Below are 57,320 nucleotides of genomic sequence, written 5' to 3'. Positions count from 1 at the left end.
ACGCAAGGCCAGGTCACCTTCGATTTTACATCGACCGTTACCGCCGTCATATTCGGTGCGCTCATCGCCGGCGGTGCGCTTCATGCGTTTTGGACAATGTCCGGTGTCGGGAGGCTGGTCGTGTCGACGCTCCTGCTGGTGCTGGCGATATGCGCGATGCATTTCAAGTCGATGAGCGGTGTCAGCCTGGTGCCGGATCCGAGCATTGCGGCCGCGGATGTATTCGATCCCGCCTGGCTTGCCGGCGGCGTGATCGCCGCATCGACGACACTCATCCTCGTGGCTTTCGGTGCGCTCTTTCTTGACAGGCACCTCACGGATCTTCGCGGGCTCGTCAACGCGTCGCTCGACGGCATGATGATCGTTCGCGACGACGAAATCATCGATGTGAACGAGCGCTTTGCCGATCTTTGCGGCCGGAGTGCAAGCGAATTGGCAAGAACAAGCCCAGCGGAGCTGTTCGTGCAGGATCGCGAGCGGCCGGTGGATCGCCCGGCGTTCGGCGGATCATGCGAACTCGAGCTGCTTCACGCGGACGGGAGGCGAATCCCCATCGAATATATCTGCCGCACGATCGAATACCGCGGTCGGGAGTGCGACGTGATTTTCGTGCGCGATCTCAGTCAGCGCAAGGAGGCCGAGCGCACCATCGAGCACCTTGCGCATCATGACGCGCTGACGGACCTTTCGAACCGCAGTTCGTTCGACCGCCGCATGGCGCAGGCGATCGCCGTGGCGAGCGCGAGGAATGAGCCGCTGGCCGTTCTCTGTCTGGACCTCGACCGCTTCAAGGCCGTCAACGATATTTTCGGCCATAGCGAGGGCGATCGTATCCTGCGCAAGGTAGCGGATATCCTGCGCGCAGCATGTGGAGAAGGCGACACGATCGCGCGGCTTGGCGGCGATGAATTTGCGATCATACAGCCTTCCGTCGCGCAGCCGGAGGCCTCGCGGCAATTGTCGGACCGCATTCTCGGCCTTTTCTCCGAGGAAATGGATACCAACCGCGATCCGATGGCCGTCGGCGTCAGCATCGGTGTGGCGATCTATCCGGCCGATGGGGTCACGGCGGACCGGCTTTGCAACAATGCCGATACGGCGCTTTACCGGGCGAAGCAGACCGGCAAGGGTATAGCCTGCTTCTTCGACGCCGAGATGGACGCAGCCGTGCGCACGCGCCGGCAGATTGAAAACGATCTCCGGCACGCGGTCGTCAGGCGGCAGCTTTTCCTCGAGTACCAACCGCTCGTCGACGTGCGTGACGACAGGGTTGTCGGCTACGAGGCGTTGTTGCGCTGGAGGCATCCCGATCGCGGCCTCGTCAGTCCCAGCGTTTTCATTCCGATCGCCGAGGAAAGCGGCTCGATCATCCAGATCGGTGAGTGGGTGCTCGAGCAGGCCTGTTTTGAAGCAGTCCGGTGGAACGAACCGCTGCCGATTTCAGTCAACATATCGCCGGTCCAGTTTCTGCTTCCCAACCTCTTTGATCAGATCGAAGGGATTCTGAGGCGAACCGGTCTTGAGCCGCGCCGGCTGGAGCTGGAGATCACCGAAGCAGCCTTGATGCACAACAGAGATGACGTGCTGACGACCCTCATCCGGCTGCGATTGCTCGGTGTGCGCATCGTCATGGACGATTTCGGAACAGGGCATTCCTCGCTCAGCAATCTCCAGACCTTCCCCTTTGACAAGCTTAAGATCGATTGCAGCTTCACCGCCGCCCTCGACAAGGATCCGGCGGCGCATGCCATCATCCGCGCGATCATCGCTCTCGGCCAGAGCCTCAACCTGCCGGTGGTGACCGAAGGCGTCGAGACCGAGCGACAGAGGCAGATCATCGTCGAAGAGGGATGTCAGCAGATACAGGGCTTCCTCTCCGGTCGCCCGGGGCGCGCGCCGAGCCAACAGCCTGCGCGCGACCGGTTGAAATCGGCCGAAGCGTGAATTTTTCGTTGCGTGAAAATCAAAGCCGGGCATTGAGCCCGGCTTGTCCGTACTATCTAGGTGCCGGCCTCAGGCGACGCTGATCTGGCGCTTTTCAGCAACCGACCTCACCGCCGCGTCTGCCAGCGCCAGCGCGGCGAGGCCATCCTTGCCGGAGGGGATGATTTCCGCACCCTTTTCGACCGCGGCGATGAAGCTCTCGATCTCGTTTGCGTAGGCTTCGGTATAGCGCGTCATGAAGAAGTCATGCAGCGGCGGGCGCGTGTAACCTTCACCGGTAGCGATTTCGATTGAAACCGGGCGCTGATTTTCCGCCGAGACGACACCCTTCGATCCGTGAACCTCGATGCGCTGATCGTAGCCATAGGTGGCGCGGCGTGAATTCGAGATGATCGCCTGCCTGCCTGAGGCCGTCTGCAGGATGACCGAAACGCTGTCGTAGTCGCCGGCCTCGCCGATTGCCTTGTCCACGAGCACGGCTGCGGTGGCGGTGACCGTGACGGGCTCCTCCCCGAGCAGGAAGCGCGCCATGTCGAAATCGTGGATCGTCATGTCGCGGAAGATGCCGCCGGAGCGCTTGATGTAGTCGACCGGCGGCGCACCCGGATCGCGCGAGGTGATCGTCACCATCTCGACATCGCCGATGCGGCCGTCGTCGATCGCCTTGCGCACGGCCATGAAATGCGGGTCGAAGCGGCGGTTGAAGCCGACCATCAGCTTTGCCTTGGTTTCCGACACGACCTTGAGGCAGGCCTTTACGCGCTCGACATCGAGATCGATCGGCTTCTCGCAGAAGATCGCCTTGCCGGCGCGGGCGAAGCGCTCGATCAGGTCGGCATGCGTATCGGTCGGCGTGCAGATGACGACTGCATCGATATCGGCGGCGCTTTCGATCGCCTCGATCGTGCGCACCTCGCAACCATAAGCCTTGGCAATGGCATCCGCCGCAGCCGGGAAAGCGTCGGCAACCGCCACGAGGACGGCGTCGGGATTGCCGCTGACGGCTTTCGCGTGAACCTTGCCGATACGCCCGGCGCCCAGAAGACCAAATCTCACAGTCATTTTCGTCTCTCTCGAAATCCGGTCGCAACCGGAAGGGGGCGCGATGATTGACGCTCATCGCGCAAAGGCGTCGCGGACCGTGTGGCCTGCGTATGTGTCAAGGAGGTGTAACGATGATTGATGTCGCCGCAGACCGCGGCGAGGTGCGCCTCTCTCCCTTGCCTCCGCCCCGATTCTCCCGCTTGCGCCAATTTTGCGGGTAAAGCGGAATGAAAAGGCCAAATTACTTAGTTACGGAATTTTTATTCTATTTCTGCTGTGGCCGTCAAGAGCTGGTTTGTGGTGGACACTTGCGGGCGCGGCCGATTTGCCCCTACAAGGGAGGCCAATTGCACGTCGGCTGAGAGACAGGATGCTCAAATTCATCGATCCGGACCACCCTTTTTACCGGCCCTTGTGGATCCGTCTGTTGATCGTCGCCTTCTGCGCCGCGTGGACGGCGGTCGAGTTCAGCAACGGACAGACGGTGTGGGGCATGATCTTCCTGGCCGTGACCGCCTATGCCGGCTGCGCCTTGCTCATCTTCTACAAGCCGAAGCAACCGGCCGATGACAAGACCGACGCGGGTGACACCCCCAAGTGAAGCTTAGGTCCGACTGTTGTCGCGCGGCAATCTTCGCGACGCTTCGTCGATCAGCATGTTGGCGAGCTTCATCCGGGCGGTGGCGTTGGCCCTGAACTCCGCCGGCAACCGGTCCGGATGGTTTGCGGCGGCGAAACGCCGTCGTTTGGCAGCAAGCGTCATCGCGGTTTCCTGCTCCTCAAGCGCCAGTTCGGCCGCGATCTCGGCAAGACTGGTGCGTTCCAGGTACTCGGGCATCACCGGTAGCTGCGTCGTCTCGGCCGGTGCAATCTCACTGTAGGCATGCGCCACGGCGTCGAATGCGGCTACGGACGGCGAGGTGTCGATGACGAAACCTTGCGGGAAGCCCGCTATTCCGTGCCGGAATGCCTGTTCGCCGAAGTCCTCGTCGGAGGTTCCGGCCTGCTGCTCCGCCTTCAGTCTCTCGAGCACCGACTGGAACACCGACATGCCGAACATGACGTCGCCTTCTCAAAAAAACAATCATTCAAGGCGAACCGCTTTGCGGCCGCCCGGACGAAGCACCGAGTTTTGGCGATCCTGCCCTATGAGGGATATGCGGGCCTGATCACGCTCTGCTTTGTTTCAGGATGAGGTCGTAAAGCAGCTTTGCGCTCGGGGGCAGGGCGCGGCCTTCTGCGGTGATGAGCCCGTAGGGCTTGATGCGGATGGGGAATTGCGTCTGCAGCACGCGAATATCGCCGGCGGGCGTCCCGTTACCGGCCACGAGGTTCGCGACGTCGAGGGCGACAGGGGCGATCGCGTTGGTGTTTCGGACGATCGACAGCGTCAGGATGATCGACGACGTGTTGATGACGGTCGCCGGCAGCCGGACGCCGGCGGAGACGAAGCTGTCCTCCACCGCACGGCGCAACAACGTGCCCGGCGGCTGGAAAACCCAGTCGTAGCCCGGCAAGTCGTCGGCATTGGCGGATGGCTTGTCGAGCAGGGGATGGCCCTCGCGAACGATCAGGCAGACTTCCTCGAACCCGATCTCCACCAGATTGAAGAGACGCGGATTGAGATCGTCCGGGATGCGGCCGACGACGAAGTCGTGGCGCGCCGCCAGGAGCTCGCGTGTCAGCACATTGCTGTTATCGATCTGCACATTGATCTCGATGCCGGGATAGGCGGTCGAGACCTGGCGGATGGCCGGTACGGCTAGATTGAGGGCGGGGCCGGTCACCGAGCCCAGCGATACCGAACCGCCACTGCCGGTCTTCAATTCATTGATCTCGCGGGCAGCCTCGCGCAGTTCGAGAAAGATCGTTCGTGCCCGCCGTGCAAGCGCCTCGCCGTAACGGGTCAGTTCGACGCCGCGCGCGACGCGTTCGCAGATCGGTGCTTTCATGATTGCTTCGATCTCGGCCAGCATGCGCGATGCCGCCGGTTGCGAAATGCCGAGCGAATCCGCTGCCGTGCTGATGCGACGGTGATCCTCGATCGCCAGGATGAGTCTCAGATGATTGATCTTCAGCCCGGACCGCAACAGGCCGGTATCGAGGAGCTCGTCCGCCATGCCGATGGCGTTCGCCCTGCTGTCCACTGTCACGACACGGTTCCGTTTTCATAAAGTTTCAATAATCACACTCTTTTTGCGTGGTATACCAATTTTGATATGCATGCAAATCGATATTGTATTTGACAGTTATGTCGATTGATTCCAGTTTCCCTTCGATGCGCCAGTGCATGCGGGAGTATGTGGGGCCGGGAGGGCTTTCCTTCACCTTAAACCACCGCCGGGGACCAGCTCTCCGCGCCGGTGGATCGCTGCGCATAAGACGGGGCCTGCCGGCTTCAACACTCAGGGAGAGATCTGATGAAATTGATTACTTCGCTTCTCGCAGCCGCGGCGATTTCCGTCGCGTCCTTCGCTGCGCCGGTTTTCGCGCAGGACAAGGGGACGGTCGGCATCTCCATGCCGACCAAGACGTCGACGCGCTGGATCTCCGATGGCGAGACCATGGAGAAGCTTTTCAAGGAAGCCGGCTACACGCCGGACCTGCAGTTCGCCGATGACGATATTCCGAACCAGCTCGCGCAGATCGAGAACATGGTCACCAAGGGCGCCAAGGTCCTCGTGATCGGCGCCATCGACGGCACGACGCTCTCCGACATCCTGCAGAAAGCAGCCGACGCCGGCGTCAAGGTCATCGCTTACGACCGTCTGATCCGCGACTCTGGCAATGTCGATTATTACGCGACCTTCGACAACTTCCAGGTCGGCGTGCTGCAGGCGACGTCGCTCGTTGAAGGCCTGAAGCTCGACGGCGCCACCGAGCCGAAGAACATCGAACTTTTCGGCGGTTCGCCGGACGACAACAACGCCTTCTTCTTCTATGACGGCGCGATGTCGGTTCTGCAGCCGCTGATCGACAGCGGCAAGATCGTCGTGAAGTCCGGACAGGTGGGTATGGATCAGGTCGGCACCCTGCGTTGGGACGGTGCCGTTGCTCAGGCCCGCATGGAAAACCTGCTGTCGTCCACCTACACCGATGCCAAGGTCGATGGCGTTCTCTCGCCCTATGATGGCCTCTCCATCGGCATCATTTCGGCTCTGAAGGGCGTCGGCTACGGCTCCGGCGACATGCCGATGCCGATCGTCACCGGTCAGGATGCGGAACTGCCGTCGGTCAAGTCGATCCTTGCCGATGAACAGTATTCGACCGTCTTCAAGGACACCCGCGAACTCGCCAAGGTCACGGTCAACATGGTCAACGCGATCATGGATGGCAAGGAGCCGGAAGTGAACGATACCAAGACCTATGAAAACGGCGTCAAGGTCGTTCCGTCCTACCTCTTGAAGCCTGTTTCGGTCGACAAGTCCAACGCCAAGGAAGTCCTTGTCGGCTCGGGCTATTACACCGAAGACCAGATCAACAACTGATCCCGTCGAACATGGAGGGTCCGCGATCCGTTGCGGACCCTTTTATCTGGGCGAGGGAGTATGTAATCTCTCGCAGACTGCCGCTGGAATGCTGAACATGGACAATATCATTCTCGAAATGCGGGGTATCACCAAGACGTTTCCGGGCGTCAAGGCGCTGGACAATGTCAGCTTCAAGGTCCGCGAAGGTGAAATTCATGCTCTCGTCGGAGAAAACGGTGCCGGCAAGTCGACCTTGATGAAGGTGCTGAGCGGCGTCTATCCCGCCGGAACCTACGAGGGTGACATCCACTATGACGGCGAGGTGCGCCGCTTCAGCACGATCTCGGACAGCGAGCACCTCGGCATCATCATCATTCACCAGGAACTGGCGCTCGTCCCGTTGTTGTCGATCGCCGAAAACATCTTTCTCGGCAACGAGATCGCCAGCAAAGGCGTGATCCAGTGGCCGCAGACCTTCGCCCGCACGCAGGAACTCTTGAAAAAAGTGGGCCTGAACGAGTCGCCGGCGACGCTCATCACCGACATAGGCGTCGGCAAGCAGCAGCTGGTGGAGATCGCCAAGGCGCTTTCCAAAAAGGTTCGGCTGCTGATCCTCGACGAACCGACAGCCTCGCTCAACGAGAACGATTCCGACGCGCTTCTGAAGCTGCTCATGGAATTTCGCAAGCAGGGCATGACCTCGATCATCATCTCGCACAAGCTGAACGAGATTAAGAAGGTCGCGGACCAGATCACCATCCTGCGTGATGGCGGCACGGTGGAAACGCTCGACTGTCACAAGGAAGACATCAGCGAGGACCGGATCATCAAGGGCATGGTCGGTCGCGCCATGGAAGATCGCTATCCGCCGCGCGAGCCGAAGATTGGCGACACGCTGCTCGAGGTCAAGAACTGGAACGTCTACCACCAGCATCACCGCGACCGGCAGTTCCTGCACGATGTCAGCTTCAACGTCCGCGCCGGCGAGGTCGTCGGCATCGCCGGGCTGATGGGCGCCGGCCGCACCGAAACGGTGATGAGCATCTTCGGCAAATCGTGGGGCCACAAGATCACCGGCGAGGTGACCATGCGCGGCAACCCGGTGGACGTGAGCACGATTCCGCGCGCGATCAAGGCGGGCCTTGCCTATGTTACCGAAGACCGCAAGCAACTCGGTCTCGTGCTGATCAACAACATCAAGGATAACACGACGCTTGCCAACCTGAGCGCAGTCGCGTCGAGCGGCGTCATCGATGAGCGCAAAGAGCGAAAGGTCGCCGCAGACTATCGCGCGAAGCTCCGGATCCGCTCGCATTCGATCTATCAGGAGACAATCAACCTGTCGGGCGGCAACCAGCAGAAGGTGGTGCTGTCCAAGTGGCTGTTCACCAATCCCGAAGTTCTCATACTCGACGAGCCGACACGCGGTATCGACATCGGCGCCAAGTATGAAATCTACACAATCATCAACCAACTCGCGGCCGAGGGCAAAGGCATCCTGATGATCTCGTCGGAGATGCCGGAACTGCTCGGAACCTGCGATCGCATCTATGTCATGAACGAAGGGCGCATCGTGGCAGAGCTTTCCAAGGAAGAAGCAAGCCAGGAATCCATCATGCGCGCCATCATGCGTTCAGGGGAGAAACACTAATGGTCGCCGATACGAGCACCCACACCACCAAACCGTCGATCGGGGACTATCTCAGGAACAACATCCGCGAATACGGCCTCCTGGTCGCACTCGTGATCATAATGTTGTTCTTCCAGTTCGTGACCGACGGCGTTCTCTTCAGGCCTGTCAACATCACGAACCTGGTACTGCAGAACTCGTTTATCGTCATCATGGCGCTGGGCATGCTGCTGATCATCGTGGCCGGCCATATCGACCTTTCCGTCGGCTCGATCGTGGCCTTCATCGGCGCGATCTCGGCGATCATGCTGGTCAAATGGCAGGTGCATTTCGCGATCGTGGTGCCCGCCTGTCTGATCCTCGGCGGCATCATGGGGGCCGCGCAGGGCTACTGGGTCGCGTACCAGAAGATTCCATCGTTCATCGTCACGCTTGCGGGCATGCTGGTTTTCCGCGGTCTCACCTATGTCGTGCTCGGCGGACGCCCGATCGGGCCGTTCCCGAAGGAGTTCCAGCTGCTTTCGACGGGCTTCATTCCGGACTTCCTGTCGCTTTCGGATCCGGCGACCAGCCTCATCAAGAACTATGTGGCGCTGATTGCGGTCATGGCGCTGGTGGCCTATGCCATCTATGCCGGTTTCCGCAATCGCCGGATCAACGAGCAGCACGGAACCGAGAACGAGCCCTTCGTCTTCTTCGCGATCCAGATGGCGGTCATCGGCGTCGTGGCCCTGTTCCTCGGCTTCCAGCTCTCAACCTATCGCGGCCTGCCGAACGTTCTCATCGTCATGGGCGTGCTGATCGCCTTGTACACGTTCATCACGACGCGTTCGACGATCGGCCGCCGGATCTATGCCATGGGCGGCAACGAGAAGGCGGCCAAGCTCTCCGGCATCAACACCGAACGGCTGACCTTCTATGCCTTCGTGAACATGGGCGTGCTCGCCGCCCTTGCCGGCATGATCATCACGGCGCGGCTGAACTCGGCGACCCCGAAAGCCGGCGTCGGCTTCGAACTCGACGTGATCGCCGCCTGCTTCATCGGCGGGGCATCGGCATCGGGCGGTGTCGGCAAGATCACCGGTGCGGTGATCGGCGCCTTCATCATGGGTGTAATGAACAACGGCATGTCGATCATGGGCATCGGCATCGACTACCAGCAGTTGATCAAGGGCCTCGTGCTGCTCGCAGCCGTGTTCTTCGACGTCTACAACAAGAACAAAGGCAAGGGCTGACCGGGTCTCCGATCAGCCTTCACCAGAAACAGAAACGGGCGGCTCAACGCCGCCAGGTTGGGTGGCGCGAGTCACCCTCGGGCAGCGCATTGCCTGCGTCATGAATGGGTGCAGCAATTCAAAGTGTCACAGCGACCTTTGTGCTTCTGGCACGGCGCTGTAGGTCGAGAGGAAGGACAGGAACGTGCTGATTTCTCAGGTCAGGAAGGAAGATGGATCGATCGCCGTCGCGGTTCGCTCGCCGAGTGAGATGGCTCGCGCCGTCAAGGGAGCCGAAAGCGTCTATGCATTGGCAATGGAGGCGGCCAATGCCGGCAAGAGCCTCAAGGAGGTGATCGACGCCCGCGGTGTGGGCGACGAGATCGATCTCGAGAAGGCCTATGCGGAAGGGCGGCTTCTTTCGCCGATCACACATCCCGATCCGGCGCATCTTCACCTGACCGGCACGGGGCTTACCCATCTCGGATCGGCCGCGACCCGCGACGCCATGCACAAGAAGACGACCGAGGCGGCGGAAGAGACGCTGACCGATTCGATGAAGATGTTCCGCATGGGTATCGAGGGCGGCAAACCGAAGCCTGGTGAAACGGGCGTTCAACCGGAATGGTTCTACAAGGGCAACGGCACGTCGGCCGTCGCGCCCGGTCACGCCCTGGTTTCCCCGGCCTTTGCCGAAGATGGCGGCGAAGAGCCGGAAATGGCCGGCATCTACGTCATTTCCGACAAAGGTGTGCCTTACCGTATCGGCTTTGCCGTCGCCAACGAGTTTTCCGACCACAAGACAGAGCGGGTCAACTATCTCTGGCTCGCCCATTCGAAGCTGCGCCAAGCGAGCTTCGGGCCGGAAATTCGCATCGGTATGGCGCCGGAGGATATCCGGGGCACGTCCCGCATCCTGCGGGGCGGCAAGGTCCTTTGGGAGAAGCCGTTCCTTTCGGGCGAGGCGAACATGTCGCACAGCTTCGCAAACCTCGAGCATCATCATTTCAAATACGAGCTCTTCCGCGCGCCGGGCGATGTCCATGTGCATATGTTCGGAACGGCGACGCTTTCCTTCGGCGACGGTATCCGCACGGAGAAGGGGGATATTTTCGAGATCGAGGCCGCCGGTTTCGGCCTGGCGCTCCGCAATCCGCTGGCGATCGCCGGCGATAATGAGATCACCATACATCAGCTCTGATATATCTGATATAGGAGCCCGAGACCGCGACGGGCGGTCGAACGCGACAGAAGACAAGGAGGCTTAAGGCCCATGACACTTCACCAGAACCTGATTGCCGGCGAATGGGTCGGCACGGACGGCGTTGCCAATATCAATCCGTCGAACACCAACGACGTCATCGGGGATTACGCCCGGGCGAGCGCCGACGACGCGAAGGCCGCGATCGCTGCGGCGAAGGCAGCGTTCCCGGCCTGGTCGCGCTCCGGCATCCTCGAGCGCCACGCGATCCTGAAGAAGACCGCCGATGAGATTCTGGCGCGCAAGGATGAGCTTGGCCGGTTGTTGTCGCGCGAAGAGGGCAAGACGCTTGCCGAGGGCATTGGCGAGACGGTTCGCGCCGGCCAGATCTTCGAGTTCTTTGCCGGCGAGGCCTTGCGGCTTGCCGGCGAGGTACTGCCGTCGGTCAGGCCGAATATCGGCGTCGAGATCACCCGCGAGCCGGTCGGCGTCGTCGGCATCATCACCCCGTGGAACTTCCCGATCGCCATTCCCGCCTGGAAGGTCGCTCCGGCGCTCTGCTACGGCAACACGGTCGTGTTCAAGCCGGCGGAACTGGTGCCGGGCTGCTCTTGGGCGATCGTCGATATCCTCCACCGCGCCGGCCTGCCGAAGGGTGTGCTGAACCTCGTCATGGGCAAGGGCTCCGTCGTCGGCCAGGCGATGCTCGACAGCCCGGACGTTCAGGCGATCACCTTCACCGGTTCGGTCGGCACCGGCAAACGCGTGGCAGCCGCCTCAGTCGAGCACAACCGCAAATTCCAGCTCGAAATGGGTGGCAAGAACCCGTTCGTCGTGCTCGACGATGCCGATCTTTCGGTCGCCGTCGAGGCCGCGGTCAATTCCGCCTTCTTTTCGACCGGCCAGCGCTGCACCGCCTCCTCGCGGATCATCGTCACCGAGGGCATCCACGACCGGTTCGTCGCCGCGATGGGCGAGCGGATCAAGGGTCTCGTTGTCGACGACGCGCTGAAGGCCGGCACCCATATCGGCCCCGTGGTCGATCAGAGCCAGCTCAACCAGGACACCGACTATATCGCCATCGGCAAAAACGAGGGCGCCAAGCTCGCCTTCGGCGGTGAGCTGATCTCGCGCGACACGCCCGGCTTCTATCTGCAGCCGGCGCTGTTCACCGAAGCGACGAATGAGATGCGGATCTCCCGCGAAGAAATCTTCGGTCCGGTCGCGGCGGTGATCCGGGTGAAGGACTACGATGAGGCGCTCAGCGTCGCCAACGACACGCCGTTCGGGCTCTCCTCCGGCATCGCCACCACCAGCCTCAAGCATGCGACGCATTTCAAGCGCAATGCCGAGGCCGGCATGGTGATGGTCAACCTGCCGACGGCGGGCGTCGATTTCCACGTGCCCTTCGGCGGCCGCAAGGGCTCGTCCTACGGTTCGCGCGAGCAGGGCAAATACGCCGCTGAATTCTACACAACAGTCAAGACAGCCTACACGCTGGCCTAAGGCCAGCGTGGTTTTGCCCGCTTGCGATGCGGGGTTAAAGAGGAAACGATGAAGAAGAAAGCTGAGTGGCCGCGCAAACTCCGTTCGCAGGAATGGTTCGGCGGTACGGGCAAGAATGCCATCATGCATCGCTCCTGGATGAAGAACCAGGGGCTACCCGCCGATACCTTCGATGGTCGGCCGATCATCGGCATTTGCAACACCTGGTCGGAGCTCACGCCGTGCAATGCGCATCTGCGTGACCTTGCAGAGCGCGTAAAGCGCGGCGTCTACGAGGCGGGCGGCTTCCCGGTGGAATTCCCGGTCTTCTCGACGGGTGAAAGCACGCTGAGGCCGACGGCGATGATGTTCCGCAATCTCGCGGCCATGGATGTCGAAGAAGCGATCCGCGGCAACCCGGTCGATGGCGTCGTGCTGCTCGGCGGCTGCGACAAGACCACGCCTAGTCTTCTGATGGGGGCGGCGAGCGTCGACATTCCGGCGATCGTCGTCTCCGGCGGACCGATGCTCAACGGCAAATGGCGCGGCAAGGATGTCGGCTCGGGCACCGCCGTCTGGCAGTTTTCCGAAATGGTCAAGTCCGGCGAGATGTCGCTGGAAGAGTTCATGGACGCCGAGCAGGGCATGGCCCGTTCGGCGGGAAGCTGCATGACCATGGGTACGGCCTCGACTATGGCGTCGATGGCCGAAGCGCTCGGCATGACGCTCTCCGGCAACGCCGCCATCCCAGCAGTCGACGCGCGCCGCCGGGTAATTTCTCAGTTGACTGGCCGGCGCATCGTCGAGATGGTCAAGGAAGACCTGAAACCTTCTGACATCCTGACCAAGCCGGCCTTCGAAAACGCCATCCGTGTCAACGGCGCGGTCGGCGGCTCCACCAATGCGGTGCTGCATCTCCTCGCGCTTGCCGGGCGCGTCGGCGTTGATCTTTCGCTCGATGATTGGGATCGGCTCGGCCGCGACGTGCCGACGATCGTCAACCTCCAGCCGTCGGGCAAGTACCTGATGGAGGAGTTCTATTACGCCGGCGGCCTGCCGGTCGTCATCAAGGCCGTGGCCGAGATGGGGCTTCTGCACAATGACGCAATCACGGTCAGCGGCGACACCATCTGGAACGACGTCAAGGGCGTCGTCAACTACAACGAAGACGTGATCCTGCCGCGCGAAAAGGCGCTGACGAAGTCGGGCGGCATCGCGGTGCTGCGCGGCAACCTTGCCCCGAGGGGAGCGGTGCTGAAGCCCTCCGCCGCATCGCCGAACCTCATGCAGCACAAGGGCCGCGCGGTCGTCTTCGAAAGCATCGAGGACTATCACGCGCGCATCAACCGCGAAGATCTCGACATCGACGAGAACTGCATCATGGTGCTGAAATATTGCGGTCCGAAGGGATATCCCGGCATGGCCGAGGTCGGCAACATGGGCCTGCCGCCGAAGGTCTTGAAGAAGGGCATCACGGACATGATCCGTATTTCCGATGCGCGCATGTCGGGAACGGCCTACGGCACTGTTATCCTTCACACGGCACCCGAAGCCGCCGAGGGGGGGCCGCTGGCGCTCGTCGAAGACGGCGACCTGATCGAAGTCGACATCCCGAACCGCACGCTTCACCTCGACGTTTCGGACGAGGAGCTTGCCCGCCGCCGCGCGGCCTGGGTCTCGCCGGTTCAGCCGCTGACTGGCGGTTACGGCGGGCTCTACATCAAGACCGTTATGCAGGCGGACACCGGTGCCGACCTCGACTTCCTCGTCGGCGCGCGCGGCGATCGCATCCCGATGGACCGCGACAGCCATTGATGGGCCTGCTGGCGCGTTCTGGTTCGCCCCTCACCCTAGCCCTCTCCCCGCAGGCGGGGAGAGGGGACTGGGAGGTTGCGACGAGTCTCCTTCGCCCCGCTTGCGGGGAGAAGGTGGCCGGCAGGCGGGATGAGGGGCAAACGCGGACGTCACACCTGCAATGCCTCGCCAGCTATTGGCTCTGACTCTGGCCTTGAATCTGCTCGCGCTGACTCTGACTCTGGCTCTGCGTCTGCCCCTGCTTCTCGACCGTTACGGCCACCTTCAGCGTTTCGCTGGCCGCGCCGTGCACCAATCCGGAAATCGGCGCGGCATCCCGGTAGCAGAGGCCCGAGGCGATGCGGACATAGCGGTCGTCCGGGCAGACCTTGTTTGCGGCGTCGAAGCCAACCCAACCGAGGCCGGCGAGATGGACCTCCGCCCAGGCATGACTCGCCGTCTGCTCGGGATGGCCTTCCATCATCAGATAGCCGGAGAGATAACGGGCGGGGAGGCCGAGCGAGCGTGCGGAGGAAATCAGGATATGGGCATGGTCCTGACAGACACCCTTGCCGCGCTCCAGCGCCTCTTCTGCGGTTGTCTCGGTTCGCGTATCGCCGGGCTTGTATTCGACCGTTTCATGAATGATCGCCATCAGTGAATGCACGCGCTCGAGGTCGGTTTCGCCTTCGGCCGATTTCGCGAGATCGCGGATCAGCTTCCCCGCTCGGCTTAGCGGTGTTTCGCGGGCATAGAGCCACAGCGGCACGTAGGAGTGATGCGGGCCGAAAACACCGGCGCGATCCTCCGTCTCGACCTCGCCGCTTGCGACGATCCGAATGGCCGTGCGGTCTCCTTCGATGCTGACGAGATGCGTGCGATTGCCGAAGTGGTCGTCGTAGGATACCTCGACCGCCGCGCCCTCGACGCGTGTCTGCCAGTTCAGGACCGTCTGGCCGGCCTGCGTCGTCGGTGTCAGACGCAGCCGCTGCAGGGCATATTGCACCAGTTCATCGTAGTGGTATTCGGTCGTGTGGCTGATTTTCAGGTGCATCTTCTTCTCCTGAAGCTCAGTGGTAGAACCGATAACCGTCGGAGATTTCCTGTCCCAGACGGTTGTTGTCGCTGATGAACTCCTCGAGATATTCGTGCAGCCCCTGGTCCATGATGTTGGTGATCGAGCGGCTGCGCAGCGACGCGAGCGTCTGTTCGGCCGTCGCGTGGGCGGCGTGCGTTTCGCCGTACTCCCGCGCAAGATAGCCGAGATTGCTGACGATCTTCTCGTAGCAATAGGCGAGCGAGCGCGGCATGCGGCCATTGGAAATCAGGAAGTCGGCGATGTTCGATGGTCGCAATTCGGCGTCGTAGACCCAGCCATAGGCGCGGTGGGCGGAAACGGAGCGCAGGATCGATTCCCATTGCACATTGTCCATCGACGAGCCGACGGCGGCGACGGCCGGCAGCAGCACATAATATTTCACGTCGAGAATGCGCGCCGTATTGTCCGCCCGCTCTATGAAGGTTCCGATGCGCGAGAAGTTGAAGATCTCGTTTCTGAGCATGGTGCCGTGGAATGCCCCGCGGATGAGACCGGCGCAGCGCTTGATCGTGTCGATGATCTCCGGCAGATCGGCCGGCCGCGCCTTCTTTGCCAGCATCGCCTTCATTTCGATCCAGCATTCGTTGGTCGCCTCCCAGGTCTCGCGCGTCAGCGCCGTGCGGACCATGCGGGCGTTGTGGCGACCCGCCTCGATGCAGGACATGACGCTCGACGAATTGGCACGGTCGCGCAGCAGGAAGTCGATGGCATCGCTGCTCGTCAGCGTGTCGTGCACCTCGTCATAGAGTTCGCGCACACCGGCGCTCTGCAGCACGCCGTCCCAGTCATCCTCGGTCGCTTCGCTGCGGGTCAGCGACATGCGCAGGCCCGCATCGATCAGGCGGGCGCCGTTCTCGGCGCGCTCGATATAGCGGAACATCCAGTAGAGGCCGTTCGCAGTTCTTCCCAGCATCGCGTCAGTCCTCCAGTACCCAGGTGTCCTTGGTGCCGCCGCCCTGGCTGGAATTCACCACCAGCGAGCCGGCCTTCAAGGCGACGCGCGTCAAGCCGCCGGGGATGATCTGCACCTTGTCGGAGACGAGCACGTAGGGACGCAGGTCGACGTGGCGAGGGGCGATGCCCTTGTTGACGAGGATCGGAACGGTGGAGAGCGACAAAGTCGGTTGGGCGATGTAGTTGCCCGGGCGCGCTTTCAGCTTCTCGGCGAAGATGGTCCGCTCCTTTCTTGTCGCCGTCGGGCCGACGAGCATGCCGTAGCCGCCGGAGCCGTGGACTTCCTTGATCACCAGTTCCTCGATGTGTTCGAGCACGTATTTGAGGCTCAGCGGCTCCGAACAGCGCCAGGTCGGCACGTTTTCGAGCAAGGGCTTGCGGCCGGTATAGAACTCGACGATCTCCGGCATGTAGGAATAGATCGCCTTGTCGTCGGAAATGCCGGTACCGGGCGCATTGGCGATGGTGATGTTGCCAGCGCGATAGACGTCCATGATGCCGGGAATGCCGAGTGCGGAATCCGGGCGGAAGGTGAGGGGATCGAGGAAATCGTCGTCGACGCGGCGGTAGAGCACGTCGATCGCCTCGTAGCCGCGCGTCGTGCGCATCTTCACCTTGCCGTCGATGACACGGAGATCCGAGCCCTCAACCAGCTCGACACCCATCATGTCGGCAAGGAAGGCGTGTTCGTAGAAGGCGGAATTGTAGATGCCGGGGGTAAGCACAGCGACGCGCGGCTTGCCGCTGCAGCCGGGCGGCGCCAGCGAGGCGAGGCTTTGGCGAAGCAGATAGGGATAGTTCTCGACCGGCCGCACGCGGTTCTGATGAAACAGTTCCGGGAACATCTGCATCATGGTTTCCCGGTTTTCCAGCATGTAGCTGACGCCGGACGGTGTGCGGGCGTTGTCCTCCAGGACGTAGAACTGATCTTCGCCGGTACGCACGATATCGGTGCCGACGATGTGCGTGTAGACGCCGCCCGGCGGCCTGAAGCCGATCATTTGCGGCAGGAAGGCGTCGTTCTTCTCTATCAGCTCGCGCGGGATGCGGCCGGCGCGGACGATCTCCTGCTTGTGGTAGATGTCGTCGAGGAAGGCATTGAGGGCGATGACCCGCTGTTCGATGCCTTGCGCCAGCTTGCGCCACTCTCGGCCGGAAATGATGCGGGGGATAAGGTCGAAGGGGATGAGTTTTTCGGAGGAGTCTGCGTGTCCGTAGACCGCGAAGGTAATGCCCGTCTTGCGGAAGATGTTCTCAGCTTCCCTTGATTTCGCTATGAGCCGATTTCTGTCCTGGCTGGCATACCATTCATTGTAGGTCGAATATGGCTGGCGCGGACTGCTGTCCGCATTCATCATTTCATCAAATGCCAAAGGCGTGGTCCCCTTATTTTTGACCATTTGAGTACAATGGTTGATGCAATGCAAGAAGCGTGCACATTCGCGGATCAAGAATTTTCGAGCCGCCTTCGATGTCTTTCCCGACGCGCTTGCCGCCGTCGCGAACGGCCGAAAATCCGCAGCCGGCGGTGGTTGCATTCCAGGCGACTCTCCGCGAGCGTCAGGAAATCAGCAGATGCTTGAAATTTAAGCATTTCGGCGGACAGGCGATGGGAGGAAGCGAGATGGTAATACCGTTCGAAATCACGGAACGGCCGGCGCAGAGGATCACCGGTCACCTCTGGGAGGGCACCTTTGTCGAAGCGGCCGACGGCGCCGTCCGCCGCTTGATCGCCGAGACGCAGGAACGTCGCCGGCGTGCTTATCCGCACGATCATTCGGCGCTTATCGGCCTCTCCTGGAACGACCGGTCAGACGGATTCCGCTATCTCGTCGGTTATGTGGGCGAAGATGACGAAACCTTCACCCAGCCGCAGCATGTGGACCTGCCCGCCATGCGTCTGGCGACGACGATCCATCGTCCTGAAAGCTCGGACGTGTTCGTGGATTACCGGAAGATGTTCGATTGGATCGCCGCCGAGGGGCACGTCGTCGATACGACGCATCTCCACTATCGCGAGGAATACGAGGCTGGGTTCGTTTCGCCCTCGACATCATCGCTGCGGCTGATGGTTCCGATCCGCTGATTTAAGCATCAGAAAAATTGCTTTGACCGATGGCGGCCTGCGCTTTATCGCGACTCGCGTATCAGCGTTGCGACCTTCTGCATCCGGATGATTCGTCGCGATAGTCCCCAGCCCACGGAAAAATCGATGACGCTTGCCCGTCTGGCTCCGGCCATATTCGTTCTGCTCTGGTCCACCGGCTGGGTTGTCGCCAAATATGCGGCCTTTTTCGCCGATCCGCTGACCTTTCTTGTGCTGCGTTACGCCTTTGCGATCCTGCTGTTCATCGGCTTCTGCGTCGCGACGGGCGCTCGCTGGCCGCGCTCCTGGTCGGTGATCGGGCATGCCATCGTATCGGGAATGTTTCTCCACGGCCTCTATCTCGGCGCCGTGTGGTGGGCGATCGGGCAGGGCGTGCCGGCGGCGATTTCCGGCATCATCGCCGGATTGCAGCCATTGATGACCGCGGCCGTCGCGCCGCTCCTGATTGGTGAAAACTTGACGCGGCAGCAGCAGATCGGGCTGGTGCTCGGCTTTTTCGGCATTGCGCTCGCGGTGCTGCCGAAAATGGTGGCGATCGATACCGCAACGACGCCGATCCAGATCCTGCCCGTTGTCATCAATGTTCTGGGCATGGCGGCGGTCACCTACGGCACGCTTTACCAGAAACGGCATCTTCAAAATGGAGACATCCGTGCGATCGCGACGCTGCAATATGCCGGCGCCCTGATCGTCACCATTCCTCTTGCGCTGGCGCTTGAGGACCTGCACGTGACCTGGAACCTGCAGCTTGTCGCCGCGCTTGCCTGGTCGGTGCTCGGCCTTTCGATGGGGGCGATCGCTCTCCTGCTCTATCTCATCCGCCGCGGACAAGTATCGCGGGCCGCGTCGCTGATCTACTTGGTTCCGCCGCTTGCGGCCGTCCAGGCGGCGCTTTTCTTCGGCGAGGCGCTGACCCTGCCGATGGTTGTCGGCACGGTGATTGCCGTCGCTGGCGTCTATCTCACCAATCGCAAGCAGAAGGCATAAAAAAACGGCGGGCCGAACGACCCGCCGTGCTTTATAAAATAGCGCCTTTCGATCAGCCCTGATGGCCGCGATTGCCGCCACCGGCGCCGCGACGCATGCCTTGGCCGCGGTGCTCGCCGCCCTGACCCTCGGGGCGTCCGCCCCTGTTGCGGTCACGCCATTCGCCCTGCTTCTGGCCGGGACGACCGTGGTGCTTCTTGCCTTCGTGATTGCGGTTGCCTTCCGAACGGCCGTCGCTGTGAGGCTGGCCGGCGGGACGCTGGCCACGGCGTTCCTGCTGCGGACGGTCGTCTCGCAGCAGGTCGTCGCCGGCAAAGCTGCTCGGAGCCAGCGCCGACTGGCGTGCCGGACGTTCGCGATGCGGGCGCCCTTCCTGGCGGTGACCGCCGCCGCTGCCACGATGCTGGCCATTGCCGCGGCCACCGCGTCCCTTGGAAGGACGCGCCTGGTCGGCGGGTGCCTCGCCGCTGGCTACAGCAATGTTGATGCCCATCAGCTTCTCGATGTCGCGCAGAAGGCGGATCTCGTCCGGCGCGCAGAAGGCGATGGCGATGCCGTCGCGGCCGTTGCGGGCCGTTCTGCCGATGCGGTGGACATAGGCGTCCGGAACTTCCGGCAGGTCGTAGTTATAGACATGCGTGACGCCTGGAATGTCGATGCCTCGAGCGGCGACGTCGGTTGCAACGAGCACACGGATTTCGCCGTCGCGGAAGGCTTTCAGCGCACGCTCGCGCTGGCCCTGGCTCTTGTTGCCGTGGATCGAGGCGGCCTTAAAGCCGACGTGGTCCAGATGCTTCATCAGCTTTTCGGCGCCGTGCTTCGTACGGCTGAAGATCAGCGACAGGCCGTCGGGATTGGCGGTCAGCGTCTGCTTGAGGATTACCGTCTTCAGGTCCTTGCCCGGAACGAAATGGACATATTGCTCGACCTTGTCGGCGGCCTTGCCCGGAGGCGTGACCTCGACCTTGACCGGATCGGTCAGGTACTCGCCGGCAAGCTCTGCGATCTGCTTCGGCATGGTTGCCGAGAAGAGCAGGGTCTGGCGGTTCTTTGGCACGAGCTTCGATATCTTGCGCAGGTCGTGGATGAAGCCGAGGTCGAGCATCTGGTCGGCCTCGTCGAGGACGAGATAGCGGCCCTGCGTCAGCGTGACCGCCTTGCGGGCGACGAGATCGAGCAGGCGACCGGGGGTCGCGACCAGAATATCGACGCCACGGGCGAGCTGTTCGGTCTGCTTGTTGATCGAGACGCCACCTACGACGACGCCGATCTTGAGCGGGCTCTTCTTTACGAAAAGCTTCAGGTTGGCGGCGATCTGGTTCACCAGTTCGCGGGTCGGTGCGAGCACGAGAGCGCGGATGTTACGCGGATCGGGACGTTTACCGTCGGCAACGAGCTTCTCGATCATCGGCAGGCCAAAAGCAGCGGTCTTGCCGGTGCCCGTCTGTGCGAGGCCGATGAGATCATGGCCTTTCAAGACCAGCGGAATGGCCTGCGCCTGGATCGGCGTCGGCTTTTCGAAACCATTGGCGGAGAGTGTCGCCAGAATATGCTCGGAAAGACCAAGCGCTTTAAAAGTGGACAATGCATATACCTTTCGGGGCGCCAAGCGCTCTCGCCGGAACAGCAGGATGCGGTTCCGGTGTCGTCTGGCGTCAAGAACCCCGCGTGAATTGGGAACTTGTGGGTTAAAGAAAAATCGTCAAGCGCCTGTGCTGCCGCCGATTTCGGCGAATGTTTGCGCTTTTCCTTCTTCACGGCTTGAAAGTGGTTGCCGAGGGCGCGCTCACGCGGCGGCCGGAAGGTGACGCTGCGACCATGTCGTTGTTTTGGCCGGAAAAGTCAAGGTCTAACTTTTCGCACCTGCGAAAAGCGGTTCGATTTCAGTCGATCACCAGTTCGAAATCGGCGTCGGCCATCGGTTGACCATTGATCAGAACGACAAGCTTGTGCGTGCCGGCATAGTAGCGCCGCGTCGTGATCGGGCGGATCGGATGGCGCTTTTCGATTTCGAAGGTCGCACCCGGTTCGAGCGTCATTGTCGTCCACTTGAATACTTTCGGCGACATCGAGCCGTTTGCCTTCTGGTGATGCACGGCGTAATCGATCATCACTCGTCGTTCGGCGGTGCCGGAATTGCGTATTTCGAGATCGAATTGAAGATGCTGGCCGAAGCGGACGAGCGATGTTCCGAGCGTCAGGCCGGTATCGATGCCCGACAGAGCACCGAAACCGAAATTGGCCAGTGCTTCCGCATGCCCTTGCTTCAGCAGGGTGCGAGAAGCATGGCGGAGCAGCCTCAGGCGTTCCGGCGATGCGCCGTCAATATGCGCGGCGACGAAATGCGCGACGAGATCCGGATGATCCTTGGCGATGTCATTGAGGCTGTTGGCGACGGAGCGGCGAACGTACTCTTCCGGGTCGTCGATCAGCGCACCGAGGATCGGGAGGATAGGTTGCGGATCGCGGATGAGTTCGGGCAGTCGCATAGCCCAAGGCAGGCGCGGGCGCGTGCCCTCGCTCGCCAGCCGCCGGACATGATGATTGCTGTCGCCCGTCCAGTCGGAGATCGTCGCCAGCGCTCGCTGCTGGTCCCGATGGATGAAGGCGCGGATTCCGAATTCCGCAGTGAAATGCGGCGTCAGGCGGCGCAGAAGCGAGAGCGAGAGTTCGAAATCGTCGAGGCCGCGGGCGGCGATGAACTGATTGACCGGAAGAAGTGCCCAGCCGGTCAGCCCCGGCGTGTCGTCTCGCGGCAGCGCCTGTCGCAGTATCTCGGCGCTGGCCGGGAAGTCTTCCGGCAGCGTATGGAAGAGCGCGTCGCGGATCTGCAGCGATCGCTGCATCAGTTCGAGCGAACCAAGGCCGTCGCTTGCAAGCGCGATGAAGCGGTCGTGGTCGAATGCCGGCGCATACCGGCCCAGATGCTCGGCGAGTTCAAGGACGACGCCCGCATGCAACAGGTTCTTCAGCGGTTCTGCCATCGTTCGCGCCGTCTTCTCTGCTCAGATCTGCCGTTCGGTGATGAAGTGCTGCATCAGCCTTACCCGCGTGATCGCCGCCATGTACGGAGTAAATTCCGGGTCATTCAGCACCCGCTCGCCGGCGGCCTCGGCAGCATCGAGCGTTTCCCATTCGACCAGGTCGGCGAGCAGATCGTTCATTTCGCAGGCAGTCACGGCGCGCCACGAGACGAAGCCGGGATAGCGGGATACGGCCTGCATGGCGCGGCTGCGAGCGACGAGTGCTGCCTTCTTGTCCCTCACGGTGCAGAGTGCGAGTTCGAGAACACGTTGGGCCGTCATCGTTGCCTCCTTTTTCAACACAGCTTGACTAAACCACACTCCAACTGCCAGCCTTATGGCCATAGTGTTTGTGGAGGTGAAATCATGCGGCCCGCAGATCGGCTGTTTCGCATTATTCAACTCCTGCGTGCGTCTGGCAAGGCTATGACGGCGCGGGAGATCGCTGAAAAAATGGAAGTCGCGCCGCGCACCATCTATCGCGACATGGAACACCTGATGGCATCGGGGGCGCCGATCGATGGTGAGCGCGGCGTGGGTTACCTGCTGCGCGAGGCTTTTGATGCGCCGCCGCTCACCTTCACCTTCGAGCAACTGGAGGCAATCGCATTTGGCGCCCGCGCCGTTCAGATGCTTGGGGACAGGCGTCTGGCGCAGGCCGCCCGTGAAGCGATAGAAAAGATCGGACATGGATTACCGCCAGATCATGCAAAAAGGTTGAGGGAAGCACCGTTGAGGGCCTTCCGCTCGGCAGTGCAGCCCGATCCGCCTCTGCTGCTCGGCGAAATACGTCAGGCGGTTGCGACCAGGCGGAAGCTGCACGTGACGTACGAAAGCCTTGCAGAACTTACGTCGGAGCGTACAATTTGGCCGCTCGGCCTTAGCGTTTTCGGGCACAACTGGCTGCTCACGGGTTGGTGCGAATTGCGCCAGGACTTCCGTGATTTTCGGGTTGATAGGATCACTTCGCTCACGATCGAGCGGGAGCAATACGAACCAACACCGGAGCGCAGCTTCGACGCCTATCTTGCCCGAATATAGTCCGGTCGCGCGCACTGCGTGTGAAAGATTTCAGCAGAAGGGAACTTGGAACGGCTTCGGTCGTTCTGCCCTGATGACCTTCACCGACCTATCTGCCATCGACGACACGGGGAGAAAAGAGTGCGGAACCGGATTTGGATACTGGCAGCCGACGGAAACACGGCGCGCATCGTCAAGGATGTGAACCTGCTGAAGGACGGACGACAGCAACCGGAAGTGGAGATGTTTCAGATCGAAACCAAGCGTGCCAAGGACATCATGGCCGATAAACCCGGCCGCAGCCATTCGTCGGTTGGCTATGGTCGTTCGGCGATGGAATACAGCAGCGATCCGGTCCGCGAGGAGCAGCACCGATTCGCCATGGAGATCGCCGGGAAACTCGACCACTATGCGCTCGAGCACGCCTTCGAGAACCTCGTGATCTGCGCCGCGCCCAAGACGCTGGGCGACCTCAGGAAGCTGCTTTCCCACCAGGTCAAGGAAAAAACCCTTGCTGAGATCGATCGCAACTGCGTCGCCGTGCCGACGGACCAACTGATCGCAACGGTCCGCTCCGTGGTGTTTCCGTAGCGCAAAGCATGCTGCCAGCCGTCATGCTTTCGGCGTTCCGTCAGAAATCCGTCGGGACGCCGCCTTCCTGCTTGCGCCTGGCGACGAAAGCATCGAGCTCTTCTTCTATCGCCAGATCGAGCGGCGGGCGCTCGTATTCGTTGAGCTTCTGCTTGAAGATACGGTTGGCATGGTCGTACGTGGTCGGTCGGCCCGCTTCCGTCCAGGTCTCGAAATTCCGCCAATCGGAAAGGATCGGCGAGTAGAACGCCGTTTCGTAGCGCTGCAGCGTATGCATCGTGCCGAAGTAGTGTCCGCCTGGGCCGACGTCGCGCACGGCATCGAGACCGAGCGCATCCTCGCTGACGTCGAGCGGCTGGAGGAATTCGGCAACCATCTGCAGCATGTCGACATCAAGAATGAACTTCTCGAACGAGGCCGTCAGGCCGCCCTCGGTCCAACCGGCGGCGTGCATGACGAAATTGCCGCCGCCCTGTGTCAGCGCCCAGAGGGAAAGCGCGGATTCATAGGCCGCCTGCGCGTCGAGCGTGTTCGCGGCGTTGGTGTTGGATGTACGGTAGGGAATGTTGTATTTGCGGGCGAGCTGCCCGCCGGCGATAACGGCTTTCATGTATTCCGGTGTTCCGAATGCCGGTGCACCGGTCTTCATGTCGACGTTCGAGGTGAAGCCGCCATACATGACGGGCGCGCCTTTGCGCACCATCTGCGTAAAGGCGATGCCGCAAAGCGCCTCGGCGTTCTGCTGCACCAGCGCGCCGGCAATGGTGACCGGGGCCATGGCTCCGGCAAGTGTGAAGGGAGTGACGACGACCACCTGGTTGCGCGACGACATCTCGATGATGCCCTGGAGCATCGGCCCGTCGAGGCGAAGCGGCGAAGACGTGTTGATGATGGTGAAGAGCGACGGCTCCCGCTCCATCTGCTCCATCGAGACGCCGCGGCCGATGCGGGCGATTTCGATCCCGTCGGTGTTGCGCTGGCGACCGAGCGAATAGACATGAAAGACCTTGTCAGTCAGCTTCACCATGTCCGAGAGGCAGTCCAGGTGACGGACCGAGGCATGGAGGTCGACCGGCTCGACCGGATAGCCGCCGGTGGTGTGGACGATGTCGTAGGACTGCGCCAGCTTCACCAGTTTGCGGAAGTCCTCCTGGTTGCCGGTGCGCCGGCCGCCCTCGCGATCGGCAACGAAAGGGGCGCTGGCGATCTGTGCGAAAACGAGGTTGTTTCCGCCGATCTCGACGTTGCGCGCGGGATTGCGTGCATGCATGGTGAACGCGGCGGGAGCCGAGGCGACCATCTCCATGATCAGACCGCGATCGAAGCGGACGCGATCGGTGCCCGGCGTCACATCCGCGCCGGCGGCTTTCATGCGATCGCGCGCCTCAGGCAGGATGATGTCCATGCCGATTTCTTCGAGGATGGTCAGGGAAGCGTCGTGCACGGATTCGAGTGCATCTTCCGAGAGCACCGTCGACTTTGCCAGCGTATTGACGAGGTTGAGATATTTCGTGGCCGCCGGCTTTCGTGTCCGTTCCGCGCCGCGGCCGCCGGGCCGACGCCGCCGCTCCAACGGTGAAGTGTCGCCTGCCGCAGCATCCCGGACGTGATTGTCGGTCATGAAAGATCCATCCCGCGTTTCCGATGAATCTCTGTCGCAGATTTTTGTGCTTCGTGCCCCCGCCATTTGCGACAGTTCACTTCGTCGGACGGGGCCAAGGCTGAAAATGCGGCTGCCGCCGGCGTGGCCGCGATCAGCGCTTGTCGCCGCGTAGCATCTCGCGTTTGCCGGCAAAGCCGGGCCATCGTTCCACGATGAAGCCGGCTGCCTCGAGGTTCCTTCGAACGAAGCCGGCCGCGGCATAGGTCGCGAAGGTGCCGCCGGACGCGGTCCTGTCGAACACCATCTGCATCAACTCCTGTGACCACATGTCCGGATTGCGGGATGGCGCAAAGCCGTCGAGATACCACGCGTCGAAAGTGTGTTCCGATGCGCCGAGACTCTCGAGCGCCGGCCCGCAGACCACCGTCAATAGCACCCCATCCGCGAAGTCGAGATCGACGCGGCCTCCTGGCGTTTGCGGCCAGTTGGCGACAAGCGCTCGTCTTTCCTCGGAAATTTCCGGCCAGTGCGAAAGAGCGCGATCGATATCGGCCGCTCGCATCGGAAATCGCTCGAAGGAGATGAAGTGGAGGCGCTTGCCCGCGGCCGGGACCTCTTTCCACCGTCGCCAGGTTTCGCAGAAATTGAGACCGGTGCCGAAGCCGAGCTCGCCGATCGTGAAGGCGCTGCCCGCGTGCCAGCGCGCGGGCAGTCTGTTGCCGTCAAGGAAGACATGGCCGCATTCGAGCCGCCCGTCCGTGCGGCAATAAAAGTGATCGCCAAATTCCTTTGAATAGGGCATATCGCCGTCATGCCATTCGAGGCTTTGCTGCGATGGCGGATGGCTCTGGCGGAGTTCGGTTCCAGTCATGAGATGCCGATAGTTCTCCGACCCGAAAAGGTCAATCGATGAGCGAAGTTTTGATAGTCGGCGGCGGCATCATGGGGCTCTGGGCCGCATTGACGGCTGGTCGGGCCGGCATCGCAACTTGCCTGGTCGAACGCAAGAGCATAGGCGCTGGCGCAAGCGGCGGCCTGCTCGGCGCCCTGATGCCGCATATGCCCGACCGATGGAACGCAAAGAAACAATTCCAGTTCGATGCGCTGGTGTCCCTCGAAGACGAGATCGCCGAATTGCAGGAAACGACGGGTCTCTCCACGGGTTACCGGCGCTGTGGCCGGGTCATGCCGCTCGGCAAGCAACATTTGAGAGAGATCGCGCTCGGTCACGAGCAGGACGCTGCCCAGCATTGGGTGGCAGGTGAGCGCCGGTTCCATTGGCACATCGGGGATGTGGACGCTGGCTGTGACTGGCCGGCGGCGGAGGCGGCGCCTTTCGGTATCGTCCACGACACGCTCGCCGCGAGAGTGGCGCCGCGACGCCTCCTGCGGGCGCTCGAAGCAGCGCTTACGCGTTTGCCCCATATTCGGGTGGAACAGGGGGCCGAGATTGCATCGCTCGATCCTCGACGCGGGCGGCTCTCGCTCGCGGACGGCAGAGCAGTATCCTTCGGCCATTGCATTCTCGCCGCCGGGGTCGAAAGCTTTGGCTTGATCGACCGCCTGGCGCTTTCGGCACAGGCGCCGAGCGGCAACGCAGTCAAGGGGCAAGCGGCGTTGCTCGGCGCAGACGTCGATCCGGCCATGCCGATCATCTTCACCGATGGGCTCTACATCGTTCCGCATGAAGATGGTCATGTGGCGGTCGGCAGCACCAGCGAGAACCGGTTTGACGAGCCGTTCTCGACCGATGCTCAATTGGATGCGCTGATACGGCGCGCCGAAGCCTTGGCGCCCGCCTTGCGCGGCGCGCAGGTGATCGAGCGTTGGGCCGGGATGCGCCCGAGGGCGACGGGACGTGAGCCGATGGTCGGTCGCCATCCGGATTATGACAATCTCTCCGTGCTGACCGGCGGCTTTAAGGTCAGCTTCGGTATAGCGCATGTCCTGGCGCGCGTCGTTGTCGACGAGATGCTTGGCCAGCCGACCATCGATCTCCCGGAGTCGTTTACGTGCGCCCAGCACATCGCAGCGCTGCGGCAGCTTGTATAAAATGCTGTTAACCCATTGCTCGCCGTATGGTTTTTGACAGCGCAGTCAGGAACGCGGGGCGGGATGATGCAACGAGCTTCCAGGAGAGCACCGATGTCGCCGCCTGCCGTGGAAGCAGGCCGACTGCAAGGAACCAAAGCGCTTCGACAGCGCGCCTGCGGATCGAGTAATTCATCGCAAGACTGGCAGTTGCCCCGGCTGTCGCCAGACGCAGCCGAGAGTCGCCTCTGACCGGGTGCCGAGTCTGCTCGATGCACAAGGACGCAAGCCGCTCTTCAAGGTGGATCGGGTCGTGCAATGCGATTCCGGGCTGCAATTGCGATCCGGCGGCCGCAGCCTGAGTGGAAAGAGCTTCAAGGCGGCAGAAATCGTGTTGCACGCGCCAACGGGCACGTTCGGCCAGTTTTTCGGCGAAAAGCGAGTGATTGGAACCATGCATGCGGTACGCGCCGAGACAGACGTCGGTGGCCTGAACCTGCCCATGCAGCGGCGCCACAGTTGCAAGATAGCCATCGGCTCCCTGCCTGAATTTCTCTTCGGGCATCGGCATGACCGCTTCCAGGGCGGAACGGGCAAAGGCAAGGCCGCTTGTCACCGTCGTCTGATAACGCCCGCGATGAAACAGCTTTGGCGTCACGTCGCCTGTATCGAACGGCTGCTCCGGTGGCGGGAAGATATCCATGATCTTTTCTCGTTCATCAACGAGATGGAGCCTGAACTGAAATTGCGCGGTCGAAGCCTCCCAAGCGTTGACGACCTCCGACACGGCATTCGGGTAAAGATAATCGTCGGCATCCAGGAAGAACACGATGTCGCCAACGCTCGCGGCGAATCCAGTGTTAAAGGCGGCCGCATGTCCGCCGTTTGCCGCTCTGAGACAGGGACGGATCCTGCTGCCGTACGACCTGATGACATCGGGCGATTCATCCGACGAGGCATCGTCGACGACAATTACCTCCGTGTGTGGATGATCCTGAGCCAGGGCACTGTCGACACAGCGCCTGAGAAAGCGCGAATAGTTATAGTTGGAGATGATGATTGATACAGAAGTTTGGTCCAGCAAAGCCTGCCCTCGCTCTGATCCCCGCTTTTCGCTTCGGTTACTCATGCCTGAGTGTAAGCGGTCGGTCACCGGCATCTCGCCTGGAGACTACAAGGCATTGGTCCGCCCACGGGCGGCCGGTGCCAACCTTCAAAGGAAACCGCGGGTGGATTTCCTTCGGCGCGGCGGTGCTATGAACGGCAGGCTGCTGCCTTGCACCATTTGCGCGATTTTTCCGCGCTTCAAGGTACGCGCTGCTTTGTAGTAACTGCACTCATTGTGTTGACAATAGGGCCTCGCGCATCGGCGCCGGACACGAGTGCGGCTTGAGCGGGGTTTCGACGCCGCATGTTTCCATTGTTCGTCTTGCCCCGCATAACAGGTGCCGCCGAACGCCAGCTTGTTTCCTCGGCCGCTTTTTGAACGACCGATTCACGACCTCGTGCCGAGCCTCCAACTTCGTCAATCTGTCACGCAAATCACCTAATAGGCGGGCCATCGACGGACTTCCGGAGCTTGCGCCATGCGTTACGCCATTTGTTTCACCCCGCCTATAGGGGACCCGCTGTCGGCAGTTGCCGCCAGTTGGCTCGGGCGTAACGTCTATTCGGATGAGCCGACGGAACTGCCTTCCGTCGCCGGATTGAGCGTCTCGGAGATCGCCTTCCACACGGCGGTGCCGCGCCGTTTCGGCTTTCATGCGGTGGTCATGGCACCGTTCTGCCTCAACCCGGATACTGACGAAACCGAGTTGCTGAAGGCGCTGATGCACTTCGCCGGCGCCGAGGCGCCTTTCGAAATCGCGGGGATGGAGGTCGCGCGCTTCAGCCAATGCTGGGGACTGGTGCCGCAGGTGCCGAGCCAAGAGATGCACCTGCTCGCCGCCCGCGTCGTGCAGGCGTTCGACAGGTTCCGCGCGCCGATGAGCGAGGACGAGATCGAGCGGTGCGACCCGGATCGCCTGACGGCGCCGCAATTCACCAACCTTCATCGCTGGGGCGATCCCTATGTGATGGACGAGTATCGCTTTCACATGAAGCTGACCGGCGCCTTGAACCCGGAGACTGCCCGGCGCATGGAAGCGCCGCTCCGGGAACTTTTCCAGCCGCATCTCGAAAGGCCGCTGGCGATCGGCAGTCTTGCCTTGTTCGTCGAACAGGGTCCCGGCGCGCCGATGCGGGTCCATTCGCAACATCCGCTCGGCAAGATCTCCGCCCGTTCGCGCGACGGCGGGGCGAAACGGCCGGTGGTGGAAAGCCTGGCCGAAGGGCGCGCTGTCGCACCGATCCCCTTCATCATGGCCTCCTTGCTCGCGGGGCGCTAGGCGCCTCTTGCGGACGTCAAATTCATCTCGACAATCCGGTTCGCGGTGCTACCGTTCCGGAAAAGTCGAAGGGTGATTTGATGGCAGAGACTTCCTATCCGCGCGATCTTGTAGGCTACGGACGCACGCCGCCGCAGCCACGCTGGCCGGGCGATGCGCACATCGCCGTGCAGTTCGTCCTGAACTACGAGGAGGGCGGCGAAAGTTGCATTCTCGATGGCGACCCGGCCTCCGAATGCCTGCTGTCGGAGATCGTCGGAGCGCAGCCCTGGCAAGGGCAGCGCAATCTCAACATGGAGTCGATTTATGAATATGGCTCCCGTGCCGGCTTCTGGCGGCTGTGGCGCATGTTCACGAGCCGCGGTGTGCCGCTCACTGTCTATGGCGTGACGCTTGCGATGGCGCGCAATCCGGAAGCGGTCGCGGCGATGAAGGAGGCAGGCTGGGAGATCGCCAGTCACGGGCTGCGCTGGCTCGAATACAGGGATTTCCCGGAAGAGGTGGAGCGCGAACATATCCGGGAGGTGGTTCGCCTGCACACGGAGCTGACCGGCGAGAGGCCACTCGGCATCTATCAGGGCAAGCCGTCGGTCAACACATTGAAACTCGTGCTGGAGGAGGGTGGTTTTCTCTATTCCTGCGATTCCTATGCGGACGAGCTTCCCTATTGGGTTCCCGGATTGACCGCCGACAAGCCGCATCTCATCATTCCTTATACGCTCGACGCCAACGACATGCGCTTTGCGACCAATCAGGGATTCAATTCCGGCGACCAGTTCTTCACCTATCTGAAGGACACGTTCGACGTGCTCTATGCGGAGGGCAGGGATGGCAGCCCGAAGATGATGAACATCGGCCTGCATTGCCGCCTCGTCGGCCGGCCCGGCCGCGCCGCGGCGCTCGCGCGCTTCATCGATTACGTGATGTCTCACGAGAAGGTCTGGGTGCCGCGCCGCATCGACATCGCGCGTCACTGGTACGATCACCACAAGCCGGAAAGCCCACGCTGATGTCCGAAAGGGAGGCCTTCGTCAGCCGCTTCGGCGGTGTCTTCGAGCATTCGCCGTGGGTGGCGGAGCGTGCCTATGACCGCGCGGCCTCCGTCGGGTTGACGGCCGGCAATGTCCACTCGGCGCTGTGCAACGCATTCCGCGCGGCGTCTCCGGCTGAGCGCCTTGCGGTCTTGCGAGCCCACCCGGATCTTGCCGGCAAGCTCGCAATTGCCGGCAAGCTCACCGCCGATTCGCGGGCCGAGCAGGCGTCCGCCGGACTGGACCGGCTTTCACCCGAGGAGCATGCGCGGTTCACCGCGCTCAACAAGGCCTATACGAAGAAATTCGGCTTCCCCTTCATCATTGCGGTCAAGGGGCTGACGAAGGACGATATTCTCGCCGCCTTCGAAACGCGGATTGACAACTCGGCGGAAGAGGAATTTGAAATCGCCTGCGCGCAGGTGGAGCAGATCGCCCGGCTGCGGCTCAGATCCATGCTGCCCGGAGACGAAAATGCCTGAGAGTGCCGTCGCTGCCTTGCCCGTCTGCGTATCGGCATCGTGCCACGCACCTGCGCGCTTTGGAGCCGAAGCCTGATGGCGCGCCTGCTTTCGATCGAGCCCCTGACGAAACAGACTTTCGCCCCGTTTGGGAGCGTCATCGAGGCCGATCCGGCCTCGATGCGCTACATCAATGGCGGCAACACCGAGCGGTTCCATGCCCTCGCGCGGGCCGAGGTCACGGGCGAAGGCGCCGGAGTGATCATCAACATCTTTCGCGGCCAGCCGCGCGCCTTCCCCTATGCCGTCACGATGATGGAGCGCCACCCGCTCGGCAGTCAGAGCTTTTCGCCGCTCGATGATCGGCCCTGGCTCGCGGTGGTGGCGGAGGATGAAGGCGGGCGTCCGGGCCGGCCGCGTGTTTTTCTGGCGAGCGGGCGACAGGGCGTCAATTACGGCCGCGACGTCTGGCATCATCCACTGATGTCGGTCGGAGCGGCGAGTGATTTCATCGTCGTGGACCGCGAAGGGCCGGGCAACAATCTGGAAGAATTCTTCTACGACGACCCCTTCGTCATCCCCGATCCCTTCTGAAGGAACCGAATCGATGAGCAAGACCGGGCGACTTACCACCCACGTGCTCGACACCGCGCTCGGCAAGCCCGCAGAGGGCCTCAGGATCGATCTCTATTGGCTGGAAGGCGAGGAGCGGCAATTGATCCGCACGGTCCACACGAACAGCGACGGGCGCGTCGACGGGCCAATGGTCGAGGGCATCGGCTTCATGCCGGGCAACTATGAACTGGTCTTCCACGCCGGCGACTATCTCAGGACAACCGGCGTCGTGCTTCCGAGGCCGGCCTTCCTCGACCTCATCCCACTGCGTTTCGGGATCGCCGACCCCGAAAGCCACTATCATGTGCCGCTGTTACTCTCGCCCTACGGCTATTCCACCTACCGCGGAAGCTGATCATTCGGCGAGAATGTCGCGGCTCACGTCGGCGATGTTGCGCTTGCCGCAGAGTGCCATTGTGACGTCCATCTCCTTGCGGATGATATCGAGGGCTAGTGTCACGCCCTCCTTGCCCATGGCACCGAGGCCGTAGAGGAAGGGGCGGCCGATAAAGGTGCCCTTCGCGCCGAGGGCAATGGCCTTCAACACATCCTGGCCGGAACGGATGCCGCCGTCGATATGGACTTCGATGTGATGCCCGACCGCATCGACGATGCGCGGCAGCATGCTGATCGACGACGGCGCGCCGTCGAGCTGGCGGCCGCCGTGATTCGAGACGACGATCGCGTCGGCGCCGGTCTTGGCGGCCATCTTCGCATCCTCGGGATCCAGAATCCCCTTGAGGATCAGCGGGCCGCCCCAGCGCTCCTTGATCCACTCGACATCCTTCCAGGAGAGCTGCGGATCGAACTGCTCGTTGGTCCAGGCGCCCAGCGAGGAAAGATCGGTCACGCTTTTGGCGTGGCCGACGATGTTGCGGAAGGTGCGCCGCTTGGTGCCGAGCATCTTCATGCACCAGCGCGGCCGCGTCGCCATCTGCCAGAGGTGCTTCGGCGTCATCCGCGGCGGCGCGGAAAGGCCATTGCGCAGGTCCTTGTGGCGCTGGCCGAGGATCTGCAGATCGAGTGTCAGGACCAGCGCCGAGCATTTGGCGGCCTTTGCGCGGTCGATCAGGTTCAGCACGAATTCGCGCTCGCGCATCACGTAGAGCTGGAACCAGAAGGGCTTGGTCGTGACCGAGGCGACATCCTCGATGGAGCAGATGCTCATGGTCGAAAGTGTGAAGGGGATGCCATAGGCCTCCGCCGCCTGTGCGGCCAGCATCTCGCCGTCGGCGTGCTGCATGCCGGTGAGGCCCGTCGGCGCAAGGGCGACCGGCATCGACACCTTGTGGCCGATCATCGTCGTTTCCAGTGAGCGGTTGCTCATGTCGACCAGAACCCGCTGACGCAGCTTGATCTTGGCGAAATCCTCCTCGTTGGCGCGATAGGTTCCCTCCGTCCAGGCGCCGCTGTCGGCATAGTCGAAGAAAAGCTTCGGAACACGCCGCTTGGCGAGCGCCTTGAGATCGCGGATTTCCAAGATTTGCGTCATGGGAACAGCCTTCATCAATGCATGATTGCGCAGCCATTACCATGTTTTGAAGAGGCTTGTAATAGCTGCCACGGAGAAGAGGTCAAAAAAATTGACCTCTTCTCCGTGGCAGCTATTTTGCTCAGTTTGCGTCGAGCGACGACTTGGCGGGCTTGCCTGCGACATAGGTTTCGACGATCGCCCGGTCATCCCCCATCGTCTGCAGCAGGAAGAGTTCATCGGCCAGCGAATTGACCACTTCGGCACGCAGCGCCATCGCCGGCGTCGCCGCCATGTTCAGCACCGTCAGGTCGGCATCGGTGCCCGGCTCCAGCGTTCCGATGCGATCGACGAGTGACAGTGCCTCGGCATTGCCGCGGGTCATCATGTAGAAGCTGTCGAAGGGATTCAGCCGCTCGCCCTGCAACTGCAGGATCTTGTAGGCCTCGTCGAGCGTCTTCAGCATCGAGTAGCTGGTGCCGCCGCCGATGTCGGAGGCTACCGATACGCGCACCGGCCTCTGCCGGCGCGACAAGGCGCGCAGCGGGAAAAGACCGGAGCCCAGGAAAAGATTCGAGGTCGGGCAGAAGACCGCCACGGAACCGGTTTCGCTCATGGCATCGGCTTCACGATCGGAAAGATGGATGCAATGGCCGAAGAGACTCTTCGGTCCAAGCAGGCCGTAGCGGGCATAGACGTCGGTGTAGTCCTTCGCTTCCGGATAGAGTTCGCAGGTGAAAGTGATTTCGTCGCGGTTTTCGGAAAGATGCGTCTGGATATGCAAGTCGGGGAATTCGCCGGCGAGCGACTTCGCGACCTCCATCTGCTCCGGCGTCGAGGTGATGGCAAAACGTGGAGTGATGGCGACGTGATTGCGGCCCCTGCCGTGCCAGTCGGCGATCACCGCCCGCGTCTCGTCATAGCTCATCTGAGGCGTGTCGAGCAGGCCCTGCGGAGCGTTGCGGTCCATCATGACTTTGCCGGCGACCATGCGCATGTCGCGCTTCAGGCTTTCGGCGAAAAAGGCATCGGCGGAGGCCTTGTGGACAGAGCAATAGGCCGTCGCCGTCGTCGTCCCGTGGCGGATCATTTCATCGAAGAAATGAATGGCGATCCGTTCGGCATGCGCAGTTTCGACGAAGCGGCATTCCTCGGGAAAGGTGTAGGTGTTCAACCATTCGAGCAGGTTGGCGGCGTAGGAGGCCATCACCTGCATCTGAGGGAAATGAAGATGTGTGTCGATGAAGCCGGGCGTGATCAGGTGGGAGCGATGATCGATCTCGGTGACGCCCTCCGGCGCTGCGGCCTTGACTACCGTGTACGGGCCGCAGGCCTTGATTACACCATCGCCGATAAGCAGGGCGCCGTCGCTTTCGTAGGAATAGGCAGCGCTGTCGTCGATGGCTTGCGGGGCCCTGTTGAAACTCAGCAGGCGGCCGCGAATGAGGGTCGATGTCATTGTGTCTCCCCGACGGCGCTTTCGAACCAGGCTGTCACCAGCCGGCGTTCGTCCGCCGTCATGTCGGTTATGTTGCCGGGCGGCATGGCATGGCTGCGCCCGGCCTGGATATAGATTTCGCGGGCACGGGCGGCAATCTCGGCGTCGCTTTCGAGTATGACGCCGTTCGGCGCCCGGGCAATGCCTTCAAAGGCGGGCTCGGCTGCGTGGCACATGCTGCAGCGGGTCGAGATGGTGTCTTTGACTGCCGGGAAATGCGCGTTCTCGGCGAAGCGCTTGAAGGCCGGCGCCGCCCCGGCCTGTGCTTCTCCCGTTAGTACTCTGGGTGCCGTCGAGAGCCACATGATCAGGATGAAGAGGATCACCGTGACGATCCAGGTCCAGGTCGGCTCGCCCTTGCGCGCATGGGTGGTGTTGAACCAGTGGCGGATCGTGACGCCCATCAGGAAGACGAGTGCGGCGATGATCCAGTTGAAAGCCGTCGCGAAGGCGAGCGGATAGTGATTCGACAGCATGAAGAAGATGACCGGCAGCGTCAGATAGTTGTTGTGGAGGGAGCGCTGCTTGGCCTGGGCGCCGAGCTTCGGATCCGGCGTGCGGCCGGCGATCAGGTCGGCCACGACGATCTTCTGGTTGGGAATGATAATGAAGAAGACGTTGGCGGACATGATGGTCGCGGTGAAGGCGCCAAGATGCAGGAAGGCGGCGCGACCGGTGAACACCTGCGTGTAGCCCCAGGCCATGGCGACGAGCACGACATAAAGAAGCGCCATCAACCCCCAGGTGCTCTTACCAACAGGCGATTTGCAGAGAAGGTCATAAAGGACCCAGCCGACGCCAAGCGAGGCAAGCGAGATCACGATCGCCGTCGTCGCCGAGATGTCGAGCACATGACGGTCGATCAGGAAGAGATCGGCGCCGCCATAATAGACGATGCAAAGCATGGCGAAGCCGGAGAGCCACGTCATGTAGGATTCCCATTTGAACCAGGTGAGATGCTCCGGCATCGTCGTCGGTGCGACGAGGTATTTCTGGATGTGGTAGAAGCCGCCGCCATGCACCTGCCATTCCTCGCCATAGGCGCCTGGTGGCAGGTGGTCGCGCTTTACCAGGCCGAGGTCGAGTGCGATGAAATAGAAGGATGAGCCGATCCAGGCGATCGCCGTCACGACATGCAGCCAGCGGGCGGCGAAGGCCAGCCATTCCCAGGCAATGGCGAATTCGTACATTCAGGTCCCCTCATTCTTTCCGTTGACGCAGCTTGCGAGAAAAAACCGAAACGGGGAAGGGGGCCTTCTCGACGATCCACGTAACAGGCTTAGAGCGGGATGAGGAAAGCGTGCGCGGTTTTCCGCCCGCATCCCGCTCCAACTGATCAGAAGCGATCATGTTTATGGTTGGGTCGATTCGACCCAAATCATCATGATCTAACGGCGCCATCCTGTTTGAACTCCGCGAGGATCCAGTCGCGAAAGTTGCGGATCTTTGCGACGTTGCGCCGTGCATGCGGGTAGACCAGCCAGTAGTCGTGACCATCGCTGCCGCGCAGGTCGAAAGGCTGATAAAGCCGACCGAGCGCGACGTCATCGGTGTAGAACTGGGGAGTGAGGATCGCCACGCCTTGCCCCGCGATTGCAGCGCCCGCCTCGAACGCCTGGGCGCCGAGCCGTGTCGGAACCCGGCTCTTGAGATCCGGATCGGGGACGCCGGCAGCGCGAAACCACTGTGGCCACCAACGATCTTGAGGGTCGATGATGCGAAGCTTCAACAGGTCTCTCGGTTTGTTCACTCCGCCGATCGTCGAAGCGAGCGCCGGACTGAGCATCGGCGTAAACTCCACTTTCATCAGTCTATGGCTGACGAGACCCGGCCAATCGCCCAACCCGGACCGGATCGCCAAGTCCACTGCCTCTTTGCTGAAATCGATCATCGCATCGTTCGCCGACAGGCGGACGGCAATGTTGGGATGGGCGAGCTGGAACGAGCCGATATGGCGGGCGAGCCATTGCGATGCGAAGGTCGCGGTCGAACTGATGAGCAGGGCGGACGCTGCATCGCCGCGTGCCGAGGCAACCGCCTCCTGCAGCATCTCGAACGCCTCCGTCAACCTGGGCGCCAGCCGTTGGCCGACTTCCGTCAGCGTGATTTGGCGCGGGCGTCTCAGAAACAGCGGCTCGCCGATATTCTCCTCCATGAGCTTGATCTGATAGCTGACGGCCGTCTGCGTCATGCCGAGCTCGTCGCCCGCTTTGGTGAAGCTGCCGAGGCGGGCGGCCGCCTCAAAGACCCTCAGCGCATTGAGCGGGAACTGCTTGGACATCTTCATGGATAAGTTCTCTTGATGCATGCAGACGGATGTTCGATTGGAATTCGAGCATCTTTGGCGGCATGCTGCAAGTCAAGTTCAGCAATTCCTAAGGTGCCAAAATGACTTGTGACGCATTGGAACACCCTGAAAGAAAAGTGTTTCTTTCCATCGACCCGATTTCGCGACTGGCTTCGGTCCTCTTTCGCCCGAATCCGAAACTGGACATCAGGATCTTATCCGATCACATGAAAAGAGACATGGGTTTCATGGATTGGGGCGCGCCCCGACGGGAGGACGAGATGCTCCGGTAGGAGCAAGGTTCGTCGCCCCTCATCCGGCCTGCCGGCCACCTTCTCCCCGCAAGCGGGCGAAGGGGACTCGCGGGGGCCGCCTTAGTTCCCTCTCCCCGTCAGGACGGGGAGAGGGTTAGGGTTAGGGGCCGTCTTCGGACGCCTCACATCCGCCTCAGCCGTTCCACCGCCATCAAAATCCGTTCCGGCGTCGCCGGGGTATCGAGTCGAGGGCATTCGCGGTACTCGGCGACGCTTGCGACCGCCATCGACAATGCCTCGAGCACAGAGATCGGCAGCATGAAGGGCGGCTCCCCCACGGCCTTCGATCGCCCGATGGTCTTTTCGGCATTCTCCGACCATTCGGCGAGCTGCACATTGAAGATCTTCGGCCGGTCCGAGGCGAGCGGGATCTTGTAGGTCGAGGGCGCGTGCGTCCTCAAGCGCCCCTTTTCATCCCACCAGAGCTCCTCCGTCGTCAGCCAGCCCATGCCCTGGACGAAACCGCCCTCGATCTGGCCGAGATCGATCGCGGGATTGAGCGAGCGGCCGACATCGTGCAGGACATCGACGCGGTCAACCAGATATTCGCCGGTGAGCGTATCGATCGAGACCTCGGAGACGGCGGCGCCGTAGGCGAAATAATAGAAGGGCGTGCCGCGCCCGGTGGCGCGATCCCAGTGGATCTTCGGCGTCTTGTAGAAGCCGGCGGCAGATAGCTGGATGCGTGCCATATAGGCTTGGCGGATGAAGTCCGCGAAGGGCACGAGCTCTTCGCCGATCTTCACCTGATTTGCCACGAAGGTGACCCGTTCGGCGGTCGTCTGCCAGCGCTCGGCGGCGAAGGCGACGAGGCGGTCCTTGATCTGGCGGGCCGCGTCGAAGGCAGCCATGCCGTTCAGGTCCGAGCCGGAAGAGGCGGCGGTTGCCGACGTGTTCGGCACCTTGCCTGTCGTCGTCGCGGTGATCTTCACCCGGTCGATATCGATCTGGAAACTGTCGGCAAGAACCTGGGCCACCTTGGTGTAGAGGCCCTGGCCCATTTCGGTGCCGCCGTGATTGAGGTGAACGGAACCGTCCTGGTAGATATGGACAAGGGCGCCCGCCTGGTTGAAGGCAGTCATCGTAAAGGAGATGCCGAATTTCACCGGAGTGAGGGCGATGCCTTTTCGGATCACCCGGCTCGTTTTGTTGAAGTCGATGATCGCTGCCCGGCGCGCCTGATAGTCGGCGGTGGTCTCCAGCTCGCCGACGATCCGGTGGATAATATTGTCTTCGATCTTCTGGTGGTAGGGCGTGACGTCGCGGCCCGAGCCCTTTTCTCCGTAGAAGTTGAACTTGCGGATTTCGAGCGGGTCCTTCCCAAGCGCATAGGCGATCTCCTCGATGATGCGCTCGGCGCCGACCATGCCCTGTGGCCCGCCGAAACCGCGATAGGCGGTGTTGGACACCGTATTGGTTTTGAGCGGCTGCGAGGTCAGCTTCACATGCGGGTAGAAATAAGAGCTGTCCGCATGGAAGAGCGCCCGGTCGGTCACCGGACCCGAGAGATCGGATGAGTAGCCGCAACGGGCGGCATAGTTCGCATGGACGGCGTGGATGCGCCCTTCGTCATCAAAGCCGACATCGTAATCGACGAGGAAGTCGTGGCGTTTGCCGGTCGCCATCATGTCGTCGTCGCGGTCCGGACGGAATTTCACGGCGCGGCGGAACTTCCGCGCAGCAACGGCAGCGAGTGCGGCGAACTGGTTGCCCTGCGTTTCCTTGCCGCCGAAGCCACCGCCCATGCGGCGAACGTTCACCGTCACGGCATTCGACGGCACGCCAAGCACATGCGCGACCATGTGCTGGATTTCGCTTGGATGCTGTGTCGAGGACCAGACGGTCATCTCGTCGTCTTCGCCGGGAATGGCCAGGGCTATGTGACCTTCCAGATAGAAGTGTTCCTGGCCGCCGATCCGCATCTGCCCCCTCAGCCGGCGCGTTGCGCGCTCCAGTTCCGCTTCCGCGTCGCCGCGCTGCAACGTCAGCGGCTGAGTCACAAGCTCGCCACCCTGGGCCATGGCGTCGGTAACGTCGATCAGGTGCGGCAGGTCGCGATAAGTGATCTTGGCAAGTCGTGCGGCGCGCCGCGCGATATCGCGCGTTTCGGCGATCACGGCGAAGGCCGGCTGGCCATGGAACTGCACGCGTCCGTCGGCCAGCACCGGCTCGTCATGCAGGTGGCTCGGGCTGATGTCGTTCGAATGCGGCATGTCGCTTGCGGTCAGCACGCAGACGACACCGGGCAACGCGGCGACGGCCGAGAGGTCCATCTCCAGGATCTCGGCATGAGCGCGATCGGTGAGGCCCAGCGCGCCATGCAGCGTGCCGGCGGGCTCAGGCATGTCATCGATATAGTCCGCCGTTCCCGCGACGTGCTTGTGGGCGCTGTCGTGGCGCAGCCCTGTGTGCATGGGGCCAGCAATGGTGGTCTGTTCTTCGAAGGTGGACTTATCCATCGTTAGCCTCTCCCTCGAAGGATATGCCCCTCATCCGCCTGCCGGCACCTTCTCCCCGTAAGACGGGGAGAAGGGACATCCCGGCAGCTCCGTCATCCCTGTCTCGTATCAAGGAGCAGGCGGCAAAACTCGCGTCCCCTCTCCCCGCGAGCGGGGAGAGGGCTAGGGTGAGGGGCAACCCCAGCCCAGAAAAATCGAAGCTAGCACTCATGCCACCTCCTCGAACCGCCGCAACTGAGCTCTCTCGCCCGTGCTCTCCAGGAAAAAGCGCATCAGCAGGTTCTTTGCCGCCAGCATGCGATAGGCGCTCGTGGCGCGCCAGTCGTTGATCGGCTGGTAGTCGGTATCGAGAGCCGCCTGTGCAGCGCGAATGGTTTCCTCGCTCCAGCGCTGTCCGATGAGGGCAGCTTCCGCGGCCTTCGCGCGCTTCGGCGTGGCCGCCATGCCGCCGTAGGCGATGAGGGCGGTGCGGACGTGATTGTTCTCGTCAAGCGCGATGCGGAAGGCGCCGAGCAGTGCGGAGATGTCCTCGTCGCGGCGCTTGGATAGCTTGTAGGCGGCGAAGTGGTCACCGGCAGGCAACGCGGGAACGAAGATGCTTTCGACGAATTCGCCCGGCTTGCGATCCTGCTTGCCGTAGGCGATGAAGAAATCCTCGAGCGGCAGCGTGCGTGTGCCGTCCTTCGAACCCAACGTGACCGCTGCCCCGAGGACGATCAGCGGCGGCGGGCTGTCGCCGATCGGCGAGCCGTTGGCGATGTTGCCGCCGATCGTGCCCATGTTGCGGACCTGTTCGCCGCCGATGCGGTCGATGAGTCGGCCGAAGGCTGGGTAGGCGCTGGAGAGAGCGTCGAACGTGGCCGTATAGCTCACGCCAGCGCCAATCGTCAGGCCCGCTTCCGTGCGGTCGATCCGTTGCAGCTCGGCGATGCCGTTGATGAACACCACCGGATTGAGCGTTCGCATCTGCTTGGTCACCCAGAGACCGACGTCGGTTGCGCCTGCGACGATCGTCGCGGTCGGATGTTCCGAGAGAACGGTGGCGAGACCGGCAGCGTCGGCGGGCACGATCAGACAGTCTTCGCCCTTACCGACAACGATCGTTTCCTGCGGCTGCAAAGCTTTCAGTCGCGCGATGATCGCATCCCGGGTGCGCGTGATCGGATCGAAGATCGCGGATGGGCGTTCGCGCGCCGCGGCTTCCGCCGCGCGCACGATCGGCTCATAGCCGGTGCAACGACAGAGATTGCCTTGCAGCGCCTTCTCGATCGCGGCTCGGCTCGGATTGTCGTTCGTCAGCCACAGCCCATAGAGCGACATGACGAAGCCCGGCGTGCAGAAGCCGCATTGCGAACCGTGGAAATCGACCATCGCCTGCTGCACCGGATGGAGCGTACCGTCTCCGGCCGCGAGGTGCTCGACCGTCACGACATGCGTCGCGTTCAGCGAACCGACGAAGCGGATGCAGGCGTTGACGCTTTCATAGATGAGCCTTTCGCCGCCCTGGCCGTCCTTCGCGAGGCGGCCGACGAGCACCGTACAAGCGCCACAGTCGCCTTCGGCGCAACCTTCCTTGGTCCCGGTCAGCCGGCGCTCCAGCCGGAGGAAGTCGAGCAATGTCGCGGTCGGCGCGACGTCCGAAACGGCGACTTCCGTGTCGTTCAGGATGAAGCGGATGCTGTCGGCTGCCTGTGCCATGCCTGTCATTCCGTGGCTACTGCATGTTTTCTCAATCGTATAACCGATTTAAGGATAAAACATGCAGCAATTCAAAGTGCTGCAGCGTCCTTTGCGCTTCCGATAAGAAGTGCGGCGCTGTAGACCGGCGGAGCGGGGTGCGAGCCGAAAACCGCCCACACTTTTCATCCCGCTCTATTGCGCGGTCCAGCCGCCATCCATCGAGACATGCGTGCCGGTGATCTGCGCGGCATCATCGCTCGCAAGATAGAGCGCCAGCGATGCCACCTGCTCGACGGTGATGAATTTCTTGGTCGGCTGGCCCTTGAGCATCACGTCGTTCACCACCTGCGCCTCGGTAATGCCGCGCGTCCTCGCCTGGTCCGGAATCTGCTTCTCGACAAGCGGTGTCAGTACGTAGCCGGGGCAGATCGAGTTCGCGGTGATGCCGTTTTCCGCGACTTCCAGCGCGACCGTCTTCGTCAAGCCCATGACACCATGCTTGGCCGCCACATAGGCGGACTTGAACGGCGAGGCGACGAGCCCATGCGCGGAGGCGATATTGATGATACGCCCCCAGCCTTTCGCCTTCATGCCCGGGAGAGCGGCGCGGATTGTGTGGAAGGAGGAAGAGAGATTGATGGCAATGATCCGGTCCCATTGTTCGACCGGAAAATCCTCGACCTTCTCGACATATTGCACGCCGGCATTGTTGACGAGGATATCGACGCCGCCGAAGCGTGCCGCCGCAGTCGCCATCAGATCGGCTATCTCGTCCGGTTTGGTCATGTCAGCCGGATGGTAGATGGCGGTGCCGCTTCCGAGACCGGCGACCTCGTCCGTCACCGCCCTGATCTCGTCCGGCGCCCCGAAGCCGTTCAACACGATATTGGCGCCGGTTTTCGCGAAAGTCTTGGCAATCGCCAGCCCGATGCCGCTCGTCGAACCCGTTATGACCGCAGTTTTCGTCATTCTCGTTCTCTCCCTCGCGATGCCGCCCGATCCTCATCGGTTCGAGCGGTTGCGGGCGGAGGCCGCCGCGCCTTCCTCGTTCCGCCCTCGGCCGGTTTTGCAATGCAACAGCGTCAACCTACGCGGAAAAATATGGGAGTGACAATTGTGTTTTTCAGATTGCCGACGCAGATTTGGCACCGTTCGCAGGGGCGATGGAGTTGCGTTTCGTTTTCGTTTGACATTCGTTTTTTCATCGTATTGAAGTTTTGCGAATGTCGGCTTTGAGGAAGGCGCGACGTCGAAGTAAGGCCGGGGAGGGGCGCATGGGCGAATATATTCTCGCGATCGATCAGGGCACGACATCGAGCCGGGCGATCGTTTTCGACCGCAAGCAGAAGGTCGCCGGCGTCGGCCAGAAGGAATTCAGGCAGCACTTCCCGAAGTCGGGCTGGGTCGAGCACGACCCGGAAGAAATCTGGCAAACGGTTCTCTTCACCGTCAAGGAGGCGATCGGAAACGCCGGTATTTCCGCAGGCGAGATCGCCGCGATCGGCATTACGAACCAGCGCGAGACGGTGGTCGTCTGGGACCGCGAGACCGGCAAGCCGATCCACAATGCGATCGTCTGGCAGGACCGCCGCACGGCGCCCTTCTGTGAAAAGCTGAAGAAGCAGGGGCTGGAAAAGACCTTTGCGAAAAAGACCGGCCTTCTGCTCGATCCCTATTTCTCAGGCACGAAGCTCAACTGGCTGCTCTCGAACGTGAAAGGGGCGCCGGCGCGTGCAGCGAAGGGCGAGCTTTGCTTCGGCACGATCGACACCTTCCTCATCTGGCGGCTTACCGGCGGCAAGTCCTTCGCCACGGACGCGACCAACGCATCGCGCACCCTCCTCTACAACATCTCCGACAACGCCTGGGACAACGAACTGCTCGATATTCTGCGCGTTCCGCGGGCGATGCTGCCGGAGGTAAAGGATTGCGCCGCCGATTTCGGCGTCACCGACGCGTCGCTCTTCGGAGCGGCGATCCCGATTCTCGGCGTTGCCGGCGACCAGCAGGCGGCGACGATCGGTCAGGCGTGCTTCACGCCCGGCATGCTGAAATCGACCTACGGCACCGGCTGCTTCGCACTGCTCAACACCGGCAAGGATATCGTCCGCTCGAAGAACCGCCTGCTTACCACCATCGCCTATCGCCTCAATGGTGAGACCACCTACGCGCTCGAGGGTTCGATCTTCGTTGCTGGGGCGGCCGTACAATGGCTGCGCGACGGCCTCAAGGTTATCAAGGCGGCCCCGGACACCGGCACGCTTGCCGAGAGTGCAGATCCCTCGCAGGACGTCTATCTCGTTCCGGCCTTTACCGGCCTCGGCGCGCCGCACTGGGATCCGGACGCGCGCGGCGCGATTTTCGGCATGACCCGCAACACGGGCCCGGCGGAGTTTGCCCGGGCCGCGCTCGAAGCTGTCTGCTACCAGACCCGAGATCTGCTCGAGGCCATGCACAAGGACTGGCGTAACGGCGGCAAGGAGACGGTGCTGCGGGTCGACGGAGGCATGGTCGCGTCCGACTGGACGATGCAGCGCCTCTCCGATCTGCTCGACGCGCCGGTTGATCGTCCCGTGATTCTCGAGACGACGGCGCTTGGTGTTGCCTGGCTCGCCGGAAGCCGTGCCGGTATCTGGCCAAGCCAGGAGGAGTTCGCGAGGTCCTGGGCGCGCGACCGGCGCTTCGAGCCGACGATGGACGAGGTGACACGCAAGGGGAAGCTCAAGGGCTGGCGCAGCGCGGTCAAGAGGACTTTGATCGCGGCTTAGAGCAACGCCCGATCTGACCGAATCGCGGCTGCCATGCGCGGGCGGCAATCCCTCTCTGCCTTGACAGGCGTCTCCCCCACAAGGGACCCACAAGGGGGAGAATGGCAAATTGCGGGCTTCCCGCCTCCTTGCCGACGAGGTCGACCTTGGTGCGAGGGGCAGACGTGGCGCATATCGATAATTCTCGAAAGGCATAGCTCGCGAGATATGCGACCCCGCGCGCCATGATGAGCGCTGCCATTCCGGCACACGCGCGCACTCCCGGGCCGAATCACGCCCAGCGCGACGGCGATCTAGGCTCCCGACCGGCGGTTCCTGTAGGAGGATCATCAACCGACCCGGGATCGGCTTGACTCACGCATAGCTCGCCGGCTATATATTGATCAATAGCCAGCGGGGTATTGATCCCAGATGTCGAACGCTCACGATGTGCTCTTCAGAACGCTTGCCGATCCGACTCGGCGGGCTCTGTTCGAGCGATTGTGCCGTGAGGGGGAACGGACAGTCGGCGCTCTGACGGCGCGCGCCGGGGTCTCGCAACCGGTCGTCTCGAAGCATCTCGGGGTCCTGAAGCAAGCCGGGTTGGTGCGCGACCGCCACGAAGGTCGCCACACGTATTATAGCGCCCAACTCGGCGCACTTGCCCCTCTGGTCGACTGGACGAGCCAGATGGCCGGTTTCTGGCAAAGCCGCTTCGACGACCTCGAAGACCTACTGAAAAGGATGGACCAATGAACGAAACGGCCGAAACGCGCTCTGTCGTGGTCGAACGCGAGATCCCTCATCCGCCGGAAAAGATCTGGCGTGCGCTCACCCAGCCACACCTGGTCGAGGAGTGGCTGATGAAGAACGATTTCAAACCTGTCGTGGGTCACCGTTTCAATCTTCGCGGAGACTGGGGTGGAGTACTGGACTGCGAGGTCCTTGCGGTGGAGCCGAACAAAAAGCTGACGTACACTTGGAATTTCGCCCACGAGGATCCGGCCTACGATCTGAAGAGCGTGGTGACTTTCACACTCACCCCAACGAGAACGGGGACCCAGCTGCGCATGGAGCAGTCGGGCTTCCGGCCAGAACAGCGGCAGGCTTACGGAGGCGCCAGCGCGGGATGGCAGCAGTTCCTTGCGAATCTGGAGCAGGTCCTGGCGAGGATGGATTGAAGTCTGCCGCACCGTCCGAAATGGGCCACGTGAGGCCCGTTTCACTGCGCTTCATGCTAATGGGAGGTCTCAATGAACTGGAATATGTGGGTGCGGCAAATCCACCGCTGGTTGTCCATCGCCTTCACGGTGACCGTGATCGCCAACTTCGTCACCATGGGACTGGGGGAGCCGCCTGCCTTGGTGGTCTACTCGCCACTGCTCCCGCTCTTCCTGCTGCTGTTCACCGGCCTCTACATGTTCATGTTGCCGTACGCTATGAAGTGGCGTGGCGGTCGGCCTACTGCTGCGATGAAGTGAACACTCCCGTTGGAAACGGTGCGTTTCCTCAACGCGCATTTGCGGCTCGATGTGATGCCAACTATTTCTTTGCAAACAGCAACAGGAAGGCATCATGGAACTCGGGCTTTACACATTCGCGGACGTCGATCCCAATGCGATCGACAAGGGTGCCGAAGGACGGAGACGCCTCGCCAACCTCCTTGAAGAGATTGAGCTTGCCGACCAGGTCGGGCTCGACGTCTTCGGTCTCGGTGAGCATCACCGGCCGGACTATGCCGCCTCCGCGCCGGCAGTCATCCTGGCGGCCGCTGCGTCCCGCACAGCCAAGATCCGGTTGAGCAGCGCGGTAACGGTGCTCAGCTCGGACGATCCGGTACGGGTCTTCCAGCAGTATTCAACGCTCGACCTCCTCTCCAACGGCCGCGCCGAGATCATGGCGGGCCGAGGCTCCTTCATCGAGTCCTTCCCGCTCTTCGGCCAGTCGCTCGACGACTATGACCAGCTCTTCTCCGAAAAGCTGGATTTGCTGCTGGCGATCCGGGAGACCGAGAAAGTCACCTGGTCGGGCGAGTTGCGTCCGCCGATCAACGACCGTGGGGTCTATCCGCGTCCGCTGCAGGATCCGCTGCCGCTCTGGATTGCGGTCGGCGGCACGCCGCAGTCGGTCGCGCGGGCCGGCGCGCTCGGCTTGCCGATGGCGCTTGCCATCATCGGCGGCGAGCCCCGCCGTTTCGCGCCGCTCTTCGATCTCTATCGCGAGGCGGCGCGTCGCGCCGGTCAGGACGTCGCGAAGCTGAAGACGAGCATCAATGTTCACGGTTTCATCGCCGACACGACGGAGAAGGCGGCTGACCAGTTCTACGGACCGCAGGCGGAGGTGATGAACCGCATCGGCCGTGAACGCGGCTGGGGGCCGACGAACCGCGCCCACTTCGACCAGGCGCGCAGCCCGACCGGCAATCTCTTCCTCGGCGATCCGGAAACCGTGGCCGAGAAGATCGTCGCGCACCAGAAGCTGTTCCGCAACGACCGCTTCCTGCTGCAGATGGCAATCGGTCCGATGCCGCATGACCAGATCATGCGCGGCATCGAGCTTTATGGAACCAGGGTGGCGCCGCTGGTCAGGAAGGCGTTGGCCGAGGAAGGCGAGCGGTCTCAACCAGCGAGCGCGTGAGTGCGCACCGTCGGTGCTGGAATATTCGGCTTCGACACGCTACATCTACGCGCGAAAGCGAGACACCATGACCCTCAACAATGATGAAGACCTGCTCCGATTGAAGGAGATCGGCCGCATCTGCGCCAATGCGCTCCAGGCAATGGGCGAGGCGCTCGAACCCGGCATTACGACGGCGGAACTCGATGCGATCGGCCGCAAGGTTTTGGAGGATGCCGGCGCGCGCTCGGCGCCGGAGCTCTGCTACCGCTTTCCCGGCGCGACCTGCATCAGCGTCAACGAGGAGATCGCCCATGGCATTCCGGGCACCCGCGTGATCCGCGCCGGCGACCTCGTCAACATCGATGTTTCGGCCGAGAAGGACGGCATCTTCGCCGATACCGGCGCTTCCTTTCCGGTGCCGCCGGTGACCGCAGCAATCGACAGGCTTTGCCGTGATGGCAGGCGCGCCATGTGGGTCGGATTGAAGCAGGTACGTCCGGGTCAATCCCTGGCGACGATCGGCAATGCCATTGGCGAATTCGCCCGCAAGAACCGCTATTCACTCGTCACCAACCTTGCGAGCCACGGCATCGGCCGTTCGCTGCATGAAGAGCCGGGCGAGATCGCCACCTGGCCGGACCCGTCCGAGCGGCGACACATGACCGATGGCATGGTTTTCACGGTGGAGCCGTTCTTGTCGACGGGCGCCCACTGGGCGGAAGGCGGAGACGATGACTGGACGCTCTACAGCGAGCCGCGCGCTCCGACGGTGCAGTATGAACATACCGTCGTCGTCACGCGCGGCGGGCCGCTGGTCGTGACTTTGCCGGGCTAACGCTCGGCCGATCCCGTGGATCGTTCGATTCCTTCAATAGGACGTTCAATTATAGTCATTTGTCGTCTTCTTGCTGCGGTGCAATAAGAAGTCCATGAGCACGCTTCACAAAATGCCGGACCGCGATCATCTCTCTGCGAAGCGAACCGGTGGCGGCTTTCATGACGTGAAGCACCGCGGGGGCGAAGAGACGACGTCTTCCATCGCGTATCCAGCCCCAAGCGGCAACCTTGTGGCAACGGCGGTTGCCGGCGCCATTGCCATGGCGGTCGCCATGGGCTTCGGCCGGTTTTCCTACACGCCGATCCTGCCTGCGATGATGGCGGACGCGGGGCTCTCGCCGCGGGACGCTGGGCTGATTGCGTCGGCGAACTTCGTTGGCTATCTCGCCGGCGCCGTGCTTGCCGCCTATGGCTGGGCGCATGGTCGCGAACGGCGGATCGGCCTCGCCGCGCTCGTGGCGACGACGCTGTTGCTCGCCGCCATGGGGGTGACGTCCTCGGTACTCGCCTATTCTGTCATTCGTTTCCTCGCGGGCGTCGCCAGCGCCTTTGCGATGATCTTCCTTTCGGGAATCGTGCTGGGGGAGGGACTGCGCGCCAGATCGGAGCATGTGCCGTCGGTGCATTTCGGTGGCGTCGGTCTCGGCATAGCCCTTTCCTCGATCTGTGTCTGGGCCGCGCCGCTTGCGGCCACCGGCTTCTCCACGTCGCAAGCGGACTGGTTTACCGGTGCACTCGTCGCGCTGGCGGGCACGGTCGTCGTGGCTGCGCTGCTGCCGCGCGGCCATCTTGCCGCAAATGGGGGTGAACGCGAAAGGCCGCTGACGTGGACGCGGCCGCTCACGGTCATGACGCTTACCTACGGCTTCTTCGGCTTCGGCTACGTGATCACCGCCACGTTTCTCGTCGCCATGGCGCGCGATGCCAGCGGCGGTCACAGCGTCGAATTCCTCGCCTGGCTGCTGACGGGCGCGAGTGCCGCGGTCTCGATTTACCTCTGGCGCTTTGCCGTGCCGCGCTTCGGGCTTGCGGGTGTCTACGCCATCGGCCTGCTGGTGGAAGCCGCCGGGCTGGTTCTGACCGTTTCGCTGCCCTTGCCCTTCGCTCCGCTCGTAGGCGGCTTGATGCTCGGCGCTACCTTCATGATGATCACGGCCTACGGCCTGCAGATCGGCCGGCGCCTTGCGCCGGAAAGCCCGCGCCGGGCGCTTGCCTTGATGACTGCAGCCTTCGGCATCGGCCAGATCGTCGGGCCGCTCGTCGCCGGCTGGCTTGCCGAACGGACCGGCGATTTTACCTTGCCGACGCTGGTCGCGGCCGTAGTGCTGTTTTGCTGCGGAACCGTAGTCGTGCTTGAACTTCGCAAGATCAGCGCCGCCCTGGAACGCTGATATTCGCCGCCGTTCGGTTGATTTTGCGGAAAATTGTGAACAAGCGCAGCTTGATGAAATAACAGTAACATTCACATTACCTAATTGTTGCCTAGGGCGATTTGCCCTAGTTTCGGCACATCAGGGGGCAAGTCATTGTCCCTCATCAGAAGCGAGAGTGCCGCACCTTGTTCCAATCCTTTTTCCCCAAGCCGAAGCAATTCTTCATTTCCGTCACCGTATGGTCGCTGCTAGCCATTGCCTTCTGGTATAGTTGGGGCGAAAGCATGGGAGCAGCTTTTGGGCTCCCGCCGTTGGCGATTGACGCGCCGCCCATTGTCGGCATTTCCGCTTTCTGGTCGCCAGCCTTCCTGTGGTTTTACATCTACTTTGCCGTCATCGTCGGGCTTTTCACCGCGTTCTGGTACGTCTATTCGCCGCATCGTTGGCAGACCTGGTCTATCTTGGGGTCGGCTCTGATCCTTTTCGTCACCTATTTCCAGGTTCAGGTGAGTGTTGCGATCAACAACTGGTACGGCCCCTTCTGGGACCTGGTGCAGGCAGCGGTTTCGAAGTCAGCCGTTGTGACGGCCGAGCAGTTCTACGGCGAGATCGCCACCTTCCTGGCGATTGCAATGGTGGCTGTCGCTGTTGCGGTCATGACGCGCTTCTTCGTCAGCCACTACATCTTCCGCTGGCGCACCGCGATGAACGAATATTACATGGACAACTGGGGTAGGCTTCGCCATATCGAAGGCGCCTCGCAGCGCGTCCAGGAAGACACGATGCGTTTCTCGACCACCGTCGAGGGGCTCGGCGTCAGCCTGATCGACAGCGTCATGACGCTGATCGCGTTCACGCCGGTGCTGATCCGACTGTCGGCCAACGTCACCGAGCTTCCGATTGTCGGCATCATTCCCTATCCGCTGGTAACGGCCGCCGTGCTCTGGTCGCTGTTCGGCACGGTGTTCCTGGCTCTCGTCGGCATCAAGTTGCCGGGGCTGGAGTTCCGCAATCAGCGCGTGGAGGCCGCCTATCGTAAGGAACTCGTCTACGGCGAGGATCACGCCGACCGCGCGCAGCCGCCGACGGTCGCCGATCTGTTCGACAATGTCCGCCGGAACTATTTCCGGCTTTACTTCCACTATCTCTATTTCAATATCGCCCGCATCTTCTACCTGCAGATCAACAACATCTTCTCGTTGCTGATCCTGGCTCCGTCGATCATCGCCGGCAAGATTTCCCTCGGCGCCCTGAACCAGATTTCCGGTGCATTCGGCCAGGTAACGTCTTCGTTCCAGTATCTCGTCAACTCGTGGCCGACGATTGTCGAACTGCTCTCGATCTACAAGCGCTTGCGCGCCTTCGAAGCGATCCTCGACGAGGAGCCGCTGCCGGAGATCGATCAGCAGTTCATCGAGGTCGGCGGCAAGGAAGAACTGGCGCTCTGAAGGACGGCAATCAGAAGGCGGAGCGATCCGCCTTCTTTTTTGCGTCCTCGATAAGGGGAAGCGCCTCCGCGTAGCTGACGCAGGCGACATCCGGCTTGCCGCAGGTCTCGGTCAGGAAGCGGTCAAGCGCGCGCCAATAGGCGCCGCCATTCATCTCGACGAAATGGAAGCCGAGCTGAAGCGGGACACGGCCGCCGTCATATTCCTTGCGGAAAGCCTCGCGGTAGGCCGCAAGCGTACGTTCTTCGAAGACCGCGCTGTTCTTCTTGTTTTCGACGCCCATCGAATGACGGACGAAGAGATTGTAATCCATGCCGATCACCGGCCGATGCGACGGGCCTTCGGGAATGAGGGGCAGGCCGAAACGCGGCAGGCCATCCTGCACCGACGGCCAGCCGGGGCCTTTGGTGACGAGGCTTGCGTCATAGGTAAAGCCGAACGCCTTCAGCGCCGGCAGCAGACCGTCGCTCAATGAGAGATAGGGCGCGCGGAAGCCCTTGATGCCGGTTCGCGCAAAGTCCGCCCAGCCTTGCGGCTCGGCTTCCGCCTTGCCGGCTTTTTTCCAGGCGTCGGCCACTGCGTCGCGGAACGCAGTGAATTCGCGCTGCCAATCGGTCTCGCTCCAGCCCTTCCCGTCGAAATGGCCGCATGCGTGGCTGCCGATATCGTGTCCTTCGAGGCGAGCATGCCAGATATGGCCGGCGCGACCAGCGATCTCCTCGCGGCTTTGCGCAAAGCCGACATTAGAGCGTCCCGCCTTCTGCCCCGGCGCCTTGTAGATCTCTTTTCCGTCGGCCTTCGTCATCAGGAAGGTGCAGGAAAGGAAATAGGTGAAGTGGGCGCCGGTGCGCTTTGCCAGGGCGAGGCTCTTCTCCCAGAGCGCGTTGTCATGCGCGCCGTCGAACGAGACGATCACGAGTTGCTTGTTCGCTGGCGCCGCTGCCTCGGGTGTCGGGGGCGGGGCGGCTGCTGCGAGGGCGGGAAAGAGACAAACGGAGAGCGTAAGGGCGTTGCGGGTCATTTCCGGGGCATCTTGGGAGAATCAGCAAAGGATTTGTTCGTGTCGTCCCTTCTTCAACAATGCGGCAATCCTTTGATCCATCTGGCAATTCGCGATCGATACCGCTATGCCTTGGTAAACAAATGGATAATTGCGGCGGGTAAAACATGGCGCTTCTGGTTCTAGGCATTGTGATCTTTATGGGCATCCACCTCGTTCGAAGCTTCGCGCCCGGCATGCGCGCGGCGGTGATCGAGCGAAGCGGTGTCGGAACCTGGCACGCGATCCACGCCATCGCGGCGATCGTCGGCCTCGGTCTTATCGCCGTCGGATTCGACCAGGCGCGCGCGACGACCGGTGTCCTCTACACGCCGCCGGTCTTCCTCTCCCATATCGCCCTGACACTGATGCTGATCGCCTGCATCTCTCTCGCCGCCGCCTTCCTGCCGCCCGGCAGGATCCGCGTCGTAGCCAAGCATCCGGCCATTCTGGCCATCAAGATCTGGGCGCTTGCCCATCTGCTTGCCAACGGCGAGACGTCCTCGGTCCTGCTCTTCGGCGCCTTCCTGGCCTGGGGCGTCATTCTCCGGATATCGATGAAGAAGCGCTGGCGGGCCGGCGAGATCAGCTATCCGACCTTTGTTTCCTACCGCTACGATGTCGGCGCGATCCTGATCGGCGCGGCGCTCTTCGTTGCAATTGTCTGGAAACTGCACGAACTGGTGATCGGCGTAGCACCCATCGCCATCGGCTAAATGATCTTCTCCCCCTTACAAGCGGCGCAAAATCGGGTAGAAGGCGCAAAATTCTCAGCATGAAGGCCGGGCAGCCGGAACACAGGACATGGCGAACCAAGACGACAGCTTTATCCGCGAGGTCAATGAGGAACTCCGTTCGGACCAGATGAAGGCCATCTGGACGCGCTTCGGCGGGCTGATCGTTGCGCTGGCCGCCCTGATCGTTCTGGGTACCGTCGGCAAGGTCGGTTACGATTACTGGCAGGAAACGTCCTCGTCGCGGTCCGGCGATGCTTTCCTCGCCGCGCTCAATCTCGCCCGGGAGAACAAGTCGGACGAGGCCTTTGCGGCGCTGACGGCTCTGGAGAAGGACGGCTACGGCTCCTATCCCGTATTGGCCCGGCTCAGGACCGCAACCCTGCAGGCGCAGAAGGGCGAGACTGATGCGGCGATCGCCGCCTTCTCCGACATCGGCAAGGATACCCGCATTCCGCCGGCGCTGCGCGATGCGGCGCGCCTGCGCGCGGCCTATCTGCTCGTCGACAACGGAACCTACGAGCGGGTGTCGTCCGAGGTCGAGCAACTGGCAGTTCCGCAAAACACGATGCGCCATTCCGCCCGCGAAGCGCTCGGTCTTGCCGCTTACAAGGCAGGCGACTTCGCCAGGGCAAAGAGCTGGTTCCAGCAAATCACAGACGACAAGGAGAGCCCGCGCGGCGTCATGGGTCGTGCGCAGATGCTGCTTGACGTAATCGCTGCGAGCGGCAAAGCCTAGCGCATCGGCCCGAAAATCGGACCCGATTTTCGGAAAGCACGATGCGTGGACTCAAAGAGTTACAGCGTCCTTTGTGCGTCCTAAAGGACGCACGGCGCTGTAAGAGCGGAAACGGATATTTCGAGATGAGCTTTACCGTCGCCATCGTCGGGCGCCCCAATGTCGGCAAGTCCACCTTGTTCAACCGCCTGGTTGGCAAGAAGCTGGCGCTCGTCGACGATACGCCGGGCGTCACCCGCGACCGCCGTCCGGGCGACGCCAAGCTCGTCGATCTCAAGTTTCGTATCATCGATACCGCCGGTCTCGAACAATCGGCGCCCGAGAGCCTGCAGGGGCGCATGTGGGCGCAGACCGAGGCGGCGATCGACGAGGCCGACCTTTCGCTTTTCGTGATCGATGCCAAGGCGGGATTGACGCCCGCCGACGAAACGCTCGCCGAAATGCTGCGTCGCCGCGGCAAGCCGGTCATCGTCGTCGCCAACAAGGCGGAAGCGCGCGGCTCCGATGGCGGCTTCTACGACGCCTTCACGCTCGGTCTCGGCGATCCTTGCCCGATCTCGGCCGAACATGGCGAGGGCATGCTCGACCTGCGCGACGCGATCGTTGCCGCGCTCGGTGAGGAGAGGGCATTTCCGCCGAAGGACGACGTGGCGGTAACCGACGTCGATATCCGCCCGACCGCTCCGGGCGAGGGGGCTGAGGACGAGGACGCAGAGCCCGCCTACGACGAAACGAAGCCGCTGCGCGTGGCGATCGTCGGCCGGCCGAATGCCGGCAAGTCGACGCTGATCAACCGCTTCCTCGGCGAAGACCGGCTGCTGACCGGGCCAGAGGCAGGCATCACCCGCGATTCGATCTCCGTCGAATGGCAATGGCGCGGCCGCACGATCAAGATGTTCGACACGGCCGGTATGCGCCGCAAGGCAAAGGTCCAGGAAAAGCTCGAAAAGCTCTCGGTCGCCGATGCGCTGAGGGCGATCCGCTTTGCCGAGACCGTCGTCGTCGTTTTCGACGCCACGATCCCCTTCGAGAAGCAGGACCTGCAGATCGTCGACTTGGTGCTTCGCGAAGGGCGGGCGGCTGTGCTGGCCTTCAACAAATGGGATCTGGTCGAGGATTGGCAGGCGGTTCTGGCCGACCTCCGTGAAAAGACGGAGCGCCTGCTGCCGCAGGCGCGCGGCATCCGCGCGGTTCCGATTTCCGGCCATACGGGCTATGGCCTCGACCGGCTGATGCAGGCGATCATCGACACCGATAAGGTGTGGAACCGGCGCATCTCCACGGCGCGGCTCAACCGCTGGCTCGAAGCGCAACAGGTACAGCATCCGCCGCCGGCCGTTTCCGGCCGCCGCCTCAAGCTCAAATACATGACGCAGGTGAAGGCCCGTCCGCCGGGCTTCATGATTTCCTGCACGCGCCCCGATGCGCTGCCGGAATCCTACACCCGATATCTCATCAACGGGCTTCGTAACGATTTCGACTTGCCTGGTGTGCCGATCCGCGTGCATTTCCGAGCGTCGGAGAATCCTTACGAATCGAAGGCACGCAAGAAGCGCTGACCGCCTGACGCTCATCGAAACGGTGGATTGTCTTGCCGGCGGCGAACAGGGCGATCGTCGTTTACTCGAAGAATTCCCAAATATACATCTGCATGGGGACAGCCGAAACGAGGGGATTCGCCGATGGCGACAGCATCGAGGTCAGGTGACGACTGGTGGCGCGGCGCGGTGATCTACCAGGTCTATCCGCGCTCCTTCCAGGACACCGACGGCGACGGCATTGGTGATCTTCGCGGCGTCACGCGGCGACTTCCGCATATCGCCTCGCTCGGCGTCGACGCGATCTGGCTGTCGCCCTTCTTCACCTCGCCGCAGGCCGACATGGGCTATGATGTCTCCGACTATTGTGGCGTCGATCCGATGTTCGGCACGCTTGCCGATTTCGACGCGATGCTCGCGGAGGCGCATCGCCTCGGGCTGAAAGTGATCATCGATCAGGTCATTTCGCACAGCTCGGACCGCCATCCTTGGTTCGTCGAAAGCCGGTCGAGCCGAAGCAATCCCAAGGCTGACTGGTACGTCTGGGCGGATCCGAAGCCGGATGGGACGGCGCCGAACAACTGGCTTTCTATTTTCGGCGGCCCGGCCTGGGAATGGGACGGCGTGCGCAGACAATATTACATGCACAATTTCCTCTCGTCGCAGCCGGATCTGAATTTTCACAATCCGGAGGTCCAGGAAGCCCTGCTGTCGACCGTCCGCTTCTGGCTGGACCGCGGCGTCGACGGCTTCCGACTCGATACCGTGAACTTCTATTTCCACGACCGGCATCTGCGCGACAACCCGCCGCTCGTTCCCGATCCCGAGGCGACCAGCAACGATGCGCCGGACGTCAACCCCTATGGCATGCAGGACCATCTCCACGATAAGAGCCAGCCGGAAAACATCGCCTTCCTCACGCGGCTGCGGGCGTTGCTCGATGAATATGGCGGCCGCACCACGGTGGGCGAGGTGGGGGATGGTGCCCGTTCACTGAAGACGGTCGCCGCCTATACCAGCGGCGGCGACAAGCTGCACATGTGCTACACCTTCGATCTTCTCGGACCGGAGTTCACCGCAACGCATATCCGCCGATGCGTCGAGAACTTCCAGGCCGTGGTGACCGACGGCTGGGTCTGCTGGGCCTTCTCCAACCACGATGTCATGCGCCATGTCAGCCGCTTCGTGCGGGACGAGGCGGAGAGGGAGCGGGTGGCGAGACTGGCGATCTCGCTGCTTTCGGCCCTGCGCGGCTCCATCTGTCTCTATCAGGGCGAGGAACTGGGATTGCCGGAGGCAGAACTTGCCTTCGAGGAACTGCGCGATCCCTACGGAATCCGCTTCTGGCCGGCCTTCAAAGGCCGCGACGGTTGCCGCACGCCGATGGTCTGGGAGGGGGATCTCGACAACGCCGGATTCTCCGCCGGGATCCCTTGGCTGCCGGTGCGCGGCGAACAGCGGATGCTGGCCGTCGATGCGCAGGAAAACATCTCGGGATCGGTCCTGGAACATTATCGCTCTACGCTCGCCTTCCGCCGCCTGCACGCACCGCTTCTCGACGGCGACATGGGGTTTGTTGCCTCCAATCAGGACATTCTGGCCTTCATACGGGAGAAGGACGGTGAGCGGCTGCTCTTCGTCTTCAATCTCACGCGGGAGCCGCAGACCGTTCAGCTTTCGACCGGAACGATCGTCGCAGAGGTGCTGCCGATGCCCGGATTTGCGCCCGCCTTCACGGAGAGCGCAATCATGCTTTCCGGCCTCGACGTCTTTTGTGGCAGGCTGCGAGCCTGAGGCTCACCCGATCAGCGCGAACTTATCCACGTCGACCAGCCCACGATCCGAGATCTTCAGGTGCGGGATCACCGGCAGCGGCAGGAAGGCAAGTTGCAGGAACGGTTCCTCGAGTGTGGCGCCGAGCGCGAAGGCGGCATGGCGCAGGTGATGCAGGATGTCGCGCACCTGTTCGTAGCGTTCGAGGCTCATCAGGCCGGCAATCGGCAGCGCGATCTCGCCGGTGACCCTGCCGTCTTCGACAACGACGAAGCCGCCCTTGATCTCGCCGAGCCGGTTTGCGGCGAGCGCCATGTCCTCTTCGTTGACGCCGACCACGCAAATATTGTGGCTGTCGTGACCGACCGTCGAGGCAATTGCGCCCTTCTTCAGGCCGAAGCCCTGGACGAAGCCGTTCGCGTGGTTGCCGTTGACGCCGTGGCGCTCGATGACGGCGACCTTGATGATATCTCGGCCGAGGTCGACTCCGGTTTGGTTTCCTTCAGCGGGCAGGTGGAAGCGCCGGTGTTCCGTGATGATCTTGCCGGGCAGGACGCCGATCACCGAGGTCTGACCTTCAGCATAGGGAACCGCGAAGTCGGCCGCCTTGATCTCGCCCGCCTTGACACTGTCGAGACCGACGGGCTCGACCGGTTTGCGCGTGACGAAGATCGCATCCGTTACCCGCCTCCCGGCGGAAAACACGATCTCGGCCTTGCAGTTTTCGACGCTGTCGATGACGACGAGGTCGGCGCGCCAGCCGGGCGCGACAAGGCCGCGATCCCTGAGGCCGAAGGCGCGGGCGGCGGAAATCGAGGCGGCGCGATAGATCGCCAGAGGCTCGACGCCTGCCGCGATCGCGGTGCGGATCATGTGGTCGAGATGGCCCTGTTCGGCGATATCGAGTGGATTGCGGTCATCGGTGCAAAGCGCAAGGTAGGGCGACAGCCGCTCGGTGATGATCGGCATCAGGGCATTGAGGTCCTTGGAGACGGACCCTTCGCGCACGAGAATGTGCATGCCCTTGCGGATCTTTTCGAGCGCCTCTTCCGCGGACGTGCATTCATGATCGG

Annotated in this window: 51 protein-coding genes (2 of these 51 running past the window's edge); 30 read left to right on the top strand and 21 right to left on the bottom strand. The window is 62.1% G+C overall.

Features of this window, described 5'->3' with window-relative positions:
• Positions 1-1,944 carry the 3' portion of an EAL domain-containing protein gene (locus QN224_RS17965; protein WP_283977786.1) on the top strand. The gene continues 405 nt to the left of window position 1, outside the view, so only the last 1,944 of its 2,349 coding nucleotides appear in the window; the start codon falls outside the window, past its left edge; the stop codon is at positions 1,942-1,944.
• Positions 1,945-2,013: 69 nt separating this feature from the next.
• Here the strand turns inward: QN224_RS17965 and iolG are convergent, their stop codons facing one another.
• On the bottom strand, positions 2,014-3,006 hold the full coding sequence (gene iolG, locus QN224_RS17960) for an inositol 2-dehydrogenase (protein WP_283977785.1): 993 nt from the start codon (positions 3,004-3,006) through the stop codon (positions 2,014-2,016).
• A 352-nt stretch (positions 3,007-3,358) separates the two neighbouring features.
• Here iolG and QN224_RS17955 point away from each other — a divergent pair, with 352 nt between their 5' ends.
• Positions 3,359-3,589, top strand: a complete 231-nt coding sequence (locus QN224_RS17955; protein ID WP_283977784.1) for a hypothetical protein — start codon at positions 3,359-3,361, stop codon at positions 3,587-3,589.
• A 3-nt stretch (positions 3,590-3,592) separates the two neighbouring features.
• Here QN224_RS17955 and QN224_RS17950 read toward each other — a convergent pair whose 3' ends face one another.
• Together QN224_RS17950 and QN224_RS17945 are read right to left on the bottom strand one after the other, a co-directional pair.
• Positions 3,593-4,048 (bottom strand): hypothetical protein, encoded by a 456-nt coding sequence (locus tag QN224_RS17950; protein ID WP_283977783.1) that lies wholly within the window; start codon positions 4,046-4,048, stop codon positions 3,593-3,595.
• A gap of 109 nt (positions 4,049-4,157) precedes the next feature.
• Entirely contained in the window at positions 4,158-5,108 is a 951-nt protein-coding gene (locus QN224_RS17945; protein ID WP_173510161.1) for a LysR family transcriptional regulator, read from the bottom strand.
• A 300-nt stretch (positions 5,109-5,408) separates the two neighbouring features.
• Here QN224_RS17945 and chvE point away from each other — a divergent pair, with 300 nt between their 5' ends.
• The 6 genes from chvE to araD all read left to right on the top strand — a co-directional run bounded on the left by chvE (position 5,409) and on the right by araD (position 13,803).
• Positions 5,409-6,476, top strand: coding sequence for a multiple monosaccharide ABC transporter substrate-binding protein (gene chvE, locus QN224_RS17940; RefSeq protein WP_283977782.1), 1,068 nt, complete (start codon positions 5,409-5,411; stop codon positions 6,474-6,476).
• A 97-nt stretch (positions 6,477-6,573) separates the two neighbouring features.
• Positions 6,574-8,109 carry a multiple monosaccharide ABC transporter ATP-binding protein gene (gene mmsA, locus QN224_RS17935; RefSeq protein ID WP_283977781.1) on the top strand — a complete coding sequence of 512 codons (1,536 nt, stop codon included), beginning with the start codon at positions 6,574-6,576 and terminating at the stop codon, positions 8,107-8,109.
• On the top strand, positions 8,109-9,323 hold the full coding sequence (gene mmsB / locus QN224_RS17930; RefSeq protein ID WP_283977780.1) for a multiple monosaccharide ABC transporter permease: 1,215 nt from the start codon (positions 8,109-8,111) through the stop codon (positions 9,321-9,323). Before mmsA ends, mmsB begins: the two co-directional genes overlap by 1 nt.
• Before the next feature lie 184 nt (positions 9,324-9,507).
• A complete protein-coding gene (gene araD1, locus QN224_RS17925) occupies positions 9,508-10,503 on the top strand; it encodes an AraD1 family protein (RefSeq protein WP_283977779.1) in 996 nt (331 codons plus the stop codon).
• 72 nt (positions 10,504-10,575) lie between these two features.
• Positions 10,576-12,009, top strand: a complete 1,434-nt coding sequence (locus QN224_RS17920; RefSeq protein WP_283977778.1) for an aldehyde dehydrogenase family protein — start codon at positions 10,576-10,578, stop codon at positions 12,007-12,009.
• Between the two features lie 48 nt (positions 12,010-12,057).
• A complete protein-coding gene (araD, locus tag QN224_RS17915) occupies positions 12,058-13,803 on the top strand; it encodes an L-arabinonate dehydratase (RefSeq protein ID WP_283977777.1) in 1,746 nt (581 codons plus the stop codon).
• 172 nt (positions 13,804-13,975) lie between these two features.
• Here araD and QN224_RS17910 read toward each other — a convergent pair whose 3' ends face one another.
• From QN224_RS17910 to QN224_RS17900, 3 genes are read right to left on the bottom strand one after another with little or no spacing between them, the layout of a single operon-like run.
• On the bottom strand, positions 13,976-14,836 hold the full coding sequence (locus QN224_RS17910) for a transglutaminase family protein (protein ID WP_283977776.1): 861 nt from the start codon (positions 14,834-14,836) through the stop codon (positions 13,976-13,978).
• Positions 14,837-14,852: 16 nt separating this feature from the next.
• The gene (locus tag QN224_RS17905; RefSeq protein ID WP_269282011.1) at positions 14,853-15,794 is read right to left on the bottom strand and encodes an alpha-E domain-containing protein; all 942 of its coding nucleotides are present in this window, start codon (positions 15,792-15,794) and stop codon (positions 14,853-14,855) included.
• 4 nt (positions 15,795-15,798) lie between these two features.
• Positions 15,799-17,193, bottom strand: coding sequence for a circularly permuted type 2 ATP-grasp protein (locus QN224_RS17900; RefSeq protein WP_269284516.1), 1,395 nt, complete (start codon positions 17,191-17,193; stop codon positions 15,799-15,801).
• Between the two features lie 266 nt (positions 17,194-17,459).
• Here QN224_RS17900 and QN224_RS17895 point away from each other — a divergent pair, with 266 nt between their 5' ends.
• Positions 17,460-17,921, top strand: a complete 462-nt coding sequence (locus tag QN224_RS17895; RefSeq protein WP_283977775.1) for a GyrI-like domain-containing protein — start codon at positions 17,460-17,462, stop codon at positions 17,919-17,921.
• A gap of 126 nt (positions 17,922-18,047) precedes the next feature.
• Entirely contained in the window at positions 18,048-18,929 is an 882-nt protein-coding gene (locus tag QN224_RS17890) for a DMT family transporter (protein WP_283977774.1), read from the top strand.
• Between the two features lie 52 nt (positions 18,930-18,981).
• Here the strand turns inward: QN224_RS17890 and QN224_RS17885 are convergent, their stop codons facing one another.
• The 3 genes from QN224_RS17885 to QN224_RS17875 all read right to left on the bottom strand — a co-directional run bounded on the left by QN224_RS17885 (position 18,982) and on the right by QN224_RS17875 (position 22,234).
• Entirely contained in the window at positions 18,982-20,514 is a 1,533-nt protein-coding gene (locus QN224_RS17885) for a DEAD/DEAH box helicase (protein WP_283977773.1), read from the bottom strand.
• Positions 20,515-20,812: 298 nt separating this feature from the next.
• On the bottom strand, positions 20,813-21,913 hold the full coding sequence (locus tag QN224_RS17880) for a DNA alkylation repair protein (RefSeq protein ID WP_283977772.1): 1,101 nt from the start codon (positions 21,911-21,913) through the stop codon (positions 20,813-20,815).
• A 21-nt stretch (positions 21,914-21,934) separates the two neighbouring features.
• Positions 21,935-22,234 carry a hypothetical protein gene (locus tag QN224_RS17875; protein ID WP_283977771.1) on the bottom strand — a complete coding sequence of 100 codons (300 nt, stop codon included), beginning with the start codon at positions 22,232-22,234 and terminating at the stop codon, positions 21,935-21,937.
• Here QN224_RS17875 and QN224_RS17870 point away from each other — a divergent pair.
• Positions 22,223-22,993, top strand: a complete 771-nt coding sequence (locus QN224_RS17870; RefSeq protein WP_283977770.1) for a YafY family protein — start codon at positions 22,223-22,225, stop codon at positions 22,991-22,993. The genes QN224_RS17875 and QN224_RS17870 overlap by 12 nt on opposite strands.
• A gap of 120 nt (positions 22,994-23,113) precedes the next feature.
• On the top strand, positions 23,114-23,563 hold the full coding sequence (locus QN224_RS17865; RefSeq protein WP_173509514.1) for a host attachment protein: 450 nt from the start codon (positions 23,114-23,116) through the stop codon (positions 23,561-23,563).
• A 40-nt stretch (positions 23,564-23,603) separates the two neighbouring features.
• Here the strand turns inward: QN224_RS17865 and QN224_RS17860 are convergent, their stop codons facing one another.
• Together QN224_RS17860 and mnmD are read right to left on the bottom strand one after the other, a co-directional pair.
• Complete coding sequence (locus tag QN224_RS17860) at positions 23,604-25,184, bottom strand: trimethylamine methyltransferase family protein (RefSeq protein WP_283977769.1); 1,581 nt, start codon at positions 25,182-25,184, stop codon at positions 23,604-23,606.
• Between the two features lie 133 nt (positions 25,185-25,317).
• Positions 25,318-26,037, bottom strand: a complete 720-nt coding sequence (mnmD, locus tag QN224_RS17855) for a tRNA (5-methylaminomethyl-2-thiouridine)(34)-methyltransferase MnmD (protein WP_283977768.1) — start codon at positions 26,035-26,037, stop codon at positions 25,318-25,320.
• 38 nt (positions 26,038-26,075) lie between these two features.
• On the opposite strand from mnmD, the gene QN224_RS17850 reads away from it, so the two are divergent.
• Positions 26,076-27,218: an FAD-binding oxidoreductase gene (locus tag QN224_RS17850; protein WP_283977767.1), complete on the top strand. Its 1,143-nt coding sequence runs from the start codon at positions 26,076-26,078 to the stop codon at positions 27,216-27,218.
• Positions 27,219-27,225: 7 nt separating this feature from the next.
• Here QN224_RS17850 and QN224_RS17845 read toward each other — a convergent pair whose 3' ends face one another.
• A complete protein-coding gene (locus QN224_RS17845; RefSeq protein WP_283977807.1) occupies positions 27,226-28,326 on the bottom strand; it encodes a glycosyltransferase family 2 protein in 1,101 nt (366 codons plus the stop codon).
• Between the two features lie 457 nt (positions 28,327-28,783).
• Here QN224_RS17845 and QN224_RS17840 point away from each other — a divergent pair, with 457 nt between their 5' ends.
• The 5 genes from QN224_RS17840 (at position 28,784) to uraH (ending at position 32,046) form a co-directional block, all read left to right on the top strand.
• The gene (locus QN224_RS17840) at positions 28,784-29,584 is read left to right on the top strand and encodes a DUF1045 domain-containing protein (RefSeq protein WP_283977766.1); all 801 of its coding nucleotides are present in this window, start codon (positions 28,784-28,786) and stop codon (positions 29,582-29,584) included.
• An 80-nt stretch (positions 29,585-29,664) separates the two neighbouring features.
• On the top strand, positions 29,665-30,594 hold the full coding sequence (puuE, locus tag QN224_RS17835) for an allantoinase PuuE (protein WP_283977765.1): 930 nt from the start codon (positions 29,665-29,667) through the stop codon (positions 30,592-30,594).
• Positions 30,594-31,097 carry a 2-oxo-4-hydroxy-4-carboxy-5-ureidoimidazoline decarboxylase gene (gene uraD, locus QN224_RS17830; protein WP_283977764.1) on the top strand — a complete coding sequence of 168 codons (504 nt, stop codon included), beginning with the start codon at positions 30,594-30,596 and terminating at the stop codon, positions 31,095-31,097. The genes puuE and uraD overlap by 1 nt, the downstream gene beginning before the upstream one ends.
• 75 nt (positions 31,098-31,172) lie before the next feature.
• A complete protein-coding gene (locus QN224_RS17825) occupies positions 31,173-31,670 on the top strand; it encodes an ureidoglycolate lyase (protein WP_283977763.1) in 498 nt (165 codons plus the stop codon).
• 13 nt (positions 31,671-31,683) lie between these two features.
• Positions 31,684-32,046: a hydroxyisourate hydrolase gene (gene uraH / locus QN224_RS17820; protein WP_173509522.1), complete on the top strand. Its 363-nt coding sequence runs from the start codon at positions 31,684-31,686 to the stop codon at positions 32,044-32,046.
• On the opposite strand, the gene QN224_RS17815 is transcribed toward uraH, so the two are convergent.
• The 7 genes from QN224_RS17815 to QN224_RS17785 all read right to left on the bottom strand — a co-directional run bounded on the left by QN224_RS17815 (position 32,047) and on the right by QN224_RS17785 (position 42,369).
• Positions 32,047-33,183 (bottom strand): alpha-hydroxy acid oxidase, encoded by a 1,137-nt coding sequence (locus QN224_RS17815; RefSeq protein ID WP_269282024.1) that lies wholly within the window; start codon positions 33,181-33,183, stop codon positions 32,047-32,049.
• 121 nt (positions 33,184-33,304) lie between these two features.
• The gene (gene guaD / locus QN224_RS17810) at positions 33,305-34,621 is read right to left on the bottom strand and encodes a guanine deaminase (protein WP_283977762.1); all 1,317 of its coding nucleotides are present in this window, start codon (positions 34,619-34,621) and stop codon (positions 33,305-33,307) included.
• Positions 34,618-35,850: a urate hydroxylase PuuD gene (locus QN224_RS17805; RefSeq protein ID WP_283977761.1), complete on the bottom strand. Its 1,233-nt coding sequence runs from the start codon at positions 35,848-35,850 to the stop codon at positions 34,618-34,620. Before QN224_RS17805 ends, guaD begins: the two co-directional genes overlap by 4 nt.
• Positions 35,851-36,041: 191 nt before the next feature.
• Entirely contained in the window at positions 36,042-36,947 is a 906-nt protein-coding gene (locus QN224_RS17800) for a LysR substrate-binding domain-containing protein (protein ID WP_283977760.1), read from the bottom strand.
• A 436-nt stretch (positions 36,948-37,383) separates the two neighbouring features.
• Positions 37,384-39,720 (bottom strand): xanthine dehydrogenase molybdopterin binding subunit, encoded by a 2,337-nt coding sequence (gene xdhB, locus QN224_RS17795; protein WP_283977759.1) that lies wholly within the window; start codon positions 39,718-39,720, stop codon positions 37,384-37,386.
• 207 nt (positions 39,721-39,927) lie between these two features.
• Positions 39,928-41,418, bottom strand: coding sequence for a xanthine dehydrogenase small subunit (gene xdhA / locus QN224_RS17790; protein WP_283977758.1), 1,491 nt, complete (start codon positions 41,416-41,418; stop codon positions 39,928-39,930).
• A 174-nt stretch (positions 41,419-41,592) separates the two neighbouring features.
• Positions 41,593-42,369, bottom strand: coding sequence for a 3-hydroxybutyrate dehydrogenase (locus tag QN224_RS17785; RefSeq protein WP_173509529.1), 777 nt, complete (start codon positions 42,367-42,369; stop codon positions 41,593-41,595).
• Positions 42,370-42,674: 305 nt separating this feature from the next.
• On the opposite strand from QN224_RS17785, the gene glpK reads away from it, so the two are divergent.
• From glpK to sbmA, 8 genes are all read left to right on the top strand, one after another.
• A complete protein-coding gene (glpK, locus tag QN224_RS17780; RefSeq protein WP_283977757.1) occupies positions 42,675-44,168 on the top strand; it encodes a glycerol kinase GlpK in 1,494 nt (497 codons plus the stop codon).
• Positions 44,169-44,579: 411 nt separating this feature from the next.
• Positions 44,580-44,903 (top strand): helix-turn-helix transcriptional regulator, encoded by a 324-nt coding sequence (locus tag QN224_RS17775; RefSeq protein WP_136505746.1) that lies wholly within the window; start codon positions 44,580-44,582, stop codon positions 44,901-44,903.
• Positions 44,900-45,328 carry an SRPBCC domain-containing protein gene (locus tag QN224_RS17770; RefSeq protein WP_283977756.1) on the top strand — a complete coding sequence of 143 codons (429 nt, stop codon included), beginning with the start codon at positions 44,900-44,902 and terminating at the stop codon, positions 45,326-45,328. The genes QN224_RS17775 and QN224_RS17770 overlap by 4 nt, the downstream gene beginning before the upstream one ends.
• Before the next feature lie 72 nt (positions 45,329-45,400).
• Positions 45,401-45,628, top strand: a complete 228-nt coding sequence (locus QN224_RS17765; RefSeq protein ID WP_283977755.1) for a hypothetical protein — start codon at positions 45,401-45,403, stop codon at positions 45,626-45,628.
• 94 nt (positions 45,629-45,722) lie between these two features.
• Positions 45,723-46,784 (top strand): LLM class flavin-dependent oxidoreductase, encoded by a 1,062-nt coding sequence (locus QN224_RS17760; protein WP_283977754.1) that lies wholly within the window; start codon positions 45,723-45,725, stop codon positions 46,782-46,784.
• A gap of 67 nt (positions 46,785-46,851) precedes the next feature.
• Positions 46,852-47,601: a type I methionyl aminopeptidase gene (gene map, locus QN224_RS17755; protein WP_283977753.1), complete on the top strand. Its 750-nt coding sequence runs from the start codon at positions 46,852-46,854 to the stop codon at positions 47,599-47,601.
• A 262-nt stretch (positions 47,602-47,863) separates the two neighbouring features.
• The gene (locus QN224_RS17750) at positions 47,864-48,994 is read left to right on the top strand and encodes an MFS transporter (RefSeq protein ID WP_283977806.1); all 1,131 of its coding nucleotides are present in this window, start codon (positions 47,864-47,866) and stop codon (positions 48,992-48,994) included.
• A gap of 167 nt (positions 48,995-49,161) precedes the next feature.
• Positions 49,162-50,424 (top strand): peptide antibiotic transporter SbmA, encoded by a 1,263-nt coding sequence (sbmA, locus tag QN224_RS17745; protein WP_283977752.1) that lies wholly within the window; start codon positions 49,162-49,164, stop codon positions 50,422-50,424.
• Between the two features lie 10 nt (positions 50,425-50,434).
• Here sbmA and QN224_RS17740 read toward each other — a convergent pair whose 3' ends face one another.
• On the bottom strand, positions 50,435-51,445 hold the full coding sequence (locus QN224_RS17740; protein ID WP_283977751.1) for a polysaccharide deacetylase: 1,011 nt from the start codon (positions 51,443-51,445) through the stop codon (positions 50,435-50,437).
• A 146-nt stretch (positions 51,446-51,591) separates the two neighbouring features.
• Between QN224_RS17740 and QN224_RS17735 the strand changes: the two genes are divergently transcribed.
• The 4 genes from QN224_RS17735 to QN224_RS17720 all read left to right on the top strand — a co-directional run bounded on the left by QN224_RS17735 (position 51,592) and on the right by QN224_RS17720 (position 56,268).
• Positions 51,592-52,179 (top strand): NnrU family protein, encoded by a 588-nt coding sequence (locus QN224_RS17735; protein WP_283977750.1) that lies wholly within the window; start codon positions 51,592-51,594, stop codon positions 52,177-52,179.
• Between the two features lie 88 nt (positions 52,180-52,267).
• The gene (locus QN224_RS17730) at positions 52,268-52,936 is read left to right on the top strand and encodes a tetratricopeptide repeat protein (RefSeq protein WP_283977749.1); all 669 of its coding nucleotides are present in this window, start codon (positions 52,268-52,270) and stop codon (positions 52,934-52,936) included.
• Between the two features lie 125 nt (positions 52,937-53,061).
• Positions 53,062-54,495 (top strand): ribosome biogenesis GTPase Der, encoded by a 1,434-nt coding sequence (der, locus tag QN224_RS17725; RefSeq protein ID WP_173509541.1) that lies wholly within the window; start codon positions 53,062-53,064, stop codon positions 54,493-54,495.
• 123 nt (positions 54,496-54,618) lie between these two features.
• Positions 54,619-56,268: an alpha-glucosidase family protein gene (locus QN224_RS17720; RefSeq protein ID WP_283977748.1), complete on the top strand. Its 1,650-nt coding sequence runs from the start codon at positions 54,619-54,621 to the stop codon at positions 56,266-56,268.
• Between the two features lie 3 nt (positions 56,269-56,271).
• Here the strand turns inward: QN224_RS17720 and ade are convergent, their stop codons facing one another.
• A protein-coding gene (gene ade / locus QN224_RS17715) for an adenine deaminase (RefSeq protein ID WP_283977747.1) crosses the window boundary here: on the bottom strand, positions 56,272-57,320 show its 3' portion. It continues 649 nt past the right edge of the window; the window shows 1,049 of its 1,698 coding nt (coding positions 650-1,698); its start codon lies off the right edge, out of view; the stop codon is at positions 56,272-56,274.

It is taken from the genome of Sinorhizobium sp. 7-81, from assembly GCF_030124405.1.
In the GTDB taxonomy this organism is placed as follows: Bacteria; Pseudomonadota; Alphaproteobacteria; order Rhizobiales; family Rhizobiaceae; genus Sinorhizobium; species Sinorhizobium psoraleae.
The sequence above is the reverse complement of the archived record's forward strand: the minus strand, read 5'-3'. Positions and strand labels throughout refer to the sequence as shown.

What these genes read in the sequence shown, in the direction of transcription:
- QN224_RS17770 (WP_283977756.1), top strand. Translation starts at nt 44,900, where the DNA reads ATGAACGAAACGGCCGAAACGCGCTCTGTCGTGGTCGAACGCGAGATC.
- QN224_RS17920 (WP_283977778.1), top strand. Translation starts at nt 10,576, where the DNA reads ATGACACTTCACCAGAACCTGATTGCCGGCGAATGGGTCGGCACGGAC.
- QN224_RS17825 (WP_283977763.1), top strand. Translation starts at nt 31,173, where the DNA reads ATGGCGCGCCTGCTTTCGATCGAGCCCCTGACGAAACAGACTTTCGCC.
- araD (WP_283977777.1), top strand. Translation starts at nt 12,058, where the DNA reads ATGAAGAAGAAAGCTGAGTGGCCGCGCAAACTCCGTTCGCAGGAATGG.
- xdhB (WP_283977759.1), bottom strand. Translation starts at nt 39,720, where the DNA reads ATGGATAAGTCCACCTTCGAAGAACAGACCACCATTGCTGGCCCCATG.
- map (WP_283977753.1), top strand. Translation starts at nt 46,852, where the DNA reads ATGACCCTCAACAATGATGAAGACCTGCTCCGATTGAAGGAGATCGGC.
- mnmD (WP_283977768.1), bottom strand. Translation starts at nt 26,037, where the DNA reads ATGACTGGAACCGAACTCCGCCAGAGCCATCCGCCATCGCAGCAAAGC.
- mmsB (WP_283977780.1), top strand. Translation starts at nt 8,109, where the DNA reads ATGGTCGCCGATACGAGCACCCACACCACCAAACCGTCGATCGGGGAC.
- QN224_RS17720 (WP_283977748.1), top strand. Translation starts at nt 54,619, where the DNA reads ATGGCGACAGCATCGAGGTCAGGTGACGACTGGTGGCGCGGCGCGGTG.
- iolG (WP_283977785.1), bottom strand. Translation starts at nt 3,006, where the DNA reads ATGACTGTGAGATTTGGTCTTCTGGGCGCCGGGCGTATCGGCAAGGTT.
- QN224_RS17905 (WP_269282011.1), bottom strand. Translation starts at nt 15,794, where the DNA reads ATGCTGGGAAGAACTGCGAACGGCCTCTACTGGATGTTCCGCTATATC.
- mmsA (WP_283977781.1), top strand. Translation starts at nt 6,574, where the DNA reads ATGGACAATATCATTCTCGAAATGCGGGGTATCACCAAGACGTTTCCG.
- QN224_RS17785 (WP_173509529.1), bottom strand. Translation starts at nt 42,369, where the DNA reads ATGACGAAAACTGCGGTCATAACGGGTTCGACGAGCGGCATCGGGCTG.
- QN224_RS17950 (WP_283977783.1), bottom strand. Translation starts at nt 4,048, where the DNA reads ATGTTCGGCATGTCGGTGTTCCAGTCGGTGCTCGAGAGACTGAAGGCG.
- QN224_RS17815 (WP_269282024.1), bottom strand. Translation starts at nt 33,183, where the DNA reads ATGACGCAAATCTTGGAAATCCGCGATCTCAAGGCGCTCGCCAAGCGG.
- QN224_RS17845 (WP_283977807.1), bottom strand. Translation starts at nt 28,326, where the DNA reads ATGAGTAACCGAAGCGAAAAGCGGGGATCAGAGCGAGGGCAGGCTTTG.
- QN224_RS17875 (WP_283977771.1), bottom strand. Translation starts at nt 22,234, where the DNA reads ATGACGGCCCAACGTGTTCTCGAACTCGCACTCTGCACCGTGAGGGAC.
- QN224_RS17890 (WP_283977774.1), top strand. Translation starts at nt 18,048, where the DNA reads ATGACGCTTGCCCGTCTGGCTCCGGCCATATTCGTTCTGCTCTGGTCC.
- QN224_RS17735 (WP_283977750.1), top strand. Translation starts at nt 51,592, where the DNA reads ATGGCGCTTCTGGTTCTAGGCATTGTGATCTTTATGGGCATCCACCTC.
- QN224_RS17775 (WP_136505746.1), top strand. Translation starts at nt 44,580, where the DNA reads ATGTCGAACGCTCACGATGTGCTCTTCAGAACGCTTGCCGATCCGACT.
- xdhA (WP_283977758.1), bottom strand. Translation starts at nt 41,418, where the DNA reads ATGGCACAGGCAGCCGACAGCATCCGCTTCATCCTGAACGACACGGAA.
- der (WP_173509541.1), top strand. Translation starts at nt 53,062, where the DNA reads ATGAGCTTTACCGTCGCCATCGTCGGGCGCCCCAATGTCGGCAAGTCC.
- QN224_RS17955 (WP_283977784.1), top strand. Translation starts at nt 3,359, where the DNA reads ATGCTCAAATTCATCGATCCGGACCACCCTTTTTACCGGCCCTTGTGG.
- QN224_RS17805 (WP_283977761.1), bottom strand. Translation starts at nt 35,850, where the DNA reads ATGTACGAATTCGCCATTGCCTGGGAATGGCTGGCCTTCGCCGCCCGC.
- glpK (WP_283977757.1), top strand. Translation starts at nt 42,675, where the DNA reads ATGGGCGAATATATTCTCGCGATCGATCAGGGCACGACATCGAGCCGG.
- uraD (WP_283977764.1), top strand. Translation starts at nt 30,594, where the DNA reads ATGTCCGAAAGGGAGGCCTTCGTCAGCCGCTTCGGCGGTGTCTTCGAG.
- QN224_RS17850 (WP_283977767.1), top strand. Translation starts at nt 26,076, where the DNA reads ATGAGCGAAGTTTTGATAGTCGGCGGCGGCATCATGGGGCTCTGGGCC.
- QN224_RS17750 (WP_283977806.1), top strand. Translation starts at nt 47,864, where the DNA reads ATGGCGGTCGCCATGGGCTTCGGCCGGTTTTCCTACACGCCGATCCTG.
- chvE (WP_283977782.1), top strand. Translation starts at nt 5,409, where the DNA reads ATGAAATTGATTACTTCGCTTCTCGCAGCCGCGGCGATTTCCGTCGCG.
- QN224_RS17730 (WP_283977749.1), top strand. Translation starts at nt 52,268, where the DNA reads ATGGCGAACCAAGACGACAGCTTTATCCGCGAGGTCAATGAGGAACTC.
- QN224_RS17880 (WP_283977772.1), bottom strand. Translation starts at nt 21,913, where the DNA reads ATGGCAGAACCGCTGAAGAACCTGTTGCATGCGGGCGTCGTCCTTGAA.
- QN224_RS17765 (WP_283977755.1), top strand. Translation starts at nt 45,401, where the DNA reads ATGAACTGGAATATGTGGGTGCGGCAAATCCACCGCTGGTTGTCCATC.
- QN224_RS17860 (WP_283977769.1), bottom strand. Translation starts at nt 25,184, where the DNA reads ATGACCGACAATCACGTCCGGGATGCTGCGGCAGGCGACACTTCACCG.
- QN224_RS17740 (WP_283977751.1), bottom strand. Translation starts at nt 51,445, where the DNA reads ATGACCCGCAACGCCCTTACGCTCTCCGTTTGTCTCTTTCCCGCCCTC.
- QN224_RS17910 (WP_283977776.1), bottom strand. Translation starts at nt 14,836, where the DNA reads ATGCACCTGAAAATCAGCCACACGACCGAATACCACTACGATGAACTG.
- QN224_RS17840 (WP_283977766.1), top strand. Translation starts at nt 28,784, where the DNA reads ATGCGTTACGCCATTTGTTTCACCCCGCCTATAGGGGACCCGCTGTCG.
- uraH (WP_173509522.1), top strand. Translation starts at nt 31,684, where the DNA reads ATGAGCAAGACCGGGCGACTTACCACCCACGTGCTCGACACCGCGCTC.
- puuE (WP_283977765.1), top strand. Translation starts at nt 29,665, where the DNA reads ATGGCAGAGACTTCCTATCCGCGCGATCTTGTAGGCTACGGACGCACG.
- QN224_RS17900 (WP_269284516.1), bottom strand. Translation starts at nt 17,193, where the DNA reads ATGATGAATGCGGACAGCAGTCCGCGCCAGCCATATTCGACCTACAAT.
- QN224_RS17800 (WP_283977760.1), bottom strand. Translation starts at nt 36,947, where the DNA reads ATGAAGATGTCCAAGCAGTTCCCGCTCAATGCGCTGAGGGTCTTTGAG.
- QN224_RS17945 (WP_173510161.1), bottom strand. Translation starts at nt 5,108, where the DNA reads ATGGCGGACGAGCTCCTCGATACCGGCCTGTTGCGGTCCGGGCTGAAG.
- guaD (WP_283977762.1), bottom strand. Translation starts at nt 34,621, where the DNA reads ATGACATCGACCCTCATTCGCGGCCGCCTGCTGAGTTTCAACAGGGCC.
- QN224_RS17760 (WP_283977754.1), top strand. Translation starts at nt 45,723, where the DNA reads ATGGAACTCGGGCTTTACACATTCGCGGACGTCGATCCCAATGCGATC.
- QN224_RS17895 (WP_283977775.1), top strand. Translation starts at nt 17,460, where the DNA reads ATGGTAATACCGTTCGAAATCACGGAACGGCCGGCGCAGAGGATCACC.